Genomic DNA, 57,671 nt, shown 5'->3' with positions numbered 1-57,671 from the left:
TGAGGTGCCCCACGAAGAACATCCACGTTTTCAGCAACAATAAAGGTATTGTTGTAAACCTCGGCATCTGGGTTATGGGCAGCACTAATCACCCCTGCCAGGTCTTTGTTGGAGATGTTATAGCGGAAGGTATTGCGGTAAGCCTGCGTATAGCAGAACATGATGGCGCCACCTTCGTTGTTATGGCTGTAATTGTACTGATAAACAGTGCCGTCGCCATAGTCAGCATCCCAGGCTTGAGCATCTTGGTTGTAATTGGTGTCATAGACTTCGTTGTATTGGAAGATGGCATCCTTACACTTCCAAGGCCAGATGGCAGCCGCTACCCGCCCAAAATCTGTCGCCGAATAATCCGAAGGGTTAATCTGATTGGCTGTTTCAATGGCTACGTTATTTTGCACCAGAGGACGGTGGGCATACATGGTCGTAATCGCATCTCCACCAATGTCACGGAGGTAGTTATTTTCAATAACCACATTGGTTGCCCCGTAGCGTTCCATCACACTATCTGGTAAGGCTGTTGTGGTGAATTGGTCCCAGTAGGCAGTATAGGCTAAGGCAATCCCCCAACGGTTGACATCTGTCACATGGTTATTGGCCACGCGCACATCATTGTAGCGAGAAATTCCTGTTTCTGCCTCATTGGTCGGTTTAAAGGTGGTGAAATAGATACCTCCGTTGTTCATGTGCTTGTCATAGACATTCCCTTTGACATTGGAAATGCGCAAACCTTCTAGATAGATATGGTCTAAGGTTCCCTTGTTCTGGGAAACCACTGCCACACCTGTTCGGTTCATGGCATCGATGGCATTGTAGGCCTTGCCTTCTTCTGCCGCAGCATTGGTAATGGCAAGGTTGCTAACTTCAATGTACTCCACATCTTTCAAAAGAATGGCTGAGGAGACTGTTCCTTGATATTTGTGGCGGGCATTGTCCAACTGTTTACCGTAGTCTTGATACCATTGGCCGTGACCGTTAGCATTGATGGTCGGAAGGCTAGCACTGCTATCACCATAGTTTGTAATGATAATCGGTGCACCCTCACTTCCTGAACCATTCAGATGCAGGTACTGGTTGTTAAAGACAGATCCGTTTTCTAGTTTGACCACATCCCCAGGTCCTAGGGTCAGTTGGTTAATCTTGTCTAGGGATTGGAAGGGGCTAGACTCGCTTAAGCCATTGTTTGCATCATTTCCCCGCAGGCTGCTGACATAGTAGGTTCGACCCGTAGAGCTTGTAGCTGGACTGTCGGTGGTGTTGGCTTGAACCAGACTTGCCAGGGTCAAACAGGACACCGTGGCTAAGCTGATAAGTGCTTTTTTCTTCATCCATTTCCTCCTTTAGTTGATGATAGATTCGAGATAGGCAAGTAATTGGTCTTCCTCATAGTCCAATTCCATGCTGTCGCTTTTTTGAATGACGAGTTGTTGATAAGCCTCTTCTTGGAGGCGTTTTTTGATAACTTCTTTTACTTCTTCAAACGGAACAGGGCCATTGTCTGTACGATTGATCAGGCGAATCAAGTAAAGGCAGCCATTTTCATCGATGACTGGGCTGGTTTGACCAGCTTCCAATTGATCTGCATAATAGAGAACGTCGCCGATAAATTTTGCTAGGGTCGAAACTTGGTCAGAGGCAATCTCTTCATAACCATAATAGGGTGCTAGGCTAGGAAAGGCTGCCATGTCAAAACGTGAGTTAGCTGACTGGCTGGCAAGACTATCTAGGTCAATCCTCAGTTGTGCCAAGACCTGGTCATCCAAATCTTCCATCGCATAATATATCCGGATATATTCTACCTCATAGTCGTCATAGCGGGCAAAGATGCCTTCTGCCTGACTTTGGTAATAGGCTAACTGCTCAGCATCACTCACTGCTAGACTGCTTGGGCCAAACTGGTCCAAATAGGCCTGCTCGAAGCTGTCTAATTCATATTCTAAAAAGGCTTCTTGCGAAAAGGTTGCAAGACCATAGACGGCTTCACCATCTGAACTCGCTTTTTGGCGATTTTGATTCGAGGCTTGAAACCTATTTATAAATGCGCTATAATCTATACTAGAAACCATCCCTGTTTCCAGAGCCAAACTTCTAGCTGCGTAAATCCGCCTTAGCTGGTCCAGGGTTTCCTGTAATAAGCGGACCTTGGGTTTTTCTCCTTGAAAATCCCTGTCCCAAAAATCGTGATCAACCTCAGCTTGGTACTGATCAAAGAAATACTTGGTGACCTGATACTGGGCCTTGGTTACCTCTGTTTGAAACTCTTCCTCAGCTACTGCAACCCCATCGATTTTCAGGGAGTAACTGACAGGTCGAAAAACCAACATCCCGGTACAAATGACTAAGACCAGACCCGCGACGAGGGTCAGAATTTGCCATTTTTTTATTTGTTTTAGGGGCATAGCGGCTCCTCCTGTCAAATCCTTGTCAATTCTATTTTATATTAACTAGTGGTCAAAAATATAGTAAGAAAACGCTATCTTATAGATTAAACTTGTCAGAAAGAGGTATTTATGGTCCAAAACACGATTCACCTTTCCCAACAGATTCTCTACAAGCGGTCTCACAAAACCTTTGCAAAAGGTTACCATTTTCCTATCCATGCCCACCGGCTCTCTGAACTCTATTTAATCTTAGAAGGTTCCTGCCAGATGGACCTTGCCAACAAGACCTATCAATTTCAGGCGGGTGACTGTATCATCTTAGCCCCTTTTGTCATTCACTCTTTGACCATTCCCAAAGAGGACACCTGTACCGTTATTCAGCTGCACTTTGACCTCTATCATTTTCCTCACTTTTTGGTAGGCCAGGACCGTCAGAATCCCTTTGAAATGATTGATCTCTTCAAGGACACCAATAGCCACTTGCTCTTTCGACCTACGGAGGAGGAAGCTGCCTACTTACTCCAATCCAGCCGTCTTCCACTTCCTCCAGACCTCTACGAATCGAGTCTGCAACAGTTGGAATTCACTGTCTTTTTAACCAAGATTTTGTACAGGCTCAAGCGCGAACCTGAAAGTCGCTCTGGACTAGGGTCTCGCTATGTCCAAAATACCTTGGAGTACATCCACCACCACTTTTCAAACCCGCTATTACTGGCTACCATCGCCAAGGAACTCAATATCACCCCCCACTACCTCAACAAGCTCTTTAAGGCAGAAACTGGGACCACCATTAAACATTATCTAACGCTTTACAGACTCAATCGATCGGTCGAACTCATGAGCAGGACCAAAAAGAGTTTGACCTTTATCGCCCAAGAGGTTGGGTTCAACGATGTGCAGCACTATTCCAAAACCTTCCGCAAGTATTTCAACACCTCTCCGCGGCAGTTCCGACAATTAATGACTCCTGAAATCCACTAACCATCGAACCTAAAAAACCTAGTAAGTGAGAGAAAATCTCCTTACTAGGTTTTTTGATGTTTTTGATAAATTTGTTCTAAGCTGGCCCTTCCTATCCAGACTTGTTAGGTGGAGCTAAAAAGAAGGACTCTAATACAGTCAAAACTCCCTGGTCCTTGTTGGAAGGTGCCAGATAACGGGCGCTTGCTTTTACCTTGTCCGTTCCATTCTCCATAGCATAGGAATAGGTCACCAGCTGCAACATCTCGATGTCATTATCCGAGTCTCCAAAAGCCATCACCTGTTCCGGGGTCAGGCCTCTTTCCTCCATGACTTGGTACAAGCCCCAGGCCTTATGGATCCCAAAAGGAAGGATATCAATCGAACCATAGCCGCTGGTCACCGCCACCAAGTTCCCCGCAAAGGCCTGGTTAAAAGCCGATACAACCTGCTCGACCTGGCTCGGTTCAATCCACAGCCCCATCTTGTAAATGACTTCCTCTTTGGGATAGTCCGCAAGTGAATCCAAAAAATGGATACGTGATAAAAACTGCTGCATTTCTTCTTTTTTTATCGGGATTCCCGATTGGTGAAATGGCAGAGCTCCACCAGCCTGCATATAGATGGCTTGGTCATTTGCCAACATGAGACAGACCTGGTGCCATCGGCCTGAAAAATACTCCAAGACCTGTCTCACCTGATCTGAGCTGACCTGATGGCGGAAATAGGTCTTGCCCTTTTGCACCAGCCGAGCTCCATTGTCTGAAAGAAAGAGAAGCCGGTCCTCAAATCCCTGACAGAGACTGAGCAGACGGTCCATGCCATTTCCAGAAGCAATCACAAAGCCGATACCTCTGCCTTCCAAAACCGTCAGCAAGTGTTCAAATCGATCCCTGTCAAAGCCACCTTCCTGGTCTAAAAAAGTACCATCCATATCTGTCGCAATCAAGCGAATATCCATCATTCTTCCCCCCCTCTTTTTTACCAATTCAAACCAACGTGGTCTAAGGTCTCTTGATAAGCTTGGTCTATCCGTGCCTGATCTTCTGGCGAGAGTTGGTCTCGGTAGGCACCGCCAGCGATAAAATCTTCCAGAATCAAGGTTTGATAAAGATAATATGGCGTCCCCTCACGTGGCACCCTCTTCACCCAAGACGGTCGCGCCTGTGCCGTCTTGATCCGCGTTCCAGAATGATCTTTTTCAATCTCTAAATCCATGAGGACTCCTCTTTCTGTCCACTGGTAGTTGAGAACCCCTTCCATGGTTTCCATCCGTTGGTTGGACAAAAAATTCCCCATAGAATAAATAATAAGTTTCTTCTCCCCATCTTTTTCAAGGGTTTCAGAAGGCTGTATGACATGCGGATGACCACCCAAGACGACATCTGCTCCCCAGTCTACCATTTGATGGTAGAGGTCAATTTGTTCCTGACTTGGTTCGATCTGGTATTCCACACCCATCTGAGGCATGACAATGGTAAAATCAGCTTCCTGCTCTGCCTTTGTCAATTCCGCCTGCATTTTTTCTTGGTTGAGGTCAGAGAGATGGGCATCGTACTCTTCTTGAGTCAGCCCAGCTTCCATCCCATTAAAACCATAGGCATAGGCTAAAATGGCGATTTTTATCCCATTGACCTCCCGAATATAAATCGGCATCTCTGCCCGGTTTCCATCTGGGTAAACCCCCACCGTATCAATTCCTGCAGCTGCCAAATAGTTGACGGTTGACTGCAAACCAGACAGGTGAGAATCCAAAATATGGTTGTGGGCCAAGTCCATGACATCATAACCAGCCTGCCCCATGGCCATCGCAACAGAAGAGGGCGCATTGAAAAGAGGATAGCCAGCTAGAGGAAAATCATCTGAAATGGTCCCTTCAAAATCCCCAATTGCTAAATCAGCCTGTTCCAACCAAGGTTGAACATAGGTAAAATTTTCTGAAAAATCATAGCTACCATCAGCCTGCAAGGCACTAGCATATATAATATCATGGTAGAGTAAGTCTCCATGCGCCATGATACGAGCAGACTTGACTGTTTCCACGGTCTGACTAGCATTTGCTTCTGTTGATTGGCTGGTTGCCTGACTTTCTTGAGTTTGTTGCCAAGGAAGGTGATTTTTGAGCAAGAAAACACCAAGTGTTAACCCTGCCACCAAAATGACCGGGCCTGCCAGTCCTATTTTCTTCCGTTTTCGCATGTGCTTACCTTTGCGGTTCCGACGTCTGTCCATGTTCCACCTCTTCATTTCTTGTTCACATATTAGTATAATGCATTTTTCCTCAAAAATCTAGAGCAAAAAAATGAACTGATTGATCTTCACCAATCAGTTCACCACTGCAAGCTAGTCTCTTATTGTTTGAAGTTTTCCTCGAAAATCTTCAATGCTTTCATAGCCTTTTTCCGCCATAAGAGCCTGCAACTCAGCTGTGATCCGCTCAAAAATAGCTGGTCCTTCCTTTTGCAAGGCCGTTCCGATTTGGACCATGCTGGCACCGCACAGGATATGTTCAAAAGCATCTCGGCCCGTCAAAACACCACCTGTTCCAACTATCTGAATCTCAGGTTTCAGGCGTTGGTAAAAGGCATGGACATTGGCCAGGGCAGTCGGTTTGATGTACTCACCACCAAGTCCACCAAAACCTCCCTTGGGTTTGATGACCACTTGTTCATCCTCAATATACAAACCGTTCCCAATCGAGTTGACACAGTTGACAAAGACAATGGGGAATTGATTGAAAATCGCAGCCGCTTGATCAAAATGAACGATGTCAAAATAAGGCGGCAATTTAATACCCAAAGGCTTGGTAAAATAACTGAAAACCTCCCTTAAAATGGTCTCCGTCGCTTCAAAATCATAGGCAATTTGCGGTTTTCCAGGAACATTGGGACAGGAGAGGTTGAGTTCAATCAAGCCCTTAAAGTCACTGGCTTCTACCTTTTTCAAAATCTCATGTGTCTCGTCAGGAGAAAGTCCCACTAGGGATAAGATAAAGGTCCTCTCCGGTTCTGACTCTTGCAACTCCAGCAAATAGTCAATATAATAGTCCAGACCCTGATTGGGCAAGCCCATTGAGTTGATGGAGCCCAAAGGAAGATTACGGTAGCGAGGCTCGGGATTTCCCTCCCGATAGGCTAAGGTCGCAGTTTTGGTCACAAAGGTCCCCGCCGCAGAATCCTTGACCACCTCTAGTTCCTCTCGCGTCATGCACCAGACACCCGCCGCATTCATCAAACAGTTGTCAAAGGCAAAGCCTCCCAGTTGTGTCGCAGTTGATACCATACAATCTCCCATTCCTTATTTTTGAATGATTATACCATAGGCAGAACAAAAAAGGAGGTAATTTGCTGTTATTGTTCGCTTTTTCTCAGACAAGCTTGCCAACAAATTTTCAGAATATTGCATTTTTTACTTTACAAGTAAAAATTCGAGTGCTATAATAATCATCAGATACATTAAATTGTCAGACAATTTAATAAATAAAAAAGAAATCAGGTGACCCTATGTCAAATGCAAAAACTTATATTCAAGCTTCTTTTGAAGCAGTCAAAGCCCGCAACCCACATGAAACAGAATTCCTCCAAGCTGTAGAAGAGCTCTTCTCTACCCTTGAGCCTGTTTTTGAAGCACACCCAGAATACATCGAAGAAAACATCCTGGCTCGTATCGTTGAGCCTGAGCGTATCATCAGCTTCCGTGTTCCATGGACAGACAAGGATGGAAATGTTCAAGTTAACCGTGGCTACCGCGTCCAGTTCAACTCAGCTGTTGGTCCTTACAAGGGCGGTCTTCGCTTCCACCCAACTGTAAACCAATCTATCTTGAAGTTCCTCGGTTTCGAGCAAATCTTCAAAAACGTCTTGACTGGACTGCCAATAGGTGGCGGTAAAGGTGGATCTGACTTCGATCCGAAAGGCAAAACAGACGCTGAAATCATGCGTTTCTGCCAAAGCTTCATGACTGAATTGCAAAAACACATCGGACCATCCCTTGACGTCCCTGCTGGTGACATCGGTGTCGGTGGCCGTGAGATTGGTTACATGTACGGTCAATACAAACGCCTCCGCCAATTTGATGCTGGTGTCTTGACTGGTAAACCTCTTGGCTTCGGTGGTTCTCTTATCCGTCCAGAAGCAACTGGTTACGGTTTGGTTTACTTTACTGACAATATGTTGGCAGCAAACGGTAAATCCTTCAAAGACCAAACAGTCCTTATCTCAGGTTCTGGTAACGTTGCCCAGTTCGCTGTTCAAAAAGCAACTGAACTCGGTGCAAAAGTTATCTCTGTTTCAGACTCAAACGGTTACATCATTGACGAAACAGGAATCGACTTCGACCTCTTGGTGGACATCAAAGAAAAACGCCGTGCTCGTTTGACAGAATACGCTGCAGAAAAAGCAACTGCCAAGTACTTCGAAGGTTCTGTATGGAACTACGATGGCAAGGCTGACATTGCTCTTCCATGTGCGACTCAAAACGAAATCAACGGCGAGCAAGCTGCTACCCTTGTGAAAAACGGTGTTTACTGTGTGGCTGAAGGTGCCAACATGCCATCTGACCTTGATGCCATCAAAGTTTACAAGGAAAATGGTGTCCTCTACGGTCTTGCTAAAGCTGCCAATGCTGGTGGTGTAGCCGTATCTGCCCTTGAAATGAGCCAAAACAGCCTCCGCTTGTCATGGACTCGTGAAGAAGTGGACGGTCGTCTCAAAGACATCATGGCAAACATCTTCAACACAGCTAAAGAAACTGCTGAAAAATACGACCTTGGTACAGACTACCTTGCAGGTGCTAACATTGCAGCCTTTGAGCAAATTGCGGATACCATGATTGCCCAAGGTTTGGTATAATACAAGTCATAAAAAAATACACAAGTACATCACTTGTGTATTTTTTCTTATATACCTTGACCAATTACTTGAGTCCAGGCAAAACTATCGTAAACAAAATAGAAAGAGGATTCGCCATCCACACCATAGACCAGTTTTACCTTCAAAGACTGACCTGGATCAATTTTTTCTGGAATATTGACATCGTAGGTCACATAGTCCAAATAAAAGGTTAAGTCCGTGCTCGCATCCACCAAGGAGAAGGCATATTCATCAAAGTAATACACCTGATCACTGGTATTGGTCAGTTCGACCTCTACAACAAAAGCATTGGTATAGTACGTATCAACCAGTTCCAAGGAAGAATCCTTTTCCATACGCGTAACAACCATTTCAAGGTCAGACTGAACCTCCCTACTTTCTCCAAGAGAAATAGTCTCCAAGCTACTGGTATCTTCATAGTAGTAATCGCTATATGTGGACGAATCATACAAGGAAGAATAGCTTTTTTCTGCTGTGAGCCCTAAGGACAAAAGGATGCAGATGACGGTTAAAATAAAACTCAGCAAGCCTCCGACAAGTGTCGTCCAGAACAAGACCTGTTTATGCAATGGTTTCTTACGGTAATAGACCAAACCATCTTCAACAACGAACTCTTTTGGATTCATCTAAATAACTCCTCTTTTTCTTAATGTGCTGGGCCACTTGGCAAGTCAACTCCAGCAGTACGCAAGGCTTCTTGATACAAGCCATAAAATTGATGATAGATTTTCCCTTGCTGGCCACTGGCCACAAAGAGATTGACCCGAAACGAAAATTGTCCCGTCTGTAAATTTTGCGGTCCAAGAATGGTCACATCCTTGACCAGCTGATTGGTCGGTAACTCTCGGGCATTGACCTCCTCGATCACCTGATAAACCTTTTCCAAGTCTGTATTGAGTTTGAGCGGAATATCAATCTGCGCCCGCATGTCCCCACGAGATTGATTGGACACGACTAGGATATTACGATTGGGAATAAAATGAAGGGTCCCATCCGCATCCCGAACCTGAGTCGTCCGAATTCCGACACTGACAATGGTCCCCGCGATGGTAATGGGGCCGTTGGTTAATTTGACCACATCCCCCACATCAAACTGTCTCTCTAACAGGATAAAAAAGCCATTGACCAAGTCTGAGAGAAAGCCTTGCGCCCCTAAACCAATCACAACACCCGCAATTCCTGCCCCAGCAAAGAGACTGGAAACAGGAAGACCAAGAATTGCTAGAATACAGTAAATCAGCAAGAAATACAGCAAATAATTAAGCATACTCTCCACCAGACGGCTGATGGTCTTCTGGCGGCCGATTTCCTGGGTCGATATCTTTAAAGATGGCACCAGGATGCGTTTCACCGATTGCTTGGCTAGTTTTTTCACCACATAAAAGGAAAGGAACAAGAGAACCAGGGATAAGAGCTTGTTCAAAATACTCGTCAAGAGCTGCTCAAGATTAAATTGCGCTAAGTAAGTTGAGATAAAATCTGTCATAGAACTCCTTCCTAGCCACTATTATACCAAATTTTCCTAAAGTAACGAAAAGACAGCCAACTTAACTGTCTTTTCTAATTTTTCACTGACTCAAAAACAAAGGGAATCCCCAATGGCCTAAGTATAACCAAAGGTATCACCCTTATTTCTTTTTGGCAAAATACTGGCGTGTTTCCTTGATAATGACAGGAGAGAGAGCCAGCAAGGCAATCAAGTTTGGAAGAGCCATAAGCCCATTCACAATATCTGCGATAGTCCAAATCAAGTCTAGCTTGAGGAAACCACCCAAAGCAACCATGGCTACAAAGACCAAACGATAAGGCAAGATAGACTTGGTCCCAAATAGAAACTCGATACAGCGCTCCCCATAGTATGACCACCCCAGAATAGTCGTATAGGCAAAGAGAACCAGACTAATGGTCAAGGCCAGGGCTCCAGGCTGACCGAAGACAGAAGCAAATGCTGCCTGGCTCAGCGGAGCACCTTCCAAGCCAGCAACTGACCACTGACCGGTCACCAAAATCGTCAAACCTGTCAAGGTACAGATGATGATGGTATCGATAAAGGTACCTGTCATGGAAATCAAGCCCTGCTCCACTGGATTGTCTGATTTGGCTGCTGCTGCTGCGATAGGCGCCGAACCTAAACCAGATTCATTAGAGAACACCCCACGAGCAATCCCACGCTGAATGGCCTGTTGCACGGTCGCACCTGCAAATCCACCCACAGCTGCAGCTGGAGTAAAGGCAGATTTGAACACTAAGGCCAGGGTCGGCAAAAGTTGTTCCCAATGAAGGGCCAAAACGGTTATACTTGCCAAGACATACAAAATCGCCATAAATGGGACAATTTTGGTTGAAACGTCAGAGATTTTTTCGATCCCTCCAAAGATAAAGAAGGCTATGGAAATGGCTGTCACAATGCTGACCAACTGGGGAGCCAAGCCAAAGCTAGAAGACATGGATGAGGCAATGGAATTAACCTGAGAAAAAGTTCCCATCCCCAATAGGGCCACTAAAACTCCTGAAATGGCAAAGAAAACTGCTAAAGGCTTCCACTTTTGTCCCATCCCCAAGGTGATATAGTGCATCGGACCTCCTGCTGCTTGCCCATTGGCATCCTTGGTTCTATATTTGATAGCTAAAAAACCTTCCGCATATTTGGTTGCCATCCCGAAGAAGGCCGCCACCCACATCCAGAAAAGGGCACCTGGTCCACCTGTCGTAATAGCAGTCGCCACCCCAACGATATTTCCCGTACCAACTGTCGCTGCCAAAGCTGTACAAAGAGCCGCAAAGCTGGACACATCTCCCTGACCAGACTGGTCACTGGAGAAAATCAAACGAAAGGCGGTCGGTAACTTGCTGACCTGAAACACTCCCAAACGAAGGGTGAAATAGACACCCGTTCCGACCAAGAGTAACAAGAGGGGCGGCCCCCACACAAGGTTATTGATGTTTTGCATCAATTCTAACATAGCTTCCTCCTAAATATGATTCCTAATCCGATAAAGCTGCCGGAAAAAAACAAAGAGGTTGAATAACTTCAACCTCTAGAATCAACGCGAAAGACAACAGAAAATCCCCTGTCTTCAATGCGCTCTGTCCTTTTACCTGAGAGTTTCAGCAGTTCTACTTTTCCAAGCAGAACTACCTTGCCCCTTCGGTGCCTTATGGTCTCTCCAGAGTTCCGTCCTTTGGACAGTCAGTTGCCTTTCTGCCCACTATCAACCGGTTATTCAGTTTTATCTCGCTCTATTTTAGAATATTTTTCAGAAAAAATCAAGAATGTTTTCAAAAAATTATCCCAACAAGTCCAAAAACAGGCCATATCCTGCTGCTTCCATTTCCTCTCTCGGTATGAAACGAAGGGCTGCGGAGTTGATACAGTAACGTAATCCACCCTTGTCACGCGGTCCGTCATCAAAGACATGACCCAGATGAGCATGCCCAGCCCGACTGCGAACTTCAATGCGATTCATACCGTGGGAAAGATCTTGGAAATAAGTCGCAACTTCCTTACTGATTGGTTTGGTAAAGGAGGGCCAGCCGCAGCCTGAATCGAATTTGTCCGTCGAGAGAAAGAGGGGCTCACCAGTCGTAATATCGACGTAGATACCAGCCTGGTCGCTATTCCAAAACTCATTTTCGAAGGGTCTTTCCGTCGCAGCTTCTTGAGTGACTTGATACTGGAGGTCGGTCAAGCTGTCTTTTAAGACTTGTTGGGCTGGCTTTTGGTAGTCTGCAACATCAATCAGAGGGATTTTTGCCTGCCCAAGATCGATATGGCAGTACCCTTGGGGATTTTTCTTGAGATAATCCTGATGGTAGTCTTCGGCGGGGATGTAATGCGCGAGTGGCTCCACCTCAACGGCTAGGGGGCGTCCGCCAAAGAGCTGGGACTGCTCCGTCATGACCTGCTGAATGGTCGGCAAATCAGCCTCATCGGTGTAATAGATACCAGTCCGATACTGACGGCCCTTGTCAGGCCCCTGCTGATTGACAGAGAAGGGATCAATGACGCGGAAATAGTAAAGGAGAATTTCCCGCAAATTAATATGAGTCTCATCATAGGCTAGATAGAGTGTCTCTGCGTGGTCTGTTTGTTTGAGGAGTTGATAATTGGTCGTCTCCACCTGTCCATTGGCATAGCCCACGCTGGTGTCAAGAATACCATCGATCTGGGAAAAGTAGCCTTCCATCCCCCAGAAACAACCGCCTGCTAGGTAGATTTCTTTCATGTGTGTTTCCTTTCGATGCAGAAAAAGGCTGAGTTTCCTCAACCTACCTGATTAACCAATCTCTGCCAAGATTGCTTTGATTTGGTCTTTAGTGTGAACACCGGCAACCTGTTTTACAACTTGTCCATCTTTTTTGAACAAAAGGGTTGGGATTGACATAATACCGAATTGACGGGCTGTGTTTGGATTTTCATCAACATCCATCTTGTAGATGCGTAATTCATCTTCATCCACTTCGCCTGCTAATTGTTCCAAGATTGGTGCCTGCATGCGGCATGGACCACACCAAGGTGCCCAAAAATCTACAAGGACTACGCCTTCTTGTGTTTCAACTTCAAAGTTTGCATCTGTAATAACTTGAACCATGATTTTCTCCATTTCTGATTTTGGTACTATCATTCTACACCAAATGAAGAGAGAATGCGAATTTTTGCTACGGGATGAGAGTGGAGATAGGCATGTCGAAAAAATAGTGACTTAAAACGGCCTATTGTCAAGCCAAGCTAGACCGCAGGGAGCAAGCGTGAAATAGAAAATGGTTCTTCCTGTCAAATCCAGTTGTAGCAATGGGACAAGGTGACGGAGTAGGTGCTACGGACCGAGAAATTGAATAGACATACTTTAGAAATCTTAATTTGAAAAGCAGATTGAACAAGTGAAACTAAACCGTAAGGATACTAGAAGGGACTAATAATCCCTTTGACTTGCCAGGTTCATTGCCAAAAGAAAAAAGTTGAACCTTTTCAACTTTTTTCCGTCAAATCCACCACGTAGGTCAATTCTTGATAGGCATCTTCTATGTCAAAGAGACCCAAGCCAGCTTCTTCACTGACTACATAAACACCTTCTCTCAAATAGTAGGGAACTTGCTGACCTTCCATATCTGAAAAGGACAATCTACCTCGCTCTAAATCAATTCCAAAACGGATGGTTGGGATGTCTTTGGGTGCTCCGACGACTAGATAGTCCGAGCAAACTAGCTGTCCGCCCCATTTTTGATACAAGTGATTGGCTACATCTCCCTCTCTGGTAAAGATGGCTAGTTTCTCTACACCTTGCTCTCTCAACTCCTGCTCTGCTTTTTCAAAAAGCGCCTGGGCAATACCCTGACCTTGAAAATCAGGGTGGACTGCTAGGTTAGTAAAATAAGCTGTCCGCTTACTTGGTGCGTAAATATAAGACTGGCTGCACTCTTCCGTGTAAATATCGATGTCGATTAGACCAACAATTTGTCCGTTTACTTCAGCCACCCATTCCACGCGGTAGTCATAAACGTCTGTCATTAGTTCGGGCTTCTCTGTTTCTCTATCATCAAAGAATGGGGAAAAGAGGTAGCTGAGTGCCTTGCAATAAACCCAGCCTTTTTCATCACTGGTTTGATAGTTTCTGATAATCATAATGTTACTCATAGCTCCTTACTTAAAGGTCACAATGGTACAGCCTGATCCACCAGCATTTTGTGGGGCGTAGCCGAACTCCTTGACCTGCTTGTTGCGACGGAGGTACTTGGTCACTCCTTCTCGGATGACTCCAGTACCGATACCGTGAACAATATCGACTTGGGCCATATTGTTAAGCAGGGCCTGGTCGATGAATTCATCCAATTCCATCATAGCCTCTTCGTAGCGTTTGCCACGGAGGTCTAAGCGGGCTTTTGGTCCTCGTACATTGGCACGTTTAACTGTATGAACCTGGCGCTTCTTAGGCTGCTCTGCCTTCTCCACCTTAACTAGCTCAAACTCCTCCTTAGTCAAGGTCATCTTAATCAAGCCCACCTGTGCTTCCCAACGGCCGTCCTTTAGTTGATTGGTCAAGGTACCACGTTGTCCATAGGCTGTGACGATAATATCATCACCCACCTTGGCAGCACGCTGGATTTTGGCTTTTTTCAGCACCTTGTTTTTAGACAAATCCACCACTTCAGGCGCCAATTTTTTCAGCTCGGCCTTGGCTTCGATAATCTGATGGGGTTTGAGGCTGGCTGCTGCATGGAGATTTTTGAGAATGTCCTCACTTTCTGCCAAAGCCAAGTCAACGATTTCCCTAGCTTCCAGACGGGCCTTATTGAGCTCGCTTTCTCTCTCACGATTGAGTTCGTCATAGAGTTTGCGGAGAGCCCTGTTCATCTTGAAGTTTTCTTGTTCTACTTCATGAATCTTATCTAGTCGATGGCGACTTTCAACTGTCTGACTTTCCAATTTCTCGATAATGCGGTTCACATCGCTATCTGTATCGGTCCAAGACTGGGCTGACTGGATGATGATATCCGATAAACCTAAACGCCGGGCAATTTCAAAGGCATTGGAGCGACCAGGAACACCCTGCATAAACTTATAAGTCGGACGCAGGCTATTGGTATCAAATTCCATGCTAGCATTTTCAATACCAGAGGTTTCTATCCCGTAGGCCTTGAGCTCAGGATAGTGGGTGGTTGCCATGGTCTTGATCCCCCGCAGGCGAAGGTCATCCAAAATAGCCATTGCCAGCGACGCACCCTCCTGCGGATCTGTACCCGCCCCCAACTCATCAAATAAAATCAAAGAATCTTGATCCGCCTCCGCTAAAATCTGTACCGTGTGAGTCATGTGACTGGAGAAGGTTGATAAACTCTGCTCGATGGACTGTTCGTCTCCAATGTCCGCAAAAATTTCTTTGAAGATCGCTACCCGACTGCCCTTGTCAGCCAAGATAGGCAAACCAGACTGGGCCATAAGATGGGTCAGCCCCAAGGTCTTGAGCATAATAGTCTTACCACCCGTGTTGGGACCTGTAATCACGATAGCTGTCAACTGGCTCCCAAAATAAAGGTCATTCGGTACAGGCTGGGCAATCAGAGGATGACGGACGTTGAGAAGGGCAATATCCTGCTTCTCCGAAATAGTCGGAACTACAGCCTTGTAATCTCTTGCAAAAAGGTGTTTGGCGCGGATGAAATCCAAATGCCCAATGACCCAGGCATTGTTGCGGAGGATACTGCTGTGAGGACGAATCATATCGGACAATTCTTGCAGGATACGGCTGACTTCATGCCGTTCTTCTGCCTTGCTATTAGTAATGTCCTCATTGAGCGTTACGACCGCCCGCGGCTCGATATAGACAGTAGAGCCAGAGGCGGAGATGTCATGGACCACACCTGCAATTCTGTTGCGATAGGTATTTTTAACAGGAAGGACATTACGTCCATTACGGCTTGCTAAGATGCTGTCGGACAGCATATCGCTCTTGTTCTTCAAAATATCCTGCATGACCTGACGGACCTGATCCTCTGCTTCACGGATCTTCCGGCGGATTTTCGCCAGCTTTTCAGAAGCGAAATCCTCGACAAAGCCTGCATCATTGATGGACTGGAGCGAGCCTTGCAAGTGGGGGAAAAGCTCAATTTTTTCAAAGAGCTTGTCCAGCTGGCTGAGGCTGACATTTTCAAGATTGCCATAGAAATCTAAGAGGGACTTAGATACTTCCAAGACTTTCTTAACTGCCAATAGCTCACTGATATTCAGGTCTGTATCCAATTCCAAACGGCGCATAGCTGGATTGATGTTATTGGTCTCTGAGAGGCTAAAGTAAGGACTTTCGACAAAGATTTGCCCCATGTCCGATAATTCATCAAAGGCTTGTTGGATACGGTGGGCCTCCACCATAGGTTCCAACTGTCTGAGTTCTTCCAAGCCCTGTTCAGTCAAGACAAAGGGCCGGACCAATTCTCTTACCTTGTTAAATTCAAGGGTTTCTAAAATTTTTGTATTCATCTTATTCACTTCATACAGAAAAAGTCTGCCTAAGGCAGAACTCTTTCCTCTTTTTATTCTTATTGTGCTGGGATGGCACTAATCCATAGATTTTTAAAGACTGCGCTCGTAATTGGCGTAAAATCAATCATCACTTTAGATAAAATATCCTTACTGAGGTTATCTTGAATCAGTGCTAAAGGAACCGTTGCTGCAATGGTCAAGACCATCTGCAGAGAAATCCACGTCACCAAGACTGCCAAGCCTCCTGCTATCAGTTTGCTAGTAGCTGTATCTGGGTCAGCAAAGGTCAAGAGATGGACGAAAATGCCAAGCAAGCGCATGATGACATAGACCAAGAAATAGACCAAGAGAAAACCGAGACCAGCATAGAAAATCTGATCTAAGTCAAAGAGGTACTGGCTATCAAAGAAATAGCTAGTGCTACCTTCAGTTGCGTTTGCAAAGGGCACCCAGAGATACAAGACATCTGCCACCTTCTTGTACAATCCTGCTGCTACTATCATAGCAAAAATACTTGAAAAAGTGTAAAAAGCCTGTACAATCAGCCCTCGACTGTAGCCAATATAGAAACTCCAGGCCAAGACAATCAAAATAAGCAGACTAATCATTGGCGGTCCTCTAATTCATCTAAATCAACCAGGGTCACATTTTTCTTCAAGACTTTTTCCTTCATCGTAGCCAACTCAGCTTCTGTTTGGGCATAGGCCTTTTCACGGTTCAATTGAACAGAAAGAGCATTGATAGCTAGGAGCAAGGCCAATGTCTCAGAATCTGCTGAAGGCATTTTTTCCTTTAAAGCCTGGTATTTTTCATTAGTAATCCGTTCAATTTCTTCCATGAACAGATTGTCATGTTCTGTCGTTAGCGTTAGTTGTTTTTCCCCGAAGGAAAATTTATAACGATTTATATTTGCCATAGTTCACCTCATCTATCATTATACCTTAAAATAAGGAGAGATTCAACGATTGACAGTCTTAGAGAGAATGCTTGCGACGGGCAAAATCCACGAAACGGAACTTGTCAATCTTATGCTTGCTCTCAGTATATTGGAACTGACGGGTATCCCCTAAAAAGACTCGGGATTTGATTAAGACCAGATAGTCATCCTGACTCTGAAGTAGGGACTTTTCCTCTCGGTTAGTTGGTTCAATTGTAATCTCTTTTTGGGCAAAAGAAATATCCAGGCCAAGTTTATTTTCCAAATAATCATAGATAGACTGGCTAGCAATCTCTCTGGTCATATGGGGAACCAAGTCATGTGCAAGGTAGTCCGTATCAATTACTGAAACCTTCCCATCGATGGATCTTGTACGGACAATTTTCCATACCTTGCTGTAGGCTTCAAAGCCTGTTAGTTTTGACAAACTAGTTGAAACTGAGATCAAGTCCAACTCCACTACATTCGTTTGACTTTGTAGTTGTAAGGATTGGGTCAACTCCTGATAAGAAGTCAAACCAGAGACAGGAAAATCTAAGAGTTCTTGTTTCAATACCAGCGAACCTCTCCCCTGAACCTTTTGAATCATACCCCGTTCGGTCAAAATCGCCAATGCCTTACGAACCGTGTCACGACTGACCCCATAGAGCTCCTGCAGGTCTTTTTCTGTCGGCAAGGAAGTTCCTGCGCTGTAGTAATCACTCAAAATCTTGTCTTTTATATCATTAAAAATTTCTTGGTATTTTTTCATATTTTCCTCTTCGTTGTCGCATTCTTAACAAATAACCTATCCCATATTATAACAAAATAAAAAATTTTTTTGCAAAAATACTTGCAAAAAATTATGAAATCGGATACAATAATCTCAAGCTAAATTTGTCCGTACAAATTTTTCTTAAAAAATATAGGAGGGACAGTGAAAAACTGTCGGGAAGGAAAAATATATGGGAAAATTTGAAAAAGAAGCCAAACAGCTCTTAGACGCTATTGGCGGCAAAGACAATGTCACAGCAGTTTCTCACTGTGCGACACGGATGCGTTTTGTTCTTGCAGATGACAAAAAAGCAAATGTCAAAGTCATCGAAGACCTTCCAACCGTAAAAGGAACCTTCACCAATGCTGGTCAGTTCCAAGTTATCATCGGTAACGATGTACCTCTTTTCTACAACGACTTCACAGCTGTATCTGGTATCGAAGGTGTATCGAAAGAAGCAGCCAAGTCAGCAGCTAAAAACAACCAAAATGCCATCCAGCGTGTCATGACCATGTTGGCGGAAATCTTTACACCAATCATCCCAGCCCTTATCGTCGGCGGTTTGATCCTCGGTTTCCGTAACGTTTTGGAAGGCGTACAATTCCAAGCACTTGGTCAAGCTATGAAAGATGGAGAACTCCTCTTTGACGCAAGTGGTAATCCAATCTGGAACACAATCGTTCAAGTATCACCATTCTGGAATGGTGTCAATCACTTCCTCTGGTTGCCAGGTGAGGCCATCTTCCACTACCTACCAGTAGGTATCACTTGGTCTGTATCTCGTAAGATGGGGACATCTCAAATCCTTGGTATCGTCCTTGGTATCTGTTTGGTTTCTCCACAATTGCTCAATGCTTACGCTGTACCAGGTACAGATGCTGCAACCATTGCTAGCGAATGGTCATGGAACTTCGGTTTCTTCTCAATCGCTCGTATCGGTTACCAAGCCCAAGTTATCCCAGCCCTCTTGGCAGGTTTAGCCCTTTCTTACTTGGAAATCTTCTGGCGCAAAGTCATTCCTGAAGTGATCTCCATGATCTTTGTACCGTTCCTATCACTTCTACCAGCTCTTATCTTGGCTCACACTGTCCTTGGTCCTATCGGTTGGACCATCGGCCAATGGTTGTCAACAATTGTATTGGCAGGTTTGACAGGTCCTGTTAAGTGGCTCTTCGGTGCCATCTTTGGTGCCCTCTATGCGCCATTCGTTATCACTGGTCTTCACCACATGACCAACGCGATCGATACGCAATTAATTGCCGATACTGGTGGTACTGGTCTCTGGCCAATGATTGCACTTTCAAACATCGCTCAAGGTTCGGCAGTATTTGCCTACTTCATCATGAACCGTAAAAATGAAAAAGAGGCACAGATTTCGCTTCCAGCAACTATCTCTGCCTACCTTGGCATCACAGAACCAGCCCTCTTCGGTGTCAACGTTAAATACATCTATCCATTCGTAGCTGCTATGATCAGTTCAAGTATCGCTGGTTTGCTCTCTGTAACCTTTAACATCCAAGCCGCTTCTATCGGTATTGGTGGTCTTCCAGGCATCTTGTCTATCAAGGCAGAATACTGGGGAGCATTTGCCATCACTATGCTGGTCGCAATTGCTGTACCGATGGTATTGACCTTTGTATTCAAGCGTGCAGGCTTGTTTGCAAAAAAGGATGAGGCTCCTGAAGAAGTAAAAAGCGTAACTCCAAGCGTTTCATCAGGAGCGAAAATAGAATTGGTAAGTCCACTAACTGGACAAGCCAAAGAATTGTCACAAGCGACTGACCCAGTATTTTCTTCTGGTGTTATGGGGACAGGTTTGGTCATCGAACCGAGTCAAGGTCTCTTAACAGCGCCAGTTGACGGAACAGTCTCCGTGCTCTTCCCAACCAAACATGCTATTGGGATTACAACCGCCCAAGGCTTAGAACTCTTAATCCATATTGGTATGGATACTGTTAGCCTGGAAGGCAAGGGATTTGAAGCCCACGTCAAACAAGGCGACAGCATCAAAGCTGGTGACAAACTGATCAGCTTTGACATTCCAACCATTCAAGAAGCTGGATTGGTGACCGAGACTCCAATTATCGTAACCAACCAGGCTGACTTCTCTGTGGAAATCCTGAAACAATTACCAGTTGCAGTTGAAAATGGACAAACACTCCTAACTGCAAGCAAACTTTAATCAATCCTTAGGAGGTGCAGGTTTTCTGCCCCTCCTATGATTGTTTTATGTAACCAATTAGAAAGCGAGACAACCATGACTATTGACAAACGAAAAGTTGTCTATCAAATCTACCCCAAATCATACAAGGACACAACCGGGAACGGTGTCGGCGACCTGCGTGGGATCATTGAAAAACTCCCTTATCTAAAAGAATTAGGCATTGACATGATCTGGCTCAATCCTTTCTACCCAAGTCCGCAACGGGACAACGGTTATGATATTTCTGATTATACAGCTGTCAATCCTGATTTTGGCACCATGGCTGACTTTGAAGAAATGGTGACAGTCGGTAAAGAGCTGGGTATTGAATTCATGCTGGACATGGTCCTCAACCACTGCTCAACCGACCACGAATGGTTCCAAAAAGCCCTAGCCGGCGACAAATACTACCAGGATTTCTTTATCCTGCGTGACCAGCCAACTGACTGGGTGTCTAAGTTTGGCGGCAACGCCTGGGCTCCCTTTGGAGAGACTGGAAAATACTACCTCCACCTCTTTGACGTGACCCAAGCCGACCTCAACTGGCGAAATCCACATGTCCGCGAAGAACTCTTCAAGGTGGTCAACTTCTGGAAAGATAAGGGTGTCAAAGGCTTCCGCTTCGATGTCATTAACCTGATTGGTAAGGACGAAGTCCTCGAAGACTGCCCAATCAATGACGGTAAACCAGCCTACACCGACCGCCCGATCACCCACGACTACCTCAAGATGATGAACAATGCCACTTTTGGTAGCGAAAAAGGCTTCATGACCGTCGGGGAAATGTCTGCCACCACCATTGAAAACTGTATCCTCTACACAGCTCCTGAGCGGGAAGAATTGTCCATGGCCTTCAACTTCCACCACTTGAAAGTGGACTACAAGGACGGGCAAAAATGGACCATCATGGACTTCGACTTTGAAGAACTCAAGCGCCTCTTCCACACTTGGGGGGAAGAAATGTCCATCGGAAATGGCTGGAATGCTCTTTTCTACAACAACCACGACCAGCCTCGTGCCCTCAACCGCTTTGTTGATGTGGAGAATTTCCGCAAGGAAGGAGCGACCATGCTGGCTGCCTCTATCCACCTGTCACGTGGTACGCCTTACATCTACATGGGCGAGGAAATCGGCATGATTGACCCTGACTACGATAGCATGGACGACTATGTCGATGTGGAATCTATCAACGCCTACCAAATGCTCTTGGATCAAGGCCACACACCTGAGCAGGCCTTCAAGATTATCCAGGCCAAGTCCCGCGACAATTCCCGCACTCCGATGCAATGGGATGTTTCTGACAATGCAGGCTTCTCAACAGTAACTCCTTGGCTGAAAGCTGGCAAATCCTACCAAACAATTAACGTTGAGCAGGAAAAAACAGGTCCAATCTTTACCTTCTACCAAGAACTCATTCGCCTGCGGAAAGAACTTCCTCTGATTTCAGAAGGGGACTACAAGGCAGCCTACAAGGACAGCCAGAAAGTCTATGCCTTTGAACGCTTGCTAAATGACGAAAAACTGTTGGTCCTCAACAATTTCTTTGCAGAAGAGGTTGAATTAGACCTGGCAGACGACTACGCCCACGGCCAAGTCCTCATCAGTAACTACCCTGACAGCAAACTCGGTAAGAAAATTACCTTAAAACCTTATCAAGCCTTAGCGATTTTGGTGAAATAATGAAAGAGGAGCTAGCTCCTCTTTTATGATAGAATGAAATAAAAAAAAAAGGAACCACACATGCTCCAAGAATTTTTGAACAAGGTCAAGAATCCTGTCTTGAAGGACAAACTGGCAACAATCTTCGCCCAAATCCAGCAGGAGTTTCCAAGTCTGACGACAGAAATCAAATGGAACCAGCCCATGTTTATCATGGACGGGACATTTATCATCGGCTTCTCCGCTGCCAAGGCCCATATTTCCATCGCACCCGAAACGGTTACTATGGAAACCTTTGCCCAGGACATCGAGAAAGCGGGCTACGAGGCGACTTCAAACCTCTTCAAAATTAAGGAAGACCAGGAAGTCAACTGGGACCTACTCCGAACTATCATCACCTTTAACATGGATGAGAAGAAGGGCTATGACAAATTTTGGAGATAGGCATTTGGCCTAGACTATACAACAAAACAAGCCCTGATTGAATCAGGGCTTGTTTTAGGAGAGAATGAAAAAGAAAATGTTAGGATATAGTTAGTATAAGCGAGCCAACTTAAAGAAAGCTGAATCCTCTCTTATGAAACAATCCAAATAAACGAAACACCCTTGACTATGTCAAGGGTGTTTCTAGGAGATTATATGAAAAAGAAAAATTTTAGGATAGAAATAATATAGTTCTATCTGCTTAAACAAAACTGAAATTTTTCTTATAGAAAACTAAAACAGTTTTTCCTATTCCTCCTCTGGATAAACCAAGCCCCATTCTTTTCGGAGTTGGGTCATGATGTCCATGACATCTTGGGTGTAGGCTAGGTGCATGGTATTTTCGATCCCTGCAACAGCTTTCTCCATATCTGCCACTTCATAAGAGAGGGCCTTGGCAATTTCGCCTATCTCGATGACTTCCTGGCTGCCGTCCTCGGTATAGGTAATAACCGCCTTTTGTCCACGAGGATACTCGTAGAGTTCGATGTAGCCCTTGTCATAGGCAATGGTGCCTCGTTTTGGCTGTTTGGCATGGAGGGTCAGGGCGATGGTCGCCATTTGACCCGCATCATTACTGAGCAAAATCCCTACCTGCTCGTCCACACCTGTCGGAGCTAGCTTAACCTGGGACAAAACCTGACTTGGCTTTTCCGTCATAAACCAACGGACAAAGGAAAGAGCATAGACACCGATATCTAAAAGAGCACCGCCTGCCAAGTTCTTATTGAAAAAACGGTTGGTCATGTCGTATTCCTTGTAGCTGCCAAAGTTCATCTGAATCATCTTCAACTCTCCCAGCTTACCACTGGCCACCACTTCGCTCAACTGACGATAGATTGGCATGTGGAAAATGGTCATGGCTTCTGCCAAGATGACCTGGTTTTCCTCTGCCAACTGAATGGCTTCTGCCAACTCTTCTGAATTAAGCGTAATAGACTTTTCACAAAGAACATGTTTGCCTGCTGCCAAGGCCCTGCGTAAGTAGTTAATATGGGTATTGTGAGGCGTTGAAATGTAGATAATGTCTACTTCAGGATCCTCAAAGACCTCATCGATTTCCTGATAAACTTTCTCGATGCCATATTTTTGCGCAAATTCCACACCCTTGTCATAGGTACGGTTGGCTACCGAATAAAGATTTCCTCCCATAGCCTGCAAGGCCTGAACCAACTCATTGGCAATGATACCTGTTCCCAGAGTCGCCCAGCGAAAGTTCACTTTTTGTCCCATCTACATCTCCTTTTCTTTTGCTTCTTCTACTATAGCAAAAACCAAGGTTTTCTGCACACTCTAACCAGCATTTGTGATACAATAAAAACATGAATACAGTCGTACTAAAGGTCTCTCCACAAGTAGCGACCAAGATGGCCAGTCACTACTCTGCTTATCAGTCACCGAGTAAAAATCCCTATATCAGCGCCTTTTTCAAACTGAATGGAGCCAGCCTATCTATCTATACTTCCGGAAAGGTCGTTTTCCAAGGGGAAAAAGCAGAGCAGGAAGCCAGCCACTGGGGTTATGAGCAAGAAAGCTCTGGACAGACGACCAGTCCTGGTCAAGACCTGCCCATGATTGGGACAGATGAGGTTGGAAATGGGTCTTATTTTGGAGGTTTAGCAGTCGTTGCAAGTTTTGTCCGCCCAGAAGACCATGCCTTTCTCAAGTCGCTTGGTGTGGATGATTCTAAGAAAATGACAGACCAAAAAATCTGCCAAATCGCTCCTCTCTTAAAAGAAAAAATCCCCCACCAAGCTCTGCTATTGTCTCCGAAAAAATACAACGAAGTCATCGAGCAAGGCTACAATGCGGTGTCTGTCAAAGTCGCCCTGCACAATCAGGCTATTTTCCTACTCTTGCAAAAGGGTGTCCAGCCCGAGAAGATTATCATTGACGCCTTCACTTCCAGTCAAAATTATCAAAAGTACCTGAAGAAGGAAGCTAATCAATTTGCCAACCCCATCACTCTAGAAGAAAAGGCTGAGGGCAAATATCTGGCAGTTGCAGTATCTTCTATCATTGCAAGAAGTATGTTTTTAGAAAATCTTGTCCAGCTTGGTCAACTAGTTGGGAAAAATCTACCTTCTGGAGCCGGAAGTAAGTCCGACCAAGTCGCAGCCAGCATCTTAAAAGACTATGGCATGGCTGGTCTCAACCAAACTGCCAAACTACACTTTGCCAACACACAGAAAGCACAAAAATTAGTGAAATGAGGAAATCGTTGAAATGAAAAAATTGTCATTTGCAGGCTTTTTAGCAGAATGGGGACTCTTTACCCTCTTTATCGTCGGTTTTATCTTGAGCCGTCTCTATATTTGGAGCCCGGTGACGGTTGACGGCCACTCCATGGACCCGACACTTCTGGATCAAGAGCATTTGATCATGGTACGGACAACTAGCATTCAACGTTTTGATGTGGTTGTAGCTAGTGAGACAGATACCAATGGCAAGGAAAAACTGATTGTCAAACGGGTCATCGGGATGCCAGGCGACACCATCCGTTATGAAAATGATGTCCTCTACATCAACGACCAAGAAGTGGATGAGCCTTACTTGGACCAGTATTTGGCAGCTTACAGCCAAGACAAGCTCCAGTCCGTTTACTCTTATAACGCGAATTTTCAAGCCCTTGCTCTTGAATCAACAGCCTTTACCATGGATGCCAACAAGTACGCAAGCTTTACCATCCAAGTACCCGAAAATCAGTATTTCTTACTAGGAGATGATCGTCTGGTATCACAGGATAGCCGTCATGTGGGCACCTTCTCTGCTGACCAGATCGAAGGGGAAATCAAGCTACGCATCTGGCCATTCAACCGAATTGGTACCGTTCAGTAATCACAAGTTCGCTTGTGATTTTTTCGTAAGGAAAGACTATGACAGAATACTATTTCACCGGAAGCATCGACCGAATCATTTTTGAAAATCCGGCAAACTTTTATAAAATCCTTCTCTTGGAAATTGATGAAACCGATGCTGACTATGATGACTATGAAATCATTGTCACAGGAACCATGGCAGATGTCATCGAGGGAGAGGACTATCGTTTCTATGGCAATCTGGTCACCCATCCCAAATACGGCCAGCAGCTTCAAATTTCTCGCTACGAGCGGAGCAAGCCCACATCTGCTGGTTTGGTCAAGTATTTCTCCAGCGACCATTTCAAGGGAATTGGACGCAAAACGGCAGAGAAAATCGTCCAACTCTATGGAGAAGATACCATTGACAAGATTTTGGCAGAGCCTGAAAAACTAACCCAAATCAACGGACTATCGACTGCCAACCGCCAAGCCTTTCTAGAAAAGCTCCGTCTCAACTATGGCACCGAGATGATTCTCTCACGCTTAGCAGAATACGGCATTCCAAACAAGCTGGCATTCCAAATCCATGAAATCTACAAGGAAAATACCCTATCTGTCCTTGAAGAAAATCCCTACCAGCTGGTTGAAGATGTACAAGGGATGGGCTTTACATTGGCAGACCGAATGGCAGAAAATCTGGGAATTGACAGCCAGTCTCCCCAGCGCTATCGGGCCGGCTTACTCTACACCCTCTTGCAGCAATCCCTAGAGAGCGGAGACACCTATATCGAAGCACGCGCACTCTTAGAGCATAGCTTGGACCTACTCGAGGCAGCCCGCCCAACTGAATTGGATCCCACAGGCCTTGCCCAGGAAATCACTCATCTCTTACAGGAAGGAAAAATCCAGCAAGTAGGGACCAAACTCTTTGATAATAGCCTCTATTTTGCAGAAGAGGGCATCCATAAAAACCTCCACCGCCTACTGACCAAATCTTCTACCAAGACCTTTTCGAGAGAAGAGATTGATCTGGCCATCAAGGAATTTGAAGAGATGGCCAAGATCCAGTATGATGCCATCCAAAAGGATGCCATTCGTAAAGCCATCAGCCACCCCGTCTTTATTTTAACAGGGGGACCAGGGACAGGAAAAACAACGGTTATCAATGGAATTATCGCTGTCTATGCCATCTTACACCAAATTGATTTGACCCAAAAACGGGACGACTCCCCCATCTTACTGGCTGCTCCAACAGGTCGGGCAGCCAGACGGATGAACGAGTTAACAGGCTTGCCGGCAGCAACCATCCACCGCCACCTCGGCTTAGTAGAAGGCCAAGAAGAGACCTACCGTGACGACTATCTAGATGCTGAATTTATCATCATTGATGAGTTTTCGATGGTTGATACCTGGCTGGCCAACCAGCTCTTTCAAAACATCTCCTCAAATACCCAAGTGCTGATTGTTGGTGATGCCGAACAACTCCCTTCTGTCAGTCCTGGTCAGGTCCTTGCCGACCTCCTAAAGATTGAACAGCTACCCAGCATCACCCTGGAACGGATTTACCGCCAGTCAGATGATTCTACTATCGTCACCCTAGCCAGCCACATCCGCCAAGGAGCCCTACCGCAAGACTTCCGGGAAAAGAAACCAGACAGGTCCTACTTCGAAGCCAGCAACCAGCAGATTCCTGCTATGATTGAACGGATTGTCAGCGCAGCCGTCAAATCGGGCATCCCAGCCTCAGAGGTGCAGATTCTGGCCCCCATGTACAAGGGGGCTGCAGGTATTGACCAGCTCAACACCATCACTCAAGCCTTGCTCAATCCCAAGGAAGAAGGCACACTTGAATTCCTCCACAATGACCTAGCATTTCGCCAAGGAGACCGCGTCATCCACCTTGTCAACGATGCCGAAGCCAACGTCTTCAACGGAGATTTGGGCTACATCACCGACCTCTTACCCGCTAAGTATACCGACTCCAAGCAGGATGAACTGACCATCAACTTCGACGGCAACGAGGTCACTTACCCACGAAATGAATGGTATAAAATCAGCCTAGCCTATGCCATGTCCATTCACAAGTCCCAAGGGAGTGAATTTCAAGTAGTCATTCTGCCCCTGACCCATTCCAGCAGCCGGATGCTCCAGCGCAACCTCCTCTACACGGCCATCACCCGCTCAAAGAGTAAATTGATTCTCCTCGGTGAAAGCAGCGCCTACCAGATTGCTGTTCAAAACGCCGGTACGATCCGAAAAACCTATCTGGTCCCTCGTTTCCAAGGGGAAAAAGCAGAGCAGGAAAGCAAAGATAGCCTGGCAGAGTTGAAAGAAAGCCCAACTAGTCCAGCTAGCCAACCCACAATAACAAGCCCATCCTTATCCCAAACAGCCACAGATTCACAGACAAGGGATCGTCAACAACTGACCCTTCTAGAACAAGAAGAGCCAGAAAGGACAAGCACCCACCCTAAAGAATACATTCTGACGGTGGACAACCTGCTAACCATCGACCCTATGATTGGCATTCGAGAGGCAGATATAGAGGAATTTTTCAAAAATAGATAACAAATAAATTTCTTTTGTTACAAATATATTACAAACATTACAAAAAATGTGTTGACGATGCATTGTTTTCCTGATATACTTTATCTATATTTGGAGGTAATGAAAATGAAAAAGACTACAATGAACGCTCTCATCCTACTAGCTGCTAGTTGCTTATTGGTAGCCTGCTCATCAAAAAAACAAGAAAGTCAGACAACTCAATCAAGCACTACACAAACCAGCACGAGCTCAACAACCGTTTCCAGCTTAACGAAAACGACGACATCAAGCAGCGTTTCAACAGAAACAAGTCAACAGAATCAAGAAAGCCAAAGCTCACAGGGAGTTGAGAGTCTTGTAAGTAGCACAACAACCCATAGTCAACTCCTTACCCTACCAGCAACCAGTATCCCTAATGACTTAGTGGGAACATGGCAAGGAAGTAGCCAACAAGCTCGTCAAATTGATATGGTCGTTACTGCCGATGGCACCGTTACCGTAACAAACGACTTCCGTCAAAATGAAAACCAAGATGCAAATGGACTAGTCCAGACCTTTACTGCAAAAATTTCTGACCTTGTCGAGTACAAGCCTAATCATTTCATCATTCGGAATGCGGAGAGTGAAATAGCAGCTCTTCTTCCAGGCATGACTGGACTCGGTGGGCGGATTACACCTGGATTTATTTTGGAAAACAGTCAGTATAAGGTCATCTTGTGGGGAAATCCTATTGACAGTTCAGAGGCAGTATATGACTTAGAAACAGAACCAACTATTCACGTCACGCTCAATAAGTTAGACTAGAGATTCGCTACATCTTGCTGGCTTATCTGAACAATCGAGTGCATGTAAAAATTATCGTGAGCAACATATCGTTATTCTATGTCCCAAAAAGAATAATCCTATAAAGTACTCACTATATAAAAAGACTAGGTCGCTAATGGACCTAGTCTTCTTTCATTTTCTTCTTTTCTATTTAGATTGGATAATGGCCTACCATAGCCTTCTTGGCAGGATTCATATTGATTCGGTGCCATTGATTGATGACATAGGCAAGAGCAACGACCTGATTGTAGCCAAATCCGTCAATTTCCAGATCATCTTCTGAGGCTCCGCCAAAGTGTGCAGTATAAAGGGCAATGCTATACGGCGTTTCTTCCATCACAATAGCATCAACATTCAATGCCTCTCTAACATATCCTGGTTTTTGATAGACGGTCACACCGTGAACATATTCTTCATACCAGTCTCCAGGAAAGGCTAAATCTAGATAGGTCAACAAATCCGCATACTTGCTCTGATGTTGGTAGAGGTAGTCCAAGACTTGGGTATAATAACTACTGGTTGTCTTGTTTCCTTCTAAAGAGAAAGTTGGTATATCAGGATTTTTGGACTGGCCATAGCGTCCAAACATACCGTAGGCAGCAACCATCCCTCCGATTCGCTCTGATAGGGCATAGGCTGGCGTATTTTCCGACACAACGATGGAGCCATATTGCATATCAGCAATGGTCATCTTGCCATTATAATTTGCGACGTAGGCATCGTGTTCGGGTTTGTACTCATAGCGAGTTGCGGTAATATCATAAGCCTCCGTCGCTGATACCTCTCCATTTTCGACTGCATCCACAACCAACATATTCAAAGGAAGTTTATAGGTAGAACCTGCTGTCATCGGCTGTGTGTCATTCATAGAGAAGACCTCATTAGTTTGGAGATTTTTATAGGTAAAGGCCACCTGAGAGGGATCCAATCCCTGTTCTGCTAAAAAAGCCCGAACGGTCTCTTCCAAACTTAAATGAACATAATCGTAGTAGAGATAGAGACTGTCCATATAAGCCAAATCTTCCTGCAGAGCCAATTCCCGTTCTGCTAATGACTTATAGACCGGACGGACTGTAGGCTCTGTTTGGGTCAGGGATTCTTTTCCATCCGAATCTGTTTCTGCTAAGTTTGTAGTAGATGTTTCAGTAGTCAGGGTAGAAGAGCCTTCTTTCTGTTGACTCACCCAGAAGATACTTCCAACTAGAATAACAGCAAGAATGCCTAGTAAGTAGGGCAAGCGGAACCAATCTTTAAAAGTAAAAACTTTTTTCCGCTTCCGTCTCATCTGACCTGAACTAGTTTCAGGTGAATGGTCAAGTTGAACGGCTACAGATTCTTGATTATTCCTGACACTATCTTGCATCCACAATTGATTCATTGTTAGATTTGGTCTAGGATATCGTTTATAAATATGGCTTCGATTACGTCTGTTTGGTACTCTTCTTGGCTGCTTGCGTTTATCTGCTCCTGACCGAGCTTCACGCCTTGATCTTCTTTCATATTTCAAATTTGTCATAACTGTTATAGTATAGCTGATTTCTAAACAATAGACAAGTGAATTTACTCACTGAATTATCAAATATTCGTTTCAAACCTCTGGTTTTTTATATAAAATCAATCAAAAGAACCTTCCAATAGAAGGTTCCTGTTCCAAAATAACTTTTCTTATTTTTTAACAAGGGTTTTCCGAATATCGAGGGCAACAGCAACGATGATGACAATCCCTTGGATAACGTTGGTCATATCTGGTGTCACTCCCAAGTAGGTCAAGCAGACTTTGAGCAATTCAAAGACAAAGACCCCAAGAAGAATTCCAGGTACAGTACCTTGACCGCCGGCAGTTGATACACCACCAATTGTGGCAGAGGCAATGGCATCCAACTCATATCCCATACCTGCACCAGCACCAGCTGAACCTGTCTTGGCAGAAAGCAAGAAACCAGCTAGGCCGTAGAGCAAACCTGCCAAGAGGAAAATCTTGATTTTAGAGAAGCGAACATTGACACCTGAAACTTCTGCGGCGTTCTCGTTACCTCCGATGGCATACATGTACTTACCATAGCGAGTTTTGTTATAAAGCACCCACATGGCCAGACCAACTAGGGCTGCAATGATGGTGATATAGGGAATGAAACCAAATAACTTGCCTTGACCGATCGCCACAAACTCATCCTTAAAGGTACCGATTGGTTTGGATTGGGAATAAATCAAGACAAAACCATAGGTCATAATCTGGGTTCCCAAGGTCGCCAAAAATGGTGGCACGCTGAGGAAGGAAATGATAGCACCATTAAGCAAGCCGAGCAGGGCACCGACAGCTAGGGCTGCCAAGAGTGGTACAAAAATCGGCATGTCTGGTAGGTCTGGGAAAAATTTTTGGGCAAAGTCCGGTCGTTGTACCAGGGTTGCTGTAATAATGGCGGTCAAGCCCACAATCCGACCCGCAGATAGGTCTGTACCACGAATAATCAAGCAGCCTGAAACCCCCAAGGCAATGATAAAACGAACTGAGGTATTGGCCATGATATTGGCAGCATTTCCAAGAGTAAAGAAATTATCCTGGGTCAAGCCAGTATATAAAATCATGGCAGCGACAACGATATACATGGAGTTCTTTGTCAAGAAATCTCCTAGATGAAATTGAGATGATTTATCTGACAGAAGTTTAGGCATCTGTTTCTCCTCCTTGCTGATTGGTCATAAATTTAGTTGCCAGTGTCATGACGGCCTCTTGGGTTGCCTCTTCACGATTAAGGAAACCGGAGATCCGTCCCTCACACATCACCATTACTCGATCAGATACGCCAAGCAATTCCGACATTTCTGAGGTAATCATGATGATGGATTTGCCTTCTGCGGCTAGGTTGTTGATAATCTGGTAGATTTCATACTTGGCACCGACGTCGATTCCTCGTGTTGGCTCATCCAAGATCAGAATATCTGGATCATTGGCCAACCAGCGGGCAAGAATCACCTTCTGCTGGTTACCTCCTGACAAACTTTCAATATGCGTCTTGGTCGAAGGAGTTTTAACCCGCAAACGGTCCACGCTTTGATTGACAACCTGGCTGATTTGCTTCTCGTTCAGCAAGCCCAAGTGCCCCAGATATTGGTGAAGGGAGGCAATCGAAGCATTATCAGAGACCGATAAGACACCAAAAATTCCATTAAAACGACGGTCCTCCGTCACTAGAGCGATCTTATTGGCAATGGCTGTGGCAGGATTTTTAATCTTGACTTCTTGGCCTTTTACAAAAATCTTCCCTTCTTTCAAGACCCGCATACCATAGAGGGCTTCCATCAGTTCCGTCCGCTGGGCCCCGACTAGGCCACCAATCCCTAAGATTTCGCCCTTTTTCAGGTCAAAACTAGCATTCTTAAAGGAAAGGGGACTTGGAGAAGTCAGATTTTCCAGTCGAAGAACGACTTCCTCTTCCACCTTATTGGTTTTCTCAGGGAAGAGACTAGTCAATTCACGGCCAACCATGGCTTGGATGATTTTTCCTGTCGTCATCTCAGTGGCTGGCCATGTGCCGACATACTGACCATCACGCATGACCGAAATATCATCCGAAATTCGTAAAATTTCATCCATCTTGTGGGAGATGTAGATGATGCCAATATTTTTCTCCTTGAGCTGCTGGATAATGCTGAATAATTTTTCTACTTCCGAACTGGTTAAGGAGGAGGTCGGCTCATCCATGATGACCACCTTAGCCTTGTGGGAAATGGCTTTGGCAATTTCGACAGACTGCATTTGAGAAACTGTCAGATGATGGAGCAGGGTCTTGGGATCAATCTGCAAGCCCACCTCATCCAATAAGGCCTTGGTATCCTGGTTCATCTTGGCATGGTCAACCAAATTAAACCGCCCCAAGGGGTAGTTGCCCAAAAAGACATTCTCAGCGATAGTCATCATCCGAATCGGTTGCAATTCTTGATGGATCATGGACACACCTGCATCAATCGCTTCCTTGGAATCCTTGAAATTGACTTCTTGACCGTCAAACAAAATGGTTCCACCATCTCTGTGATAAATACCAAACAAACATTTCATCAGGGTGGATTTCCCTGCGCCATTTTCTCCCATTAAGGCATGAACTGTTCCCGGACGAAGTTTGAAACTAACATCATCCAGGGCCTTGACACCTGGAAATGTCTTGGTAATATGTTTCATTTCTAAAATATATTCACTCATTCTCCCGGCTCTCTTTCCAAAAAAAATATGTTCTCACTATACGTACAATCACCATTTTTCAAGGGAATCATAGATAGTGAGAACGCACTAATCGTTTTGCAAAATTGATTACTTAAGAGGAAGCTTATTCCGCTGAACGTTTTGCGTAACGTTCTTTGATTTCTTCGATTGTTTCAGTTTTTGCTTCTGCTTCTTTCAATTCAGAATCAGCTTCTGAAGTCACTTTCACATAGTCAACCCAGTAGTACGGAGACACATCTTCACCATTCATCAACTTAACTGCTACTTGAGCTGCAGTGTGTGATTGGTTGAAGTGGTCGTTCAATACAGTACCAGTCAATTCACCCTTAGCCAACAATTCCATGGCATCTGGAATCGCATCAACACCTACTACAAGGATGTCTTTGCCAACTGTACGACCAGCTGCTTTAATCGCAGTTACCGCACCAACTGCCATACCGTCGTTGTTTGCAAAGATAACTTCCAACTTGTCACCGAATTGTTCCAAGGCAGCAGCAGTCACTTCTTGACCTTTAGCAGTATCCCAGTTTGCAAGGTAAGGCTCAGCCAAGGCTTCACGTTTGATACCTGCATCGTCAAGAGCTTTAACAGAGTAGGTTGTCCGTTGTTGTGCGTCAACGTTTGCTGGGTCACCAAAGAGGGTAATGTAGCTCACTGTACCGTCACCGTTGATATCACCTTTGCTATCAGTAGCAGCAATAATTTCACCTTGGAAGGTACCAGACTGAGTTGCATCTGCACCAACATAGGTTGTTTTACCAGGCCAGATTTCCAATTCAGCAACTTCTGGCTCACGGTTGATCAATACAACTGGGATATCTGCAGCTTTTGCAGAGTTGATAATAGAACCTGCAGCAGTTGGGTCAACCAAGTTTGCCAAAATAACGTCTTTACCTTGTGCAATAAAGGTATTGATTTGTTCTGTTTGGGTCGCTTGGTCTTGCTTACCATCTTGGATATCCAAGACATAGGTATCGCCTGTTTCTTCACTCAATTGTTTGAAGTAGGCATCCAATTCCTCACGATAGAGTGTCATAAAGTTGTCATCAAATTTGTAGATGGCAACACCGACTTGATAGGTCTTACCAGACCCTGACTCTGCAGTACTGCTTTCTTCTGACTTACCACAAGCAACCAAGAGCAAGCCAACGAATGCAATCGCCAAGAGCTTCAATACTTTTTTCATTCCTTAATCCTTTCTTTTTTAAAGTAAAAAGCAGTCAAAGCAATCAACTTTGTAAACGGTTTCTTATGTTAATATAATATAATTTTACAAACAAGATGTCAAGAGGATTTAGGAAGGAATTGATAGCTCCTTAACCTCTACTTCCTGCAAAACTTCCTCAAATTGATGGGCGTGAACCTCTGGAAAATCGTTGAGACAGTTGGCTGTTGCAAAGGCAGCAGCCTCTGCCAGATAAGTTTCAGGTGCTTCATTTTGCACCAGACCTTTGACCAATACACCCAAATAAAAGTCACCTGATGCAATCGGATTGCGGGTGATTTTTTTCGGTGATTGCACACGGAAAATGCGCTTGCCAATCTTTGCTAGACTCCCCTTGCTACCCAAGGTCACAATCAAATTTTCATGAGGAACTTGGTGGCGCAAGAGGTTTTCAATAGCTGCTGGGTCGTGTTCGTCTAGGTCAGGATAGATGTCTTTCAACTCTTCATTATTGATTTTAATCAAGCTGGGTTGAGCTTGATAGGCTTGGATCAAGGCTGCGCCGCTGGTGTCAACAATGGTATGAACTTCTGGATGCTCTTCGATAAAACGACGGATATAGTCATCTGGCATTCCTGCCATCAAAGAACCTGAAAAGACCACAAAGTCACCAGGAGACAAGGACTCTTTTAAGCGGTCAGTAAAGGCAGTCAAGAGACTTTCCGTTAACTCCAAGCCCTTCTCATAAACCAAAACTACCTGCCCTGTTTCCTCCTCTAGATAGATAGTGCAGATGCGCGTGTTGCGGTCATGTTGGGTCAAAACCAGGGGGTTCTGTCTTTCTATGTTTAGCGTTTGTAAATAATCACCAATAGGACCACCCAAAATTGTATGGATGCAATAGTCTGACTGTCCCCTTTCTCTCAGGGCATAGGCCACATTAAAGCTCTTCCCGCCTGGAAAGTCTCGTACTTCCTTAGGGCGGTTGGGAATTTCTTTCTTCAATTGATCGACAATAATGGTGCGATCCAAAGCTGGATTGGGACAAATTAAATGAATCATGGAGGTCTCCTTTTTGATTTATCTTATATTATTATACTATATTGAACGAAAATAAAAAAGATAATTCCACAAAGGGAACTATCTTTTTACTAGTGTTTTCTTATGCAAATACGGAAATACGTTCTTGCTGGTAGCCACCTTTTTCGGCAATATCTACTAAGGCCATTGCATAGTCTACATAACTAATATAGCTTTCACCTTGGGCATTGACCTGGAAAACCTCGCCAGCCAGAGTGTAAGCACCTGCTTTTTGACCTTCTGCATCAAAATCAGCCGCTGGGCTGATATAGGTCCAGTTGACCTCTGTCGCCTGACGGTAGATGTCAAGACCTGCGCCCATAGCCTCTGCGACTGGTAGGTAGTCCGCTGGGAAGTCTGGGGAATCCTTGAGCATGCTTGTTTGGCTCTGGTCTAGGTAGAGGCTACCTGCACCACCAACAATCAAGAGACGAGTGGAAGTGCCTACAAGTATGTCTGTCAAGTGGCTAGCTAGACGGCTATGGTCTGGTAGCGTTTCTGGTGTCCATGCACCAAAGGCGTTAACCACCACATCAAAGCCCGCCAAGTCTTCCTTGCTAAGTGCAAAAGCATCTTTTTGGATCACTTCCTGGGCTGCGCTCTTGTTTTCAGAGCGGACAATGGCCGTCACCTGATGACCACGTTCTACTGCTTCTTTGGCAATGGCTTGACCTGCTTGACCGTTTGCTGCGATAATGGCGATTTTCATATTGTTTACCTCACTTGTTTTGTTGTAATATTTTTATTTACAATTATAAGTTTATACTATATTTGTTGTAATATCAACAATTACAACTCGAAATTAAAAAAATCATCACAAGGATGATTGAATACCTATAATTCTGCCAATAAATCAGCAATTGTCGTTTGTTCCAACTCTTTTTCCAGAGCTGACTGGGCATTTTCCAAACGGCTATCTAGTAGGGGATGGATCGTGCGACCGACCTGGCAGGCTGGATTGGGTTGTTCATGAAAGCCAAAAAGCTTCCCCTTTTCTCCAAATAACTCTACAGCCTGATAGACATGAAAGAGGGTAATTTTGTCTGGAGCTTGGGCCAAACGTGCACCACCTACACCACGCGCCACCTGAACCAATCCAGCCTCTTTCAACTGAGCCAGGATATTGCGGATGATGACTGGATTGACACCTACACTGCCTGCAATGCTAGTACTGGTCTGTTTTTCCTTGTCTCCCTCCAAGGCTAGCAAGACCAGAATGTGGCTGGCAATAGTAAATCGACTGGATATCTGCATAGCAGTCTTTTCTCCTATTCTATAAAATTAGTAAGGGTTACTCCCAAAAGACGGATCCCCTTTGCTGGTTGGGCAACTTGGTCAAACATTGCCCGAACTTCTTTTTCAATCTGCTCCATCTGATTGATTGCTTCCGTAAAGCTATGGCGCTTAGTCAAGGTTGTAAAATCACCGTAGCGGATTTTCAGCACAACTGTTCGTCCCTTTTTATCGTGTTTATGTAAACTTGTAGCAACCCGCCGGCAGAGACTGATTAATTCTTTTAATGCATCCTCTTCTCGATAGAGCAACTTGCCATAGGTCCGCTCCTTACCGATGGACTTACGAATGCGGTTAGCTTTGACGGGTGAGTTGGAAATCCCACGCGCCTTGCGATAAAGGTCATAACCAAAACGACCAAACTGATCGATTAAGACCATTTCTGGGATGGCTAAGAGGTCCTTGCCTGTATAGACTCCCATTTCTTGCAAGCGGGCGACTGATTTTTTTCCAACGCCATGAAACTTTTCCACAGGTAAACCCGACAGAATCTCAACTGCCTCTTCAGGCAAAATCAAGGTTAAACCCATTGGTTTTTTCATATCAGAAGCAATTTTTGCTAAAAATTTATTATATGATACTCCAGCTGACGCTGTCAAATGCAATTCATTCCAGATGTCATATTGGATCAACTTGGCAATTTTGACTGCAGAACTGATCCCTAGCTTGTTCTGGGTCACATCCAAGTAGGCTTCGTCAATCGACATGGGTTCAACCAGATCAGTATAGCGCCGAAATATGGCACGGACCTGCAAACCGACCTCCTGGTATTTGTCATAGTTTCCAGAAATGAAAATAGCCTGTGGGCAACGCTGATAGGCTTCCTTGCTGGACATAGCTGAGTGAATGCCATATTTTCGTGCCTCGTAGTTACAGGTGGAAACGACTCCTCTACCGCCCGATTTCCGAGGATCCCGTGCAATCACGACGGGCTTTCCCTTAAGTTCAGGATGATCTCGTTCCTCTATGGCTGCAAAAAAGGCATCCATGTCGATATGGATGATTTTTCGTGAACGATCATCAATCAATGGGAACTCTAGCATCCTGCCCTCCTTCTCTTTATTATAAACTATCCTGTCGGATTTGTGTTTTTCCAAATTCAAAAAAGAGAAAGGAAATCCTTTCTCTTTTGAGCTTATTTGTTGCGACGACGACGGCTTGCTAAACCGAGGCCTGACAACAAGCTTGCAGTTCCCATTACCAGAAGAGCTGTTGATTCAGCAGCTGCTGTATTTGGTAAGGTCTTCGCGTTTTCACTTGTTTCTTTCTTGTTTTCTGCTGCTTTTGCAGTTGGAAGTGGTGCTTTCTTCGTTAACAAGTCCCCTTCATAAGCTGGAATGAAATGGGTCAAGCTTTCATTCAGAACCAAACCACCTTCAAAGGCTGGAAGTGGCTCAGCATAAGCTGGCTCTCCCTTAGCAGTCACAAGTTCTTCTTCGGTTGTAGTGCCGGCGTCTCCTCCAGTTGTCTCGCCAGTATTCCCAGCATCACCGCCGGTGGTTTCGCCTGCGTTACCAGCATCACCGCCAGTCGTTTCACCTGAGTTACCAGCGTCACCGCCAGTCGTTTCACCTGAGTTACCAGTATCACCACCAGTCGTTTCACCTGAGTTACCAGTATCACCACCAGTCGTTTCACCTGAGTTACCAGTATCACCACCAGTCGTTTCACCTGAGTTACCAGTGTTATCTGTATTTCCAGTAGTTCCACCAGTTAGACCTGCCAACCAGGTTTCCAGCATTTGGGCAACTTCATCCACCGTCGACTGATCATTGCTTTCAATCGCTTGGGTAGCCAACTCGAACAATTCAGCAAGTTGAGCTGTCTGGGTGTCATTGAGGCTTGTTGGATCCAATCCCTCTGCGTCTGCTAGCAATTTCTCAAGCGCTGCAGTATTGAGAGCTTGCTCACCACTTGCATTGCCTCCTGTTGAATCCCCAGTTGTTGAACCACCTGTATTGTCAGTTGTTTCACCGTTTGTGGTACCAGTATTGTCGCCAGTTGTAGAGCCGCCTGTGTCTGGTTCAGCACCGTTCAAGCGTGCGACTGCTGCTGCCAAACTTGTCTCTGTCAAGAGATTGGCTGCTTCAACTCGTGCAACATAGGCTGCCACTTGGTCTGCCAAGGCTGTTTTACCAGCTGTACGAGCTGCTTGCAAGGCTGTTTCATAAGCAGAACGGTCTAGCTCTGCCTCTTCCTCAACTGGAATCAGGAAGCGGAATTCAGCGGCAGACATGAAGTTGTTGACAGGATTACCATATGATTCCTTACCAGTGATAGACACACTTGCTACACGAATCGGTGTCTCAAATTCGATACGTTTGGTTTGACCATTGTTTGCCCAATCTCTTGCTGTAAAGGTATGGGTTTGACCTTGGTCATCGGTCACCACCAAATCAAGGGCTTTCAAGATACCGTTTGGACCAGATTGACGTGGCACATATTCAAATGCAGTAATCAATTCTGGCTTACGGAGACGGAAGGTTGCAGGAACGTTAATGGTTGGGGTATTCCAAGGTGTATGCCATAGAGTTGAAGTATCTCCATCAAAGGCTTTGAGCAAGTCTTCCCCTTGTTGACTTGGAGCATTTGGCACAACAATATCATCTTTAGTCACCGCAGTCTTACGGATTGTCAAACCTTGACGCGCTTGGTTGACCGCATCAATCAAGGCTTGCGCTTCTTCAATGGTCACATCTTCTGAAACAGAACCAAGGTTGAGAAGAGCATCCTTGTATGGTTTCAAGCTAGACTTGGTATAGGATTCATCCAAAACTGGTGTGTTGATATTGTAGTAGTTCATAGCCAACATATGACCTGTCAACTCGACTTCTTCAATCACCAAATTATCCAACATAAAGTCGTTGTAGCCACGGAAGTTGGCATTACCTTGGGTATCTCCCTTGGTATCACCAGGACGACGTGTTGAGAAGATACCAACCCAGCTATCGCCAGATGCCGCACCAGTCACAAGGAAGTTTGCCTTGCCAGGTGTCTGGCTATTTTCCCAAGTGTTGTTCAATGGTGTCAACAAGAGGCTACCTGAGCGGCCATTGTACTTGCCTTCTCCGATCGCAAATGCATAGGTACCATTTGAACCAGCTTCATAATCAAAACTTACACGGTAGGTCTTACCTGCTTCAAAGCGGAAGTTTTGTGGAATAGTTTGGTAAACCAGACGGTCGCGGGCAGTCAAGCCATTTGTCTTCAATGACCAGTCGCCTTCAATAACATCATTGACTTTCTTACCATTCCAACCACGTTGGGTATATGGTTCATGTTTTTCAGACAAGTGAGTACGGTTATCCTCAACACCTTCGATACCACCGATTACAAATGGGAAGATACCTTGTGGTACATTTTCAAAGTCTTGACGGAAGACACCTGTACTTGTATTGTGATTGCCACCAAACATGCTTGAATTATTTTCAAAGATGCGGATTTCGTCGAAGTAGGTTGCCGCTGCATCCCCTTCTCTTGAAAGGGTCAAGCGAACGTTGTCCACATTGTCTCCTGTCGTGAAGAAGACATACATGTTTTGGAAGTAACTGGTGTTATCAACAGTCGCATTACGCTCCAAGGTATTGTGGGCGTACGCTTTGACATAGTTGAGGGCAATAGACTCTTTGGTATAGTTAGAAACAGCTTCACTACCATTGTGAACAGTAATGATTGCCTTAGCTTGGCTACGGTTATCCACACCAACATAGGCTGCGTAGCTTGTATTTGGTTTCAAGCCAGTTAATGTTTGGGTCAGGCTAACTGTCTCAGTGTTACCTTGGATGCGCAACATATCGTTGGCACCTTGGGATTTAACGATTGTCGCTTTGCTTTGATCACCAGTAATGTTCCAGTGAGACAAGCTACCAGAGTTAAAGCCTTGGTCATAGATGTGCATACCATCGCTCCAAGACACGTCTGCGTTGGTCTGTTGCGTACGGTAGAGGACGTATGGCATGTTGGCTTGAAGGTCCAGCGTGATACGGCCATTACTTACTTGGATGGCTTGTTCTTCTACTTTTCCAAGCTCGGTCAAGCGATAGAGGTAAAGCGTACCGGTGTTCCAACCTTCTGGCATATCCCACGTAGTTGCTCCAGCCTCTTCGTTGAAGTAGTACATCTTTTGTTTGTCATTTGCTAAATCTTTACCGTTAGCATCCCAGTTCCAAGGCACCAAGTAAGCTGCTCCATCTTGGATCTTGCGACCATTTAGGGTTACTGTCCGTTGACGGTAGCCAGCATTGTTAACATCATTTGACTTACGAGTCAAGACCAGGGTATTGTCAGACTTGTCTTTCAAAGTGATTTCCATCTCTGGTGTCCAAGTATAGGTTTCTCCGTTGTCCGTCATACGAACAGGGGTACCATTCTTCCAGTTGGTTACTTGGAAGTGTTGGATATACTTGGTCATCAGGTTGTTGGCAAACAAGTTGGTAATGTAGCCATTGTAGTCGCTACGTCCTTGCCAGCCTTCGAAGTCTTTCATATCGTAGCCACCAAGTAATGGATAGTTGGCAGCACCACCGTAAGCTGGGTAGTCACCAACCCACGAATCTTTTTGGTGGTTACGGATAAAGCGAGTGATGTTTGAGTTGATCCCTTTCAGAGTGTAGCCACCGTAGGTCAAATCTGCTGCCCAGTGCTGGAAGGTTGAATCATACTCACCTGCATAGCCCCATTCAAAGGCAACACGCCAATCTTGGGCATTGATTTCTTTAGCGAGAACGTGTGTTTCCCAGGCATTTTCACCACCTGCTTGGCCATTGCCCCAAACATCGACATAGATGAAGTCAAGGCCTGCTCCAAGGGCTTCTTTCAAATCTTCCCAACGTTTTAAACGGTTATGGGCAAGATCATAGTGACCACTGATGTTGATTCCTTGGTCAATCCAGTTCCAGCCGTAAGCGTAGCTACCGTTTTGACCACGACGCAAGATCTCTTCGCTGAAGTATTTGGATTCAGGATAAGTTTCAGATGCGTTCACGTGGATACCTAATTTTGCACCGTATGGTTGGGACTTTTCAATCAAGGTCTTGAAGTCTTCCACTCCACCGATCCGTTTACCAATATCTGCATAGTTCAAGTGGCCAGAGTCATGACCTTCACTACCATAACCTTTCAAGAGGATACTTTGTCCCAAGCCATCTGTATGAAGGGCAATTTTCTTAATACCATCCAAGGTCATCAAGAATGGGTTTTGAGCCTGTGATCCAAAGTTCATGGCAATCCGGTAGGCAACCAGTTCTGGTACAGATTCAAATCCTTTCGGATTGTTCATGATGGCACGGTAAGCAATGGCACCATCTTGCCAATCGACCTTGTTGTCATTGTTAGCGTCAGCAGTAAAGACAACTTTTGCACTTGGTTTATCGAGTGTGTACTCTGGATAGACGACGCCATTGTGGGCACCTTGCCATTTGAACTCAGACGACGCGATACCGAAATGAAGGCTTGTCTCTCCATCAACTGTATAACGATTGCTGTTTGATGTTAAACGTGTAAAGTCACTTGCACCGCCACCATAGCTATGTTGGGAGTTGCTCCAAACTGCGGCAGCTACTTGATCTGTTGATACAAAACCATACATGTAGCCCTTGCGCTCGTAGTTAGCCACATCCTGCAACTGGATATGTTCATCACCTGTACGGTGGGTGTGCGTTGACATGCGGGTTCCGTCAAATTTTGCATCTGTTTGATGGCTAGCCACGGAAACCAAATTATTATCATCAAAGGAAATGCTTTGAATCAACTTAGCAACATCATCAATGGCCGCTCCATAGGTCACTGGGTTTCGGTTTGTAACTTCCAGTACATCAAAGTGCAGTTCTTTTCCTTCCACCTTGATTTGAACTTTGATAGAGGCATTGATTTTGTTCGCTTCATCTACAACATCCAAGACATAGTGAGCTGTCTTAGCATCCACTTTGGTGTAAGTTACTTCTGGTGTTACCTCCAATTTGTTGATGCGGAGTTTGTTGATTGGGTTAACTTGACCGTAAATCTTATTACCATTAAAGGTATACTCTTTTACACGAGGGAAGGCACGGTCGATTTTAGCAGTCAATTCACCTGAATTGAGTTCATCATATTGAACTGCCGCATCATTGACAACAACTGCTGTAGTTGGTGTTTCTTCTTTTCCGTCTGACGGTGCCACTCCTGCCTGATTATCTGCTTTAATATCAATCTTGGTCAACTCAGAGTTGAACGTTCCCAATTTCAAAGCAACACGTTTTTCTGCTGCCAAGGCTTCTTTCACAGCCGTTTCTAGGTTTAAGGTGTCAAATAATTGCACATCATTGTTGGTCGCATTCAACTGACCGTCTGACTTGTAGGAAATAGAAAGGCTATTACGGCTATTTTTTACTGGTGCAGTTGTGACTGTTCGTTCACGGAGCCAGTTTCCTGTGCCATTGACCTTGTACTCCCAGAACCAACCCAAGTTGTCATAACCAACAAAGAGGAAGTTGTTTGCATCCTTGTACTTGACAAAGACCCCAAAACGGCCTTGGTTGGTTTCGGAACGCTCTACAAATTCCAAATTTACATTGACATTGCCTTCTGGGCTTGCTTCCAGACCTGCTTTTTCAAAGACAGCACTATTTGCACCATTGTTGTTTTGAGCAGTTGAAGAAAGGGCATTGTAACGAACCCCACCTTCTTCCTTGATGGCTACAGTTCCTTTGATAGTCGAAGTAGATGACCACTCTGGCTGAATATCAGCCGGTGTTGGCGTTTCTTCAACTGGTTGTTCATCAACATTTGCTTCATCACTGTTGAGACCAGTTTGATTGGTCGCCTTGACATCAACGATGGTTCGTTCTGCACCATAGCTTGTTACTTTGAGTTTGGCTGCATTGCTAGTCCGAAGATCTGCCAATACTTCTGCCGGAATTTGAATGGCATTGAAAAGTGCTGTTTCTTGATTCTCTGCTGACACGATCGAAGCAGACAATTGTCCTTCTGTTGTCAAGTTGACATTGAGACGATAAGCAGTATCTTTTGCTGGTTCATTGACACGAGTTCCACTATACCAGGTTCCGCCATTAGCTGCCGCAGGAGACTTGTACTCCCAGAACCATCCCAAATTATCATAGCCAACTAAAATATGCTTAGAGGCATCAGTATGGTTCAAATAGACACCGAAGCGACCTTTTTCAGCATCTGAACGTTCAATAAGATCTAGAGAAATAGCCGCACTACCGTCTGCATTCATTTTCAAATCAGGGCTAGTAAATGTACCGATAGCGGTATTATTATTTTGCCCTTCTACTGATGAAAGTCGGTTGTAGCGAACTCCTTCTTCTTCGCGAACTTCAACAGTGCCTGCCGGGTTGGAGCTTGCAGTCCACTCTGCGACAACTGTTTCTGTTGCATTGGCTGCTGGCGCAAAGTTGATTTCTGGAGCTACTGCCGCTTCATTAGTTTCTGGCGCAGCACTCTCTTCGATTACCTCTTCAGCCGCAGCTTCCTCCGCAGGTGCCAGAACAGCTTCTCTGGTAGCACCTTCTGCTAAGGCAGTTTCATCAGCCTTGATTTGAGCACCAGAAAACAGGCTCATTCCAACAATGACCGATGCTGCACCAACGGTTAGTTTTCTAATTGAGTAGTGATTTTTCTTAGAAAACAATTCTTTCGAATAACTTCTCATTGTTTACCTCCTTATGATATGTTGAGAAAATTGGTTTATACACCATTATTTTACAAAAACGCTTACATAATGTCAATATGTTAACATGCTTTATGTTTATTTTACAAAAAATCTTTTTCTATGAAAGTTTGGTAATTTTTTCACATTTTTTGTAACTACTTACCACGCTTTTCATTTATTTTCAAGTATTTTAACCTTGTGGAAAGTGCTTACATATGATATACTAAAATATGTGAAAAACAAAACTATCTTAAAGGAGAACCCTCATGTCAACAAAAGTGAAAACTAGAAATGTTACTGAAGACATTTTCGCCCAAGCCTGGGAAGGCTTCAAAGGTGTAGACTGGCAAGAAAAAGCTAGCATTACCCGCTTTGTACAAGCTAACTACACTCCTTATGATGGAGATGAAAGCTTCCTTGCAGGACCAACTGAGCGCTCACTTCATATCAAGAAAATTATTGAAGAAACAAAAGCGGGCTACGAAGATACTCGTTTCCCTATGGATATTGACCGTGCGACCTCTATCGCTGATATCCCAGCTGGTTTCATCGATAAAGACAATGAGCTGATTTTCGGTATCCAAAACGATGAGCTTTTCAAACTCAACTTCATGCCACGTGGTGGTATCCGTATGGCTGAAACTACGCTTATCGAAAACGGCTATACTCCAGACCCACTTATCCATGAAATCTATACAAAACACGCTACAACAGTAAACGATGGTATCTTCCGTGCTTACACAGCTGACATCCGCCGTGCACGCCACTCACACCACGTTTCTGGTCTTCCAGATGCTTACTCACGTGGTCGTATCATCGGTATGTACGCTCGTTTGGCTCTTTACGGTGCCGACTATTTGATGGAAGAAAAAGTTGCTGACTGGAATGCTATCACCGAAATCGATGAAGAATCAATCCGTCTTCGTGAAGAAATCAACTTGCAGTACCAAGCTCTTCAACAAGTTGTTAAATTGGGTGACCTTTACGGCGTTGATGTGCGCAAGCCTGCCATGAACACCAAAGAAGCTATCCAGTGGACCAACATCGCCTTTATGGCAGTCTGCCGTGTTATCAACGGTGCCGCAACTTCTCTTGGTCGTGTGCCAATCGTTCTCGACATCTATGCAGAACGTGACTTGGCTCGTGGTACATTTACTGAATCAGAAATCCAAGAATTTGTCGATGACTTCGTATTGAAACTTCGTACAGTGAAATTCGCTCGTACAAAAGCCTTCGACGAAATCTACTCTGGTGACCCTACTTTCCTTACAACATCAATGGCAGGTATGGGTAACGATGGCCGTCACCGTGTTACCAAGATGGACTACCGTTTCTTGAACACACTTGACAACATCGGTAACTCTCCAGAGCCAAACTTGACAGTTCTTTGGTCTGACCAACTTCCATACGCATTCCGTCGCTACTGTATGGCAATGAGCCACAAACACTCTTCTATCCAATACGAAGGTGTAACAACAATGGCTAAAGATGGTTATGGCGAAATGAGCTGTATCTCTTGCTGTGTGTCTCCACTTGACCCAGAAAGCGAAGACAAACGCCACAACATCCAGTACTTCGGTGCGCGTGTTAACGTATTGAAAGCCCTTCTTTCAAGCTGGAACAACGGTTACGATGATGTTCACAAAGACTACAAAGTATTTGATGGCGTTGAACCAAACACTTCTGAAATCTTTGACTACGACCAAGTTATCGCAAACTTTGAAAAAGCCCTTGACTGGTTGACAGACACTTACGTTGATGCCATGAACATCATTCACTTCATGACAGACAAGTACAACTACGAAGCTGTTCAAATGGCCTTCTTGCCAACTCACCTCCGTGCAAACATGGGCTTCGGTATCTGTGGTTTTGCAAACACTGTTGACTCCTTGTCAGCTATCAAGTACGCACAAGTGAAACCAATCCGTGACGAAGATGGCTTCATCTACGATTACGAAGTAACTGGTGACTTCCCACGTTATGGTGAAGATGATGACCGTGTAGATGATATCGCTAAATGGCTCATGGAAGCATTCTATACTCGTCTTGCTAACAAGAAGCTTTACAAAAATGCAGAAGCTGCGGTTTCTATCTTGACCATCACTTCAAACGTTGCCTACTCTAAACAAACTGGTAACTCACCGGTTCACCGTGGTGTATTCCTCAACGAAGATGGCTCTGTCAACACTTCTAAAGTAGAATTCTTCCCACCAGGTGCTAACCCAACTTCTAAATCTCGTGGTGGTTGGTTGCAAAACTTGAACACCCTTTCTAAACTCAACTTCAACCATGCTAACGACGGTATCTCATTGACAACTCAGGTTTCTCCAAAAGCTCTTGGTAAGACCTTCGATGAGCAAGTAACAAACTTGGTGACAATCCTTGACGGTTACTTCGAGCAAGGTGGTCAGCACGTTAACTTGAACGTTATGGACTTGAACGACGTTTACGAGAAAATCATGGCTGGTGAGGACGTTATCGTTCGTATCTCAGGATACTGCGTAAACACCAAGTATCTCACTAAAGAGCAAAAGACTGAATTGACACAACGTGTCTTCCACGAAGTTCTTTCAATGGACGACCACGCTGCTGAAGTTTCAGGCCAAGCATAATAAAAAGAACACTCTTGAAGAGTGTTCTTTTTATGTTCTATTTCAAATGTGTCAAAATAGAGAAAACAGGCTGGATGACTAATTTTTCTTTTTTAGCACGATCATTTGTTAGATCATCACGTTGTTCCATTAATAAAATTGTTGCTAAAACAAGAAAACATTCAAATTGTCATAAAATTTGTAAATTTCCTGATAATTTTATAGTATTTTGTGATATAATATATGCAACTATTTGAAAGGAGATTATATTATGAATAGTTATCAAGAAAATAGAAAGAAATTTTCATTTAGAAAATTATCTGTAGGTTTGGCATCTGTTACTGTTGCTACTTTCTTTATGGGAGCAAAGCTTGTCTCTGCTAATACGACTACTTCTACAGAAACTACTGTAATCGAGACTCCAGTTTCTGAGCCTTCTAGCCTTGCTCAAAACATTGAAACTTCTTTTGAGGAAGAAGTGACTGTGGTTTCTGAAAATTTGATAAACGGTCAAACTGCTACTGAAGTTGTGGCCACTGAAATTACAGAGACAACCTCTCAACCAGTTGTGCCAGAAGCAACTGCACAAACTGGTGACCTCATCTCTGTAAACGTAACTACTACAAACCCAGTTTCAAATACTGTTGAAGAAAACAACAAAATTATTGAAACACAAGAAGACACAGTGACTGTAGTCTCCACTTACAAGTCTGACTCTAGCGCTCCAATTGGTAAAGAAGCACCAATTACTGAAACGATTGAAACATCAGGAGTATATGAAACCGCTTCAGCCTATATTACTGAGCGAGAAGTCATTACAAAAGTGACAAGTGTTGAAAATGTAAAAGTTGAAAAAGGTGCAACATCTACGGTTACACAAGGGCAAAATGCTGATGTCGTATTTGTCATTGATACATCTGGTTCCATGGCTAATACCATTCAAGGAGTGGTTGATAATATCACTAACTTTGTAAGAGGTTTGAACCAAGAAAGTATCAAAACAAGATTAGGACTGGTGGCCTATGGAACTGAGTATGAAACTTTTCAATTTGGCAATTCTTACTTTACCACTGATGCCACAAGTTATTTAGCAACCTTAAAAACCTTGCCGTATTTATCACATGGTGTAAGCGAAAATCCTACAAAACCTTTGAAATTTATTGCTTCAGATTATGACTGGTCAGTTGATACAAACACTGCTCGTTTTGCCATCGTCTTTACCGACGAAGATATTGATACATATGAAGACGAGACGGCTTCTGTACAAGAAACAGCAACTGCCCTTAAAACAGCGAAAATTGCTACAACTTTTGTTTTTGACAAGAATAATATTGGCTCGGAAGCTGTTGCTGAATTCACACCTATCATTCAGGCAACTGGTGGTCAAGCAATTGATATCAGACAGAATTATTCGCAAACCTTCACTAAGAATCTAACTCAATGGGTTGTGACCAATGTGAACTCAAACACTTATTACTATAAAATTGTAAGGGAAGAATACAATTCTTATGTAGAATTGATTGCAGTTCGAAAAGCTCCAACAGCACCTAGCAAATCCATTACAACATCCACTAAGCCAACTACTAATAATGAACTTAAGCAAGCGCCTGTTGCTAAGTCGTCTTCACTTCCATCTACAGGTGAAAAAGCTTCCGTTAAGTTAACTACTTTAGGATTATTGTTCTCATTCATTGCCGGAACATTAAGTTTTAAAAAGCGTAAAATCAAATTGTAGATCCTAAACTGCATTGAAAAACTTTGTTGTTAAATCATTCAAAGAGAGAACTCAGTTGGTTCTCTCTTTTTTAATTCAAACAAAATACTATTTCGAAAGCATAGGAATATGAACATATCTATTAATTAATACGATATTAGAAACAAAATATGATCTCACTGAATTTGACATTCAAGAACAATGAATTTAAAAGAAATTAACTCGAACAAAAGTCTAGTCCTGCATCACACAAAACTAGACTTTAAAATCATATCTTTTTGAAATTACAAAATTTCTATTACTAATTGGCTGGTGGATAAATGTAGGATACAATCCCCTGGTCAGCTGTCGGTGTAAACCATCCACGATAGTTATCAATCCATTGCTGGCCGTTGTAGTTGGCTTCCAAAACCTGGATTTGTCCCCACTGATTCACATCTGTCACATAGGCAACGTGACCATAACCTCCATCGTCCCAAACAATGATTGACCCAACCTGGGGCTGACTACCAATGAGAAAACCTTGCGCAGCAGCATTGCGAGCCCAGTCTGCAGCGTTACCCCACCAGTCACCTGCCCAGCCAGTTAACTTCTGAACTGCCCAGGTACATTGACCCACAGGGTAATTGATGCCTGCTTCATAGGTAAAACCTGGCAGGTAGTAATTTGAGGCAGCTGTTTGTACTTGTTGAGCAGTGGCTGTCACTGTCAAGACTTGGCCTGGCAACAACAAGCCATAAATATCCATTTCATTGAGTTGAGCAAGATGGTAAATGTCCATTCCAAACTTGGCTGCAATAGCAGATAGGCTGTCACCATACTGAACCGTATAGCTTGTTTCCTGACTGGCCGATGGACTAGTTACCCAATTATCCGCAACCTGTAAGACCTGTCCAGGCAATAATAAATCATAGATAGCCATTTGATTCATTGTTGCCAGTTGATTCATATCCATCTGATGCGCCGCAGCAATGGACGAAAAAGAATCGCCTGCCTGAACCTGATATTCTGCTGCTTGTACAGTCAGTCCCGAAGCCAAACCTGCACCCAAAAATAGACTACATAGGGTCATTTTTTCTTTCATAGAATCTCTCCTTTATTACTTCTCCACTTTATCACGCTAAAATCTCAAACAAATTGAAAACTGATGACAATTTGATGTCAGAAATGTAAAAAGGAAAACAGTCACAAATCGTTTTCCCTCATTTCCTTCTTCATTTTTCCAAAAACTCTGCCAATTTTGCAAAGGTCTTGTGGTTACGGATCGTTAAGCTCTTGTAGAAAGCCTGATGGGCAAGCTTTTTATGATAGGCCGTCTGCTGATAGGATCCCTCATCAAACTTGCCCCAGAAAAGAGCCTTCTGACCACAATGCACAATCTCCTCTCCCAAGTCCAGCTGGCTCACCCAGTCCTCAATCAGAGTCTTCTGGCTCCTATCCGTATAAAATAAGACATCTTTACGAGCCATGTCGTCCTCCCACCAAGCTGGGAGCTGTGCTACTTCTGTCGCATAGTCCTTGGCGCTCAAAAGGGAAAAGGCTTCAACAAATGGATAGTGGCTGGCAAAGAAATCTTGAAAATCCTCCACAATCTCATCCCTATCCTTTTCTGCATCAAAGAAAAGATTGCCGCTGTTGATGTAGGTTTCAACCTTGTCATAGCCTAAAGCTGCCACTGATTGACGCAATTCAGCCATCACAACCTTATTGCGACCGCCGACATTAATCCCTCTCATTAGAAGAACATATCTCATTGTCCCTCTCCCTCCAGAACTTGCCGAATCAGAGCCATGACCTGGTTTCGATCCAGCTTCCACTGGGCTCGTTCATCCTTTTCAAAGGTTCGGTTGGAGAGAAAAATCGCAGCTTGCTGCAAGCGACGATTGAACATGATAAAGGTCCCTGTATAGCCCGTATGGGACAACCAATCCCCCTTCTTATCCCAGGCCAGCGACCGCTTGCGATTGTCGTCAAAGCCATAATCCTGGCTCAAGCCTGCCGCAAAGTCCTCTGTCAGATAGCGCTCCAAAAAGATTTTTAAATCTCTGACCGTCGAAAAAAGCCCCGCACTACCCGCGTGCATCCCCAAGACACGCGCCTTAGGATCATGCACCACACCGGCTTTGACGCCACGCACCGTCGGTACCGCCTGACTGACAGGACCGTATGAGGTTTGGGACATGCCAAAGGGCTCTAGAACACCTCGACTAATCAGCTGGTCCAGACTAGCTCCACCTAGTTCCTCCAACAAAAAGCCCAACAGGAGAAAATTGATGTCTGTGTAGAGGAATTCTTTCTTGTCCGTCACCCTAATCTTCAAAATCGCTTCTTTTAATTGGTCTGCATCCAGACTATCCCGATTGGGAATGAAGGGGTCAATGCCGCTAGTATGGGTCAATAATTGGCGAATGGTGACCTGACTATTTTGAAAGGCTGGATAGTAAGACTGCAAGGCCCTATCTAGCTCCAAGGCTCCGCTATTGACCAAAAAAGTCGCAAGAGTCCCTACTCCAACCACCTTGGAAACAGAAGCTAAATCATAAGTCAAACCCGCCTCTACTGGCGTCTGACCATCTTGGGTACCCAAATAATACTCCTGCCACTGACCCTTAGAAAAAAGAGCCAGACTGGCACCAGGATAGACTCCTTGCTCAATCTGCTCTAAAATCTTGTCTAAAATTTCTTGTCTCATTTTTCAAACCGTAATTCAATGCCACTTAGGTCCCTTGTCTGGATAAATCGCTGGCGCTTATCTTTGAAATAGCCTGCCGGCAAAACTGCTTCCAGAATCTCCCAGTCAAAGTCCTGCTTCACCAGAAAATGCAAGCTATCCAAATCCCAGACTTCCTCAGCTGGTGTCTGCAAGTCATCACCCTCTGCCTGTTCGAAACGAACAAGTTCCTGATCTCCCAATATTTTTTGGTAATACGCTTGACTCGCTTCTTGATTAGGTGTTCGCAATACAACTTCCTCAATCTGTGCCTGACTGAAACCGACAAAGCCCTCTTTAGATGCAAACGGATAGGGAGCCAGTATTTCGACCAAATCCTCACAGCTCTCTTCGCCATGAACCAGGAATCGGTCTCCTTCTGGCGATAGGCATTCAAAAGCAAGGCCAGTTTTTCCCTTATATAATCTTGAATAAGAGGCTCCAGTAGCCAAAAATGCTTCAATCTCTTCTGCCTGTGCTACTTTCAGCACCAGGAGAGCCAGTTTTTTCAAGCCCTTAACCTGACGGGTACGGGCACTAGGTGATTCCATCAAACTCAAGACCAATTCTTTTGACTGGTGGCTTGAAAAATCAGCAAATGGTCCATCTTCTAATAGAGTTTTCAAACCCAAATTTTTCTCGATAAATTCTTGATTGATAGCCCTGTTATTCACACGCAAAACAGGAACTACATGCTTGTCTCGTAACATCTCATACTCCTCAATACTATACCATACTATTGTAATGGAAACTGTCGTTTTTTACAAATAATATATAAAATTCAACCCCAATATTTTACACTATTTTACTACATTCAGACAAATTTGTCTCAGTTTTATATAAGTTTATTCATTTCCAGTACAACGACACTTGACAAGCCTCTCTACTTTCTTTATGCTAACAGTAGCGTGAAAACGAAATAAGAACCATTCTATCAACAATGGTCACCAAAGTAAAGAATTTACACAAGAAAGGAACATGTATGCGTTTTAATGCCTATTCCTACATTGCAAGCCCACTGGATCAGATGATTGAGGAACTCCACCCAATCGGCTTTACTCTGGATTCTCAAGCTAATCCAAAGACCACTCTCGAAACCTTTGCTAGAAAGTGTCATTTCCTGACAACAAATACCGACTTTGCCCTGTCCAACATGATTGCGGATTGGGAGACAGATCTTCTGACCTTCTTCCAGTCAGACCGAGAGCTGACAGATCAGATTTTTTATCAAGTGGCCTTTCAGTTGCTGGGCTTTGTGCCTGGTATGGATTACACAGATGTGGAAGAATTCCGCAAGTCCAGCCATTTCCCAATTGTCTATGGGAACATCATCGACAACCTCTACCAACTCCTCAATACCCGCACCAAGTCCGGAAACACCTTGATTGACCAGCTGGTCAGTGACGACCTGATTCCAGAGGACAATCACTACCACTTCTTCAACGGTAAATCTCTAGCGACCTTTTCAACCAAAAACCTCATTCGCGAGGTGGTCTATGTGGAAACACCTGTCGATACGGCTGGGACTGGCCAGACTGATATTGTCAAAGTTTCCATCCTCCGTCCGCAGTTTGACGGGAAAATCCCTGCGGTGATTACAAACAGTCCTTATCATCAAGGAGTTAACGATGTAGCCAGCGACAAGGCCCTGCACAAGATGGAAGGGGAGTTAGCTGAAAAATCTGCTGGCACCATTGAGGTCAAGCAGACTAGCATCACTAAGCTAGACTTGGACCAGCGAGAACTACCTGTCAGCCCTGCCACCGAAAAACTGGGCCACATCACTTCTTACTCCCTCAATGATTACTTCCTTGCTCGTGGTTTCGCCAGCCTCCATGTGTCTGGTATCGGCACGTTGGGCTCGACTGGCTACATGACATCTGGCGACTACCAGCAGGTTGAGGGCTACAAAGCGGTGATTGACTGGCTGAACGGTCGCACTAAGGCCTACACAGACCACACTCGCTCGTTAGAGGTCAAGGCCGATTGGGCCAATGGTAAGGTAGCGACGACGGGACTGTCTTACCTAGGAACCATGTCCAATGCCTTGGCAACAACTGGCGTGGACGGATTGGAAGTCATCATCGCAGAAGCAGGGATTTCCTCTTGGTATGACTACTACCGTGAAAACGGGCTGGTGACCAGCCCTGGTGGCTATCCAGGAGAGGACTTGGACAGCTTGACAGCCCTGACCTACTCGAAAAGCCTGCAAGCGGGGGACTTCCTCCGCAATAAAGCAGCCTACGAAAAAGGACTGGCAGCAGAACAAGCTGCTCTGGACCGCACTAGCGGTGACTACAGCCAATACTGGCAGGACCGCAACTATCTGCTCCAGGCTGACAAGGTCAAGTGCGAAGTGGTCTTTACCCACGGCTCACAGGACTGGAATGTCAAACCAATCCACGTCTGGAATATGTTCCATGCCCTGCCAAGTCACATCAAAAAGCACCTCTTCTTCCACAACGGTGCCCACGTGTATATGAACAACTGGCAGTCTATCGACTTCCGTGAATCCATGAACGCCCTGCTCAGCCAGAAACTGCTGGGCTACGAGAATAACTACCAACTGCCAAAGGTCATCTGGCAGGACAACAGCGGTGAGCAGACTTGGACGACTTTAGAAACCTTTGGCGGTGAAAATGAGGCTGTCTTGCCACTAGGTACTGGAAGTCAGACCATTTCCAATCACTATGCCCAAGAAAATTTTGACCGCTACGGCAAATCCTATCCAGCCTTCCACCAAGACCTCTATGCAGGCAAGGCCAATCAAGTCAGCATGGAACTGCCTATGACGGAGGATATCCTGATTAACGGACAGGTCACGCTGAAACTCCGTGTATCTTCTAGTGTAGCCAAGGGCCTCTTATCTGCTCAGCTATTGGACAAGGGAAGCAAAAAACGCCTGGCCCCAATCCCAACGCCAAAAACGCGGTTGAGCCTGGACAACGGCCGCTACCATGCCCAAGAAAATCTGGTGGAGTTGCCTTATGTGGAGATGCCGCAACGCTTGGTGACCAAGGGCTTTATGAACCTGCAAAACCGTACTGACTTGATGAAAATTGAGGAAGTGGTGCCAGACCAGTGGATGGACTTGAGCTGGAAACTGCAACCGACTATCTACCAGCTGAAAACAGGGGATGTCTTGGAGCTAATTCTCTACACCACCGATTTTGAATGCACCATTCGGGACAATAGCGACTGGACCATTTCTCTTGATTTGGACCAGTCCAGCCTTCATTTGCCATTTTAAAAAAGAGCTTCCTTTTTTGGAAGCTCTTTTGGCACGCTTATTCTGTTTATGGCAATGGGTGAATGATAACCCCTTGCACAACTCGGTTGACAGTACCAGTTGGTGATGGAGTGTCCGGCAAGTTTTTGCACTTGAGCGCCGCCATTACGGAGAAGGTTTGGGCAAATAAGATGTATGGGAAGGTCAAGAAGACATCTGGAAGGTTTTCTCCGCCTGAAGCCAAGACAAAGTTGGCTGCTTCTGTGCCTTCCAATGGACTAGAAGATAGGGCCACGATGCGCGTAACAATGTCATCACCATAAACCTCATTAATCAAATCAACATCGTACTGGCGAGTGTACGGATCATTTGATGTGAACACAATAACTACTGTCTTTTCATTAATGAGAGATTTTGGACCATGACGGAATCCAAGAGGGGATTCGTACATAGTCGCAATCTTACCGGCTGTTAACTCCAAAATCTTCAGCTGCGCTTCATGTGCCACACCATAGAAACCACCGGCACCGAGATAGATTACCCGTTCAAAATCTTGTCCGACCAATTCTTCCACATAGTCTTCACGGTCCAAGACATCTTGTCCCACTCTAACAATCGTCTCCACCCAAGCAGCTTTCTCTTCTTGACTAGCTGGTGAGAAGACAAGTAGGGCAGTCAGAGCCATGCAGGAATATGAACCTGTCATTGCAAAGCCCTTGTCGTTTGAACCCGCAGGTTGCAAGAGCAAGAGATTTTCTTCATCACCTGCAGCTGCCTGGGCTAATTTACCCTCTGGAGCACAGGTAATGGTCACTTGATAGAGTTGATCAACGATTTGTTTGGCAACTTCTACTGCCGCCACACTTTCAGGTGAGTTTCCACTACGCGCAAAGGAAACCAAAATCGTTGGTAGGTCTGCTTGCAAGTAGTCATAGGGTCTGCTTACCAATTCAACTGTCCCAACAGTCGTAAAACGGATAGACTTCAAGTCATTGACTTGATTTAAATAGTTTGCAATGGATTGGCCGACAAAATCAGATGTCCCTGCACCTGCAAAAATAACATGGACAAACGCATGACGTTCTTTGATCGCTCCGATAAAACGCTCAATTGCTTCTAGTTGCCCTGTATATAATTCATGTGCCTCCTTCCATAAACCAGGTTGCTGGAAAATTTCTGGTACTGTAATACTAGCACCCAGTTTTTCCAATTCTTCTTTTGCTAAACGAAACATAGTTCCTCCTTTGCTGGTTATAACCAGTTTTTCTTTTATTATACTACGCCCTCCAGTAAAGGTCAATAGAAAATAGGTTAATATACTGTATAATTGCGTGAGTTTCCCCCTGGCAGAAAAAATGGTATAATATAGCGATATCATTTAGGAGGACAAGACAATGATGAATATGCAACAAATGATGAAACAAGCACAAAAACTGCAGAAACAAATGGAAAAGAGCCAAGCCGAATTGGCTGCGATGGAATTCACAGGTCATTCTGCCCAAGAACTCGTCTCTGCTACGGTTACAGGGGATAAAAAATTGGTAGCTGTCAGCTTTAAACCAGAGGTCGTGGACCCAGAAGACATCGAAACTTTGCAAGATATGACGGTACAAGCTGTTAATCAAGCCTTAGACTTGGCAGACCAAGCGACTAAAAAAACTCTCGGTGCCTTTGCAGGAAAATTACCATTCTAAACAACAAGAAAAAACGGACAGACGTCCGTTTTTTCTTGTTACCCTTCAAATTGGTAAAGGAGCTTTTGGAATTGAATCAAGAAGAGGTCACTGTAAGAAGTATTCTCTTGAAAACTTTTCATCAAGTCCTTCATGACTGCCAGCTGGTCGGTGATAATCCCATCCACTTGCAACAAGATCACCTGGCTCATGGTTTCTTCATCATTAGGAGTCCAGGCATAGACAGACTTTCCATGCAACCAGGATTTGACCATAAAGTTTTGATCCAAAGAAGAATATTCCATAGTATATCCATCCGCAAGGGTCCGTGGATAAATCGAGTTAAATGGCAAGATAAAAAGAGAAACAAGGGCTTCATCGTATTCCTTTACCTCGATGATGGTTTGATAGTCCAGCGACTGAATCTGGTGCCCCTTATCTAGTAGGCGTTGCCCGTATTTTTCTAGGAAAGTTTTAGTCAAATCAGGGGAATCTTGGCCTGTTACCTTAATCTCCACCAGCAGTTTCTGCCCCAGCTGATCTGCCTTGTCCAAGTAAGCTTCGAAAGAAGGAACTGGACTGGACATGCCATTTTCTGAGGCCGTCATCTTAGTCAATTCTGCCAAGGTGTAATCATGGGTTCCGCCAGGATTTCCAGTGAGAGCCAGAAGGTCTGTATCGTGCATGACAACAAACTGAAAGTCTTTGGTCTCCTGAATATCCATTTCGATGTAGTCAGGTGCTAGCTGGGCTGTCTTCTCCAAGGAATCCAGAGTATTTTGCACTCCGTTCGCATTGTCAACACCCCTGTGGGAAATTGTGATTGGCAAGGTTTCTAACGGATAATAAAAAGTCACCGCCCCTTGAACCCCATAATAAAGACTCGCTGTTGCAACAATAGCCAGACGGAGGCGGTGGCGTAGACGTTTACGACGATAGCTTGGCAAATGTTTGCCAGTCATCAAGGTCACAAACTTGGTCATAAACAAGGCGATGGCACTGTAAAAAGCCAACCGCAGTAAGACATAGTGGACTATGACCATCGGAAAGGCCAAACTCGGAAAAAATCGTTCCACCAGGACCTGAACAGTATAGAAACAAAGACCACTCAAGAAAAAGAGCAAAGTCGATTGTAAGATAATGCTGATCAAAGAGAAGAAATGCCCCACTTGATTCCAACCGCTTGTCTTGTCCCAAGAATAGCGAATGGACTCTTTCACACTCCGGTGCTCAAAGTATACCTTTGGAATAGCAAACATCAGTCTTGACGCCAGCCAGAAGAAGAACAAGAGACCGAGTAGAAAGAGTAAGCTAATCAACAAAATAGTGGTTAAATAATCGACAACAAATTCAGGAATGACCAGCTTATTAAAATAATAAATATTTAGAAGCCGCCTCAAAAAAGGCAATAATATGACGGCATAAAAGAGCAGGAAAATCATTTTTGCAAGGCTGATATGCCTCAAAATTGTTAGCATGCTTCTGCCTACATCCCGCAGAAAATCAGGTAGGTGCTTCACATTTTGATCCAATAACTGCCAGATCCCTGTAAATAAAAGTGCCATCTCCAAGTATGCCACGAAGATATTGGCGACAAACATGAGAAGGAACATAAGGGTTACAAAGCCATTTTCCGAAAAAACTGCCAGAGCATTGGTCGGTGATAAATAAGCATGCCCTGTCAAACTCAGGAGCTCTTCTGCCAACCAAGAATTAAAGGGAATCCAGATAAATTCCATAAAAGCAAAGGAGGAAGCAAAGAGGAGGAGGATTTTGTCTAGATTGTAATAAATTTTCTGAAATTCTCGTCTCATTCGTTTCATGAATCTAGTTTCCCACAATTCAGATGCTTTTGCAAGTCCTTCTTTTTGAAACAACTTGTTTTTTCAAAAAATTCTGATATAATTGAATTATCTGACAATTTAAAAGGAGCCAATTTATGACAAA

Annotated in this window: 45 protein-coding genes and 1 riboswitch (2 of these 46 only partly in view); of the genes, 14 read left to right on the top strand and 31 right to left on the bottom strand. The window is 44.6% G+C overall.

Features of this window, described 5'->3' with window-relative positions; translation table 11 throughout:
* Both J5566_RS05905 and J5566_RS05900 read right to left on the bottom strand, forming a co-directional pair.
* Positions 1 to 1,328, bottom strand: partial view of a discoidin domain-containing protein gene (locus J5566_RS05905; RefSeq protein ID WP_208562505.1) — the 5' portion only. It extends 3,973 nt beyond the left edge of the window; the window shows 1,328 of its 5,301 coding nt (coding positions 1–1,328); it begins with the start codon at positions 1,326 to 1,328; the stop codon falls past the left edge of the window.
* Positions 1,329 to 1,340: 12 nt separating this feature from the next.
* Entirely contained in the window at positions 1,341 to 2,399 is a 1,059-nt protein-coding gene (locus J5566_RS05900) for a peptidyl-prolyl cis-trans isomerase (RefSeq protein WP_208562504.1), read from the bottom strand.
* Positions 2,400 to 2,510: 111 nt separating this feature from the next.
* Between J5566_RS05900 and J5566_RS05895 the strand changes: the two genes are divergently transcribed.
* Complete coding sequence (locus J5566_RS05895; RefSeq protein ID WP_208562503.1) at positions 2,511 to 3,362, top strand: AraC family transcriptional regulator; 852 nt, start codon at positions 2,511 to 2,513, stop codon at positions 3,360 to 3,362.
* Between the two features lie 91 nt (positions 3,363 to 3,453).
* Here J5566_RS05895 and J5566_RS05890 read toward each other — a convergent pair whose 3' ends face one another.
* The 3 genes from J5566_RS05890 to J5566_RS05880 all read right to left on the bottom strand — a co-directional run bounded on the left by J5566_RS05890 (position 3,454) and on the right by J5566_RS05880 (position 6,623).
* The gene (locus J5566_RS05890; protein ID WP_208562542.1) at positions 3,454 to 4,302 is read right to left on the bottom strand and encodes a Cof-type HAD-IIB family hydrolase; all 849 of its coding nucleotides are present in this window, start codon (positions 4,300 to 4,302) and stop codon (positions 3,454 to 3,456) included.
* 20 nt (positions 4,303 to 4,322) lie between these two features.
* Positions 4,323 to 5,573 (bottom strand): CapA family protein, encoded by a 1,251-nt coding sequence (locus J5566_RS05885; RefSeq protein WP_208562502.1) that lies wholly within the window; start codon positions 5,571 to 5,573, stop codon positions 4,323 to 4,325.
* Between the two features lie 111 nt (positions 5,574 to 5,684).
* On the bottom strand, positions 5,685 to 6,623 hold the full coding sequence (locus tag J5566_RS05880) for a dihydroorotate oxidase (RefSeq protein ID WP_208562501.1): 939 nt from the start codon (positions 6,621 to 6,623) through the stop codon (positions 5,685 to 5,687).
* Positions 6,624 to 6,844: 221 nt separating this feature from the next.
* Here J5566_RS05880 and gdhA point away from each other — a divergent pair, with 221 nt between their 5' ends.
* Positions 6,845 to 8,191 (top strand): NADP-specific glutamate dehydrogenase, encoded by a 1,347-nt coding sequence (gdhA, locus tag J5566_RS05875; protein ID WP_208562500.1) that lies wholly within the window; start codon positions 6,845 to 6,847, stop codon positions 8,189 to 8,191.
* Between the two features lie 47 nt (positions 8,192 to 8,238).
* Here the strand turns inward: gdhA and J5566_RS05870 are convergent, their stop codons facing one another.
* From J5566_RS05870 to treR, 10 genes are all read right to left on the bottom strand, one after another.
* Positions 8,239 to 8,838: a DUF4352 domain-containing protein gene (locus J5566_RS05870; RefSeq protein WP_208562499.1), complete on the bottom strand. Its 600-nt coding sequence runs from the start codon at positions 8,836 to 8,838 to the stop codon at positions 8,239 to 8,241.
* A 20-nt stretch (positions 8,839 to 8,858) separates the two neighbouring features.
* Positions 8,859 to 9,698: a mechanosensitive ion channel family protein gene (locus J5566_RS05865; RefSeq protein WP_208562498.1), complete on the bottom strand. Its 840-nt coding sequence runs from the start codon at positions 9,696 to 9,698 to the stop codon at positions 8,859 to 8,861.
* A gap of 142 nt (positions 9,699 to 9,840) precedes the next feature.
* Entirely contained in the window at positions 9,841 to 11,175 is a 1,335-nt protein-coding gene (locus J5566_RS05860; RefSeq protein ID WP_208562497.1) for an alanine/glycine:cation symporter family protein, read from the bottom strand.
* Positions 11,176 to 11,289: 114 nt separating this feature from the next.
* A riboswitch (glycine riboswitch) is annotated at positions 11,290 to 11,393 on the bottom strand.
* Between the two features lie 106 nt (positions 11,394 to 11,499).
* Positions 11,500 to 12,438, bottom strand: a complete 939-nt coding sequence (gene msrB, locus J5566_RS05855) for a peptide-methionine (R)-S-oxide reductase MsrB (RefSeq protein ID WP_208562496.1) — start codon at positions 12,436 to 12,438, stop codon at positions 11,500 to 11,502.
* 51 nt (positions 12,439 to 12,489) lie between these two features.
* Complete coding sequence (gene trxA, locus J5566_RS05850) at positions 12,490 to 12,804, bottom strand: thioredoxin (protein WP_002941035.1); 315 nt, start codon at positions 12,802 to 12,804, stop codon at positions 12,490 to 12,492.
* A 377-nt stretch (positions 12,805 to 13,181) separates the two neighbouring features.
* Positions 13,182 to 13,835 carry a GNAT family N-acetyltransferase gene (locus J5566_RS05845; RefSeq protein WP_208562541.1) on the bottom strand — a complete coding sequence of 218 codons (654 nt, stop codon included), beginning with the start codon at positions 13,833 to 13,835 and terminating at the stop codon, positions 13,182 to 13,184.
* 18 nt (positions 13,836 to 13,853) lie between these two features.
* Positions 13,854 to 16,187: an endonuclease MutS2 gene (locus J5566_RS05840; protein ID WP_208562495.1), complete on the bottom strand. Its 2,334-nt coding sequence runs from the start codon at positions 16,185 to 16,187 to the stop codon at positions 13,854 to 13,856.
* A gap of 59 nt (positions 16,188 to 16,246) precedes the next feature.
* Positions 16,247 to 16,798 (bottom strand): CvpA family protein, encoded by a 552-nt coding sequence (locus tag J5566_RS05835; RefSeq protein WP_208562494.1) that lies wholly within the window; start codon positions 16,796 to 16,798, stop codon positions 16,247 to 16,249.
* Entirely contained in the window at positions 16,795 to 17,106 is a 312-nt protein-coding gene (locus J5566_RS05830) for a hypothetical protein (protein ID WP_208562493.1), read from the bottom strand. Before J5566_RS05830 ends, J5566_RS05835 begins: the two co-directional genes overlap by 4 nt.
* Positions 17,107 to 17,164: 58 nt before the next feature.
* Positions 17,165 to 17,878, bottom strand: coding sequence for a trehalose operon repressor (treR, locus tag J5566_RS05825; RefSeq protein ID WP_208562492.1), 714 nt, complete (start codon positions 17,876 to 17,878; stop codon positions 17,165 to 17,167).
* A gap of 193 nt (positions 17,879 to 18,071) precedes the next feature.
* On the opposite strand from treR, the gene treP reads away from it, so the two are divergent.
* The 3 genes from treP to J5566_RS05810 all read left to right on the top strand — a co-directional run bounded on the left by treP (position 18,072) and on the right by J5566_RS05810 (position 22,187).
* Positions 18,072 to 20,063, top strand: a complete 1,992-nt coding sequence (treP, locus tag J5566_RS05820; protein WP_208562491.1) for a PTS system trehalose-specific EIIBC component — start codon at positions 18,072 to 18,074, stop codon at positions 20,061 to 20,063.
* A gap of 75 nt (positions 20,064 to 20,138) precedes the next feature.
* Positions 20,139 to 21,764 carry an alpha,alpha-phosphotrehalase gene (treC, locus tag J5566_RS05815; protein WP_208562490.1) on the top strand — a complete coding sequence of 542 codons (1,626 nt, stop codon included), beginning with the start codon at positions 20,139 to 20,141 and terminating at the stop codon, positions 21,762 to 21,764.
* A 60-nt stretch (positions 21,765 to 21,824) separates the two neighbouring features.
* Positions 21,825 to 22,187 carry an iron chaperone gene (locus J5566_RS05810; RefSeq protein ID WP_208562489.1) on the top strand — a complete coding sequence of 121 codons (363 nt, stop codon included), beginning with the start codon at positions 21,825 to 21,827 and terminating at the stop codon, positions 22,185 to 22,187.
* A 288-nt stretch (positions 22,188 to 22,475) separates the two neighbouring features.
* Here J5566_RS05810 and J5566_RS05805 read toward each other — a convergent pair whose 3' ends face one another.
* Complete coding sequence (locus J5566_RS05805; protein WP_208562488.1) at positions 22,476 to 23,459, bottom strand: Gfo/Idh/MocA family protein; 984 nt, start codon at positions 23,457 to 23,459, stop codon at positions 22,476 to 22,478.
* 89 nt (positions 23,460 to 23,548) lie between these two features.
* Between J5566_RS05805 and rnhC the strand changes: the two genes are divergently transcribed.
* From rnhC to J5566_RS05785, 4 genes are all read left to right on the top strand, one after another.
* Positions 23,549 to 24,439 carry a ribonuclease HIII gene (gene rnhC / locus J5566_RS05800; protein WP_208562487.1) on the top strand — a complete coding sequence of 297 codons (891 nt, stop codon included), beginning with the start codon at positions 23,549 to 23,551 and terminating at the stop codon, positions 24,437 to 24,439.
* Between the two features lie 13 nt (positions 24,440 to 24,452).
* Positions 24,453 to 25,064 (top strand): signal peptidase I, encoded by a 612-nt coding sequence (gene lepB, locus J5566_RS05795; protein WP_208562486.1) that lies wholly within the window; start codon positions 24,453 to 24,455, stop codon positions 25,062 to 25,064.
* A gap of 38 nt (positions 25,065 to 25,102) precedes the next feature.
* Positions 25,103 to 27,595 carry an SF1B family DNA helicase RecD2 gene (gene recD2 / locus J5566_RS05790; RefSeq protein WP_208562485.1) on the top strand — a complete coding sequence of 831 codons (2,493 nt, stop codon included), beginning with the start codon at positions 25,103 to 25,105 and terminating at the stop codon, positions 27,593 to 27,595.
* 105 nt (positions 27,596 to 27,700) lie between these two features.
* On the top strand, positions 27,701 to 28,378 hold the full coding sequence (locus tag J5566_RS05785; RefSeq protein ID WP_208562484.1) for a hypothetical protein: 678 nt from the start codon (positions 27,701 to 27,703) through the stop codon (positions 28,376 to 28,378).
* Positions 28,379 to 28,550: 172 nt separating this feature from the next.
* On the opposite strand, the gene J5566_RS05780 is transcribed toward J5566_RS05785, so the two are convergent.
* The 9 genes from J5566_RS05780 to J5566_RS05740 all read right to left on the bottom strand — a co-directional run bounded on the left by J5566_RS05780 (position 28,551) and on the right by J5566_RS05740 (position 43,807).
* Entirely contained in the window at positions 28,551 to 29,777 is a 1,227-nt protein-coding gene (locus J5566_RS05780) for a serine hydrolase (protein WP_432215587.1), read from the bottom strand.
* A 287-nt stretch (positions 29,778 to 30,064) separates the two neighbouring features.
* Positions 30,065 to 31,072 carry an ABC transporter permease subunit gene (locus J5566_RS05775; RefSeq protein WP_172044964.1) on the bottom strand — a complete coding sequence of 336 codons (1,008 nt, stop codon included), beginning with the start codon at positions 31,070 to 31,072 and terminating at the stop codon, positions 30,065 to 30,067.
* A complete protein-coding gene (locus J5566_RS05770) occupies positions 31,065 to 32,576 on the bottom strand; it encodes a sugar ABC transporter ATP-binding protein (RefSeq protein ID WP_432215586.1) in 1,512 nt (503 codons plus the stop codon). The genes J5566_RS05775 and J5566_RS05770 overlap by 8 nt, the downstream gene beginning before the upstream one ends.
* 145 nt (positions 32,577 to 32,721) lie before the next feature.
* Complete coding sequence (locus J5566_RS05765; RefSeq protein ID WP_208562482.1) at positions 32,722 to 33,804, bottom strand: galactose ABC transporter substrate-binding protein; 1,083 nt, start codon at positions 33,802 to 33,804, stop codon at positions 32,722 to 32,724.
* Between the two features lie 108 nt (positions 33,805 to 33,912).
* Entirely contained in the window at positions 33,913 to 34,845 is a 933-nt protein-coding gene (locus J5566_RS05760) for a 1-phosphofructokinase family hexose kinase (RefSeq protein ID WP_208562481.1), read from the bottom strand.
* Between the two features lie 100 nt (positions 34,846 to 34,945).
* The gene (locus J5566_RS05755; protein ID WP_208562480.1) at positions 34,946 to 35,572 is read right to left on the bottom strand and encodes an NAD(P)-dependent oxidoreductase; all 627 of its coding nucleotides are present in this window, start codon (positions 35,570 to 35,572) and stop codon (positions 34,946 to 34,948) included.
* 125 nt (positions 35,573 to 35,697) lie between these two features.
* Entirely contained in the window at positions 35,698 to 36,117 is a 420-nt protein-coding gene (locus J5566_RS05750) for an Rrf2 family transcriptional regulator (RefSeq protein ID WP_208562479.1), read from the bottom strand.
* Positions 36,118 to 36,131: 14 nt separating this feature from the next.
* Positions 36,132 to 37,199, bottom strand: a complete 1,068-nt coding sequence (gene dinB / locus J5566_RS05745; protein ID WP_208562478.1) for a DNA polymerase IV — start codon at positions 37,197 to 37,199, stop codon at positions 36,132 to 36,134.
* Positions 37,200 to 37,291: 92 nt separating this feature from the next.
* The gene (locus tag J5566_RS05740; protein WP_208562477.1) at positions 37,292 to 43,807 is read right to left on the bottom strand and encodes an endo-alpha-N-acetylgalactosaminidase family protein; all 6,516 of its coding nucleotides are present in this window, start codon (positions 43,805 to 43,807) and stop codon (positions 37,292 to 37,294) included.
* 266 nt (positions 43,808 to 44,073) lie between these two features.
* On the opposite strand from J5566_RS05740, the gene pflB reads away from it, so the two are divergent.
* The gene (pflB, locus tag J5566_RS05735) at positions 44,074 to 46,419 is read left to right on the top strand and encodes a formate C-acetyltransferase (RefSeq protein WP_208562476.1); all 2,346 of its coding nucleotides are present in this window, start codon (positions 44,074 to 44,076) and stop codon (positions 46,417 to 46,419) included.
* A gap of 250 nt (positions 46,420 to 46,669) precedes the next feature.
* Positions 46,670 to 48,133 carry a VWA domain-containing protein gene (locus J5566_RS05730; protein ID WP_208562475.1) on the top strand — a complete coding sequence of 488 codons (1,464 nt, stop codon included), beginning with the start codon at positions 46,670 to 46,672 and terminating at the stop codon, positions 48,131 to 48,133.
* Between the two features lie 280 nt (positions 48,134 to 48,413).
* Here the strand turns inward: J5566_RS05730 and J5566_RS05725 are convergent, their stop codons facing one another.
* From J5566_RS05725 to J5566_RS05710, 4 genes are all read right to left on the bottom strand, one after another.
* Positions 48,414 to 49,196, bottom strand: coding sequence for a LysM peptidoglycan-binding domain-containing protein (locus tag J5566_RS05725; protein ID WP_208562474.1), 783 nt, complete (start codon positions 49,194 to 49,196; stop codon positions 48,414 to 48,416).
* A 130-nt stretch (positions 49,197 to 49,326) separates the two neighbouring features.
* Positions 49,327 to 49,866, bottom strand: a complete 540-nt coding sequence (locus tag J5566_RS05720) for a DUF1697 domain-containing protein (protein WP_208562473.1) — start codon at positions 49,864 to 49,866, stop codon at positions 49,327 to 49,329.
* On the bottom strand, positions 49,863 to 50,804 hold the full coding sequence (locus J5566_RS05715) for a serine hydrolase domain-containing protein (RefSeq protein ID WP_208562472.1): 942 nt from the start codon (positions 50,802 to 50,804) through the stop codon (positions 49,863 to 49,865). The genes J5566_RS05720 and J5566_RS05715 overlap by 4 nt, the downstream gene beginning before the upstream one ends.
* Positions 50,801 to 51,532 carry a CppA N-terminal domain-containing protein gene (locus J5566_RS05710; RefSeq protein ID WP_208562471.1) on the bottom strand — a complete coding sequence of 244 codons (732 nt, stop codon included), beginning with the start codon at positions 51,530 to 51,532 and terminating at the stop codon, positions 50,801 to 50,803. Before J5566_RS05710 ends, J5566_RS05715 begins: the two co-directional genes overlap by 4 nt.
* A 272-nt stretch (positions 51,533 to 51,804) precedes the next feature.
* On the opposite strand from J5566_RS05710, the gene J5566_RS05705 reads away from it, so the two are divergent.
* Positions 51,805 to 54,072 (top strand): Xaa-Pro dipeptidyl-peptidase, encoded by a 2,268-nt coding sequence (locus J5566_RS05705; RefSeq protein ID WP_208562470.1) that lies wholly within the window; start codon positions 51,805 to 51,807, stop codon positions 54,070 to 54,072.
* A 46-nt stretch (positions 54,073 to 54,118) separates the two neighbouring features.
* Here J5566_RS05705 and J5566_RS05700 read toward each other — a convergent pair whose 3' ends face one another.
* Complete coding sequence (locus J5566_RS05700; RefSeq protein WP_208562469.1) at positions 54,119 to 55,285, bottom strand: SIS domain-containing protein; 1,167 nt, start codon at positions 55,283 to 55,285, stop codon at positions 54,119 to 54,121.
* A 160-nt stretch (positions 55,286 to 55,445) separates the two neighbouring features.
* Here J5566_RS05700 and J5566_RS05695 point away from each other — a divergent pair, with 160 nt between their 5' ends.
* On the top strand, positions 55,446 to 55,745 hold the full coding sequence (locus J5566_RS05695) for a YbaB/EbfC family nucleoid-associated protein (protein WP_208562468.1): 300 nt from the start codon (positions 55,446 to 55,448) through the stop codon (positions 55,743 to 55,745).
* 38 nt (positions 55,746 to 55,783) lie between these two features.
* Here the strand turns inward: J5566_RS05695 and J5566_RS05690 are convergent, their stop codons facing one another.
* Positions 55,784 to 57,547, bottom strand: a complete 1,764-nt coding sequence (locus J5566_RS05690) for a glycerophosphoryl diester phosphodiesterase membrane domain-containing protein (protein WP_208562467.1) — start codon at positions 57,545 to 57,547, stop codon at positions 55,784 to 55,786.
* Positions 57,548 to 57,663: 116 nt separating this feature from the next.
* Here J5566_RS05690 and J5566_RS05685 point away from each other — a divergent pair, with 116 nt between their 5' ends.
* A protein-coding gene (locus J5566_RS05685) for an L-threonylcarbamoyladenylate synthase (protein WP_208562466.1) crosses the window boundary here: on the top strand, positions 57,664 to 57,671 show its start. The gene runs 778 nt beyond the window's last position; only the first 8 of its 786 coding nucleotides appear in the window; it begins with the start codon at positions 57,664 to 57,666; its stop codon lies off the right edge, out of view.

It is taken from the genome of Streptococcus suis (assembly GCF_017601095.1).
GTDB lineage: Bacteria > Bacillota > Bacilli > Lactobacillales > Streptococcaceae > Streptococcus > Streptococcus suis_Z.
This window is presented reverse-complemented; position numbering and strand designations above follow the sequence as displayed.

What these genes read in the sequence shown, in the direction of transcription:
- J5566_RS05900 (WP_208562504.1), bottom strand. Translation starts at nt 2,399, where the DNA reads ATGCCCCTAAAACAAATAAAAAAATGGCAAATTCTGACCCTCGTCGCG.
- J5566_RS05895 (WP_208562503.1), top strand. Translation starts at nt 2,511, where the DNA reads ATGGTCCAAAACACGATTCACCTTTCCCAACAGATTCTCTACAAGCGG.
- J5566_RS05890 (WP_208562542.1), bottom strand. Translation starts at nt 4,302, where the DNA reads ATGGATATTCGCTTGATTGCGACAGATATGGATGGTACTTTTTTAGAC.
- J5566_RS05885 (WP_208562502.1), bottom strand. Translation starts at nt 5,573, where the DNA reads ATGGACAGACGTCGGAACCGCAAAGGTAAGCACATGCGAAAACGGAAG.
- J5566_RS05880 (WP_208562501.1), bottom strand. Translation starts at nt 6,623, where the DNA reads ATGGTATCAACTGCGACACAACTGGGAGGCTTTGCCTTTGACAACTGT.
- gdhA (WP_208562500.1), top strand. Translation starts at nt 6,845, where the DNA reads ATGTCAAATGCAAAAACTTATATTCAAGCTTCTTTTGAAGCAGTCAAA.
- J5566_RS05870 (WP_208562499.1), bottom strand. Translation starts at nt 8,838, where the DNA reads ATGAATCCAAAAGAGTTCGTTGTTGAAGATGGTTTGGTCTATTACCGT.
- J5566_RS05865 (WP_208562498.1), bottom strand. Translation starts at nt 9,698, where the DNA reads ATGACAGATTTTATCTCAACTTACTTAGCGCAATTTAATCTTGAGCAG.
- J5566_RS05860 (WP_208562497.1), bottom strand. Translation starts at nt 11,175, where the DNA reads ATGTTAGAATTGATGCAAAACATCAATAACCTTGTGTGGGGGCCGCCC.
- msrB (WP_208562496.1), bottom strand. Translation starts at nt 12,438, where the DNA reads ATGAAAGAAATCTACCTAGCAGGCGGTTGTTTCTGGGGGATGGAAGGC.
- trxA (WP_002941035.1), bottom strand. Translation starts at nt 12,804, where the DNA reads ATGGTTCAAGTTATTACAGATGCAAACTTTGAAGTTGAAACACAAGAA.
- J5566_RS05845 (WP_208562541.1), bottom strand. Translation starts at nt 13,835, where the DNA reads ATGATTATCAGAAACTATCAAACCAGTGATGAAAAAGGCTGGGTTTAT.
- J5566_RS05840 (WP_208562495.1), bottom strand. Translation starts at nt 16,187, where the DNA reads ATGAATACAAAAATTTTAGAAACCCTTGAATTTAACAAGGTAAGAGAA.
- J5566_RS05835 (WP_208562494.1), bottom strand. Translation starts at nt 16,798, where the DNA reads ATGATTAGTCTGCTTATTTTGATTGTCTTGGCCTGGAGTTTCTATATT.
- J5566_RS05830 (WP_208562493.1), bottom strand. Translation starts at nt 17,106, where the DNA reads ATGGCAAATATAAATCGTTATAAATTTTCCTTCGGGGAAAAACAACTA.
- treR (WP_208562492.1), bottom strand. Translation starts at nt 17,878, where the DNA reads ATGAAAAAATACCAAGAAATTTTTAATGATATAAAAGACAAGATTTTG.
- treP (WP_208562491.1), top strand. Translation starts at nt 18,072, where the DNA reads ATGGGAAAATTTGAAAAAGAAGCCAAACAGCTCTTAGACGCTATTGGC.
- treC (WP_208562490.1), top strand. Translation starts at nt 20,139, where the DNA reads ATGACTATTGACAAACGAAAAGTTGTCTATCAAATCTACCCCAAATCA.
- J5566_RS05810 (WP_208562489.1), top strand. Translation starts at nt 21,825, where the DNA reads ATGCTCCAAGAATTTTTGAACAAGGTCAAGAATCCTGTCTTGAAGGAC.
- J5566_RS05805 (WP_208562488.1), bottom strand. Translation starts at nt 23,459, where the DNA reads ATGGGACAAAAAGTGAACTTTCGCTGGGCGACTCTGGGAACAGGTATC.
- rnhC (WP_208562487.1), top strand. Translation starts at nt 23,549, where the DNA reads ATGAATACAGTCGTACTAAAGGTCTCTCCACAAGTAGCGACCAAGATG.
- lepB (WP_208562486.1), top strand. Translation starts at nt 24,453, where the DNA reads ATGAAAAAATTGTCATTTGCAGGCTTTTTAGCAGAATGGGGACTCTTT.
- recD2 (WP_208562485.1), top strand. Translation starts at nt 25,103, where the DNA reads ATGACAGAATACTATTTCACCGGAAGCATCGACCGAATCATTTTTGAA.
- J5566_RS05785 (WP_208562484.1), top strand. Translation starts at nt 27,701, where the DNA reads ATGAAAAAGACTACAATGAACGCTCTCATCCTACTAGCTGCTAGTTGC.
- J5566_RS05780 (WP_432215587.1), bottom strand. Translation starts at nt 29,777, where the DNA reads ATGAATCAATTGTGGATGCAAGATAGTGTCAGGAATAATCAAGAATCT.
- J5566_RS05775 (WP_172044964.1), bottom strand. Translation starts at nt 31,072, where the DNA reads ATGCCTAAACTTCTGTCAGATAAATCATCTCAATTTCATCTAGGAGAT.
- J5566_RS05770 (WP_432215586.1), bottom strand. Translation starts at nt 32,576, where the DNA reads ATGAAACATATTACCAAGACATTTCCAGGTGTCAAGGCCCTGGATGAT.
- J5566_RS05765 (WP_208562482.1), bottom strand. Translation starts at nt 33,804, where the DNA reads ATGAAAAAAGTATTGAAGCTCTTGGCGATTGCATTCGTTGGCTTGCTC.
- J5566_RS05760 (WP_208562481.1), bottom strand. Translation starts at nt 34,845, where the DNA reads ATGATTCATTTAATTTGTCCCAATCCAGCTTTGGATCGCACCATTATT.
- J5566_RS05755 (WP_208562480.1), bottom strand. Translation starts at nt 35,572, where the DNA reads ATGAAAATCGCCATTATCGCAGCAAACGGTCAAGCAGGTCAAGCCATT.
- J5566_RS05750 (WP_208562479.1), bottom strand. Translation starts at nt 36,117, where the DNA reads ATGCAGATATCCAGTCGATTTACTATTGCCAGCCACATTCTGGTCTTG.
- dinB (WP_208562478.1), bottom strand. Translation starts at nt 37,199, where the DNA reads ATGCTAGAGTTCCCATTGATTGATGATCGTTCACGAAAAATCATCCAT.
- J5566_RS05740 (WP_208562477.1), bottom strand. Translation starts at nt 43,807, where the DNA reads ATGAGAAGTTATTCGAAAGAATTGTTTTCTAAGAAAAATCACTACTCA.
- pflB (WP_208562476.1), top strand. Translation starts at nt 44,074, where the DNA reads ATGTCAACAAAAGTGAAAACTAGAAATGTTACTGAAGACATTTTCGCC.
- J5566_RS05730 (WP_208562475.1), top strand. Translation starts at nt 46,670, where the DNA reads ATGAATAGTTATCAAGAAAATAGAAAGAAATTTTCATTTAGAAAATTA.
- J5566_RS05725 (WP_208562474.1), bottom strand. Translation starts at nt 49,196, where the DNA reads ATGAAAGAAAAAATGACCCTATGTAGTCTATTTTTGGGTGCAGGTTTG.
- J5566_RS05720 (WP_208562473.1), bottom strand. Translation starts at nt 49,866, where the DNA reads ATGAGATATGTTCTTCTAATGAGAGGGATTAATGTCGGCGGTCGCAAT.
- J5566_RS05715 (WP_208562472.1), bottom strand. Translation starts at nt 50,804, where the DNA reads ATGAGACAAGAAATTTTAGACAAGATTTTAGAGCAGATTGAGCAAGGA.
- J5566_RS05710 (WP_208562471.1), bottom strand. Translation starts at nt 51,532, where the DNA reads ATGTTACGAGACAAGCATGTAGTTCCTGTTTTGCGTGTGAATAACAGG.
- J5566_RS05705 (WP_208562470.1), top strand. Translation starts at nt 51,805, where the DNA reads ATGCGTTTTAATGCCTATTCCTACATTGCAAGCCCACTGGATCAGATG.
- J5566_RS05700 (WP_208562469.1), bottom strand. Translation starts at nt 55,285, where the DNA reads ATGTTTCGTTTAGCAAAAGAAGAATTGGAAAAACTGGGTGCTAGTATT.
- J5566_RS05695 (WP_208562468.1), top strand. Translation starts at nt 55,446, where the DNA reads ATGATGAATATGCAACAAATGATGAAACAAGCACAAAAACTGCAGAAA.
- J5566_RS05690 (WP_208562467.1), bottom strand. Translation starts at nt 57,547, where the DNA reads ATGAAACGAATGAGACGAGAATTTCAGAAAATTTATTACAATCTAGAC.